The organism is Mycobacterium nebraskense, from assembly GCF_002102255.1.
Classification (GTDB): Bacteria; Actinomycetota; Actinomycetes; order Mycobacteriales; family Mycobacteriaceae; genus Mycobacterium; species Mycobacterium nebraskense.
The window spans coordinates 1-55,862 of sequence record NZ_LQPH01000129.1 but is presented as its reverse complement, the minus strand read 5'-3'; the positions used below and the strand labels follow the sequence as shown (position 1 = coordinate 55,862).

General features: G+C 65.9%; 59 protein-coding genes and 4 tRNA genes (1 of these 63 running past the window's edge). 33 read left to right on the top strand and 30 right to left on the bottom strand.

Annotation, left to right across the window (positions count from 1 at the left end):
- Together AWC17_RS17185 and AWC17_RS17180 are read left to right on the top strand one after the other, a co-directional pair.
- Positions 1-36, top strand: partial view of a hypothetical protein gene (locus tag AWC17_RS17185; RefSeq protein WP_197083447.1) — the 3' end only. Its footprint begins 180 nt before the window's first position; 36 of the gene's 216 nt are visible here — the last part of the coding sequence; its start codon lies beyond the left edge, outside the window; its stop codon occupies positions 34-36.
- Between the two features lie 115 nt (positions 37-151).
- Complete coding sequence (locus AWC17_RS17180; RefSeq protein WP_046184926.1) at positions 152-1,567, top strand: WS/DGAT/MGAT family O-acyltransferase; 1,416 nt, start codon at positions 152-154, stop codon at positions 1,565-1,567.
- A gap of 72 nt (positions 1,568-1,639) precedes the next feature.
- Here the strand turns inward: AWC17_RS17180 and AWC17_RS17175 are convergent, their stop codons facing one another.
- The 3 genes from AWC17_RS17175 to AWC17_RS17165 all read right to left on the bottom strand — a co-directional run bounded on the left by AWC17_RS17175 (position 1,640) and on the right by AWC17_RS17165 (position 6,126).
- A complete protein-coding gene (locus tag AWC17_RS17175; protein WP_046184925.1) occupies positions 1,640-3,298 on the bottom strand; it encodes an HAD family hydrolase in 1,659 nt (552 codons plus the stop codon).
- Between the two features lie 167 nt (positions 3,299-3,465).
- Positions 3,466-4,860, bottom strand: coding sequence for a wax ester/triacylglycerol synthase family O-acyltransferase (locus AWC17_RS17170; RefSeq protein WP_047323537.1), 1,395 nt, complete (start codon positions 4,858-4,860; stop codon positions 3,466-3,468).
- 15 nt (positions 4,861-4,875) lie between these two features.
- Positions 4,876-6,126, bottom strand: coding sequence for an alpha/beta hydrolase family protein (locus AWC17_RS17165; RefSeq protein WP_046186976.1), 1,251 nt, complete (start codon positions 6,124-6,126; stop codon positions 4,876-4,878).
- Between the two features lie 222 nt (positions 6,127-6,348).
- On the opposite strand from AWC17_RS17165, the gene AWC17_RS17160 reads away from it, so the two are divergent.
- Positions 6,349-6,618, top strand: coding sequence for a hypothetical protein (locus AWC17_RS17160; RefSeq protein ID WP_046186977.1), 270 nt, complete (start codon positions 6,349-6,351; stop codon positions 6,616-6,618).
- Positions 6,619-6,641: 23 nt separating this feature from the next.
- Here the strand turns inward: AWC17_RS17160 and AWC17_RS17155 are convergent, their stop codons facing one another.
- Positions 6,642-9,353 carry an AMP-binding protein gene (locus tag AWC17_RS17155; protein ID WP_231614233.1) on the bottom strand — a complete coding sequence of 904 codons (2,712 nt, stop codon included), beginning with the start codon at positions 9,351-9,353 and terminating at the stop codon, positions 6,642-6,644.
- Between the two features lie 320 nt (positions 9,354-9,673).
- A complete protein-coding gene (locus AWC17_RS17150; protein ID WP_046184263.1) occupies positions 9,674-10,657 on the bottom strand; it encodes a GNAT family N-acetyltransferase in 984 nt (327 codons plus the stop codon).
- 328 nt (positions 10,658-10,985) lie between these two features.
- Here AWC17_RS17150 and AWC17_RS17145 point away from each other — a divergent pair, with 328 nt between their 5' ends.
- The 3 genes from AWC17_RS17145 to AWC17_RS17135 all read left to right on the top strand — a co-directional run bounded on the left by AWC17_RS17145 (position 10,986) and on the right by AWC17_RS17135 (position 14,494).
- Positions 10,986-11,249, top strand: a complete 264-nt coding sequence (locus AWC17_RS17145) for a hypothetical protein (RefSeq protein ID WP_046184262.1) — start codon at positions 10,986-10,988, stop codon at positions 11,247-11,249.
- Positions 11,250-11,404: 155 nt separating this feature from the next.
- Positions 11,405-13,246 carry an AMP-dependent synthetase/ligase gene (locus AWC17_RS17140; RefSeq protein WP_046184261.1) on the top strand — a complete coding sequence of 614 codons (1,842 nt, stop codon included), beginning with the start codon at positions 11,405-11,407 and terminating at the stop codon, positions 13,244-13,246.
- A 123-nt stretch (positions 13,247-13,369) separates the two neighbouring features.
- Positions 13,370-14,494 (top strand): Rv2629 family ribosome hibernation factor, encoded by a 1,125-nt coding sequence (locus AWC17_RS17135; RefSeq protein WP_046184260.1) that lies wholly within the window; start codon positions 13,370-13,372, stop codon positions 14,492-14,494.
- A gap of 99 nt (positions 14,495-14,593) precedes the next feature.
- Here AWC17_RS17135 and AWC17_RS17130 read toward each other — a convergent pair whose 3' ends face one another.
- Positions 14,594-15,397 carry a ribosome hibernation promotion factor gene (locus AWC17_RS17130; RefSeq protein WP_046184259.1) on the bottom strand — a complete coding sequence of 268 codons (804 nt, stop codon included), beginning with the start codon at positions 15,395-15,397 and terminating at the stop codon, positions 14,594-14,596.
- A gap of 28 nt (positions 15,398-15,425) precedes the next feature.
- Entirely contained in the window at positions 15,426-15,707 is a 282-nt protein-coding gene (locus AWC17_RS17125) for a DUF1876 domain-containing protein (protein WP_046184258.1), read from the bottom strand.
- A 219-nt stretch (positions 15,708-15,926) separates the two neighbouring features.
- On the opposite strand from AWC17_RS17125, the gene AWC17_RS17120 reads away from it, so the two are divergent.
- On the top strand, positions 15,927-16,574 hold the full coding sequence (locus AWC17_RS17120) for a TetR/AcrR family transcriptional regulator (RefSeq protein WP_046184257.1): 648 nt from the start codon (positions 15,927-15,929) through the stop codon (positions 16,572-16,574).
- On the opposite strand, the gene AWC17_RS17115 is transcribed toward AWC17_RS17120, so the two are convergent.
- The 5 genes from AWC17_RS17115 to AWC17_RS17095 are packed head-to-tail and all read right to left on the bottom strand — an operon-like array spanning position 16,562 to position 20,613.
- Positions 16,562-17,791 carry a lyase family protein gene (locus tag AWC17_RS17115; RefSeq protein WP_046184256.1) on the bottom strand — a complete coding sequence of 410 codons (1,230 nt, stop codon included), beginning with the start codon at positions 17,789-17,791 and terminating at the stop codon, positions 16,562-16,564. The genes AWC17_RS17120 and AWC17_RS17115 overlap by 13 nt on opposite strands.
- Positions 17,788-18,351, bottom strand: coding sequence for a protocatechuate 3,4-dioxygenase subunit alpha (pcaG, locus tag AWC17_RS17110; protein ID WP_046184255.1), 564 nt, complete (start codon positions 18,349-18,351; stop codon positions 17,788-17,790). The genes AWC17_RS17115 and pcaG overlap by 4 nt, the downstream gene beginning before the upstream one ends.
- Positions 18,344-19,099: a protocatechuate 3,4-dioxygenase subunit beta gene (gene pcaH, locus AWC17_RS17105; protein ID WP_046184254.1), complete on the bottom strand. Its 756-nt coding sequence runs from the start codon at positions 19,097-19,099 to the stop codon at positions 18,344-18,346. Before pcaH ends, pcaG begins: the two co-directional genes overlap by 8 nt.
- Before the next feature lie 60 nt (positions 19,100-19,159).
- A complete protein-coding gene (locus AWC17_RS17100) occupies positions 19,160-19,645 on the bottom strand; it encodes a hemerythrin domain-containing protein (RefSeq protein WP_046184253.1) in 486 nt (161 codons plus the stop codon).
- Positions 19,642-20,613 carry a Rieske (2Fe-2S) protein gene (locus AWC17_RS17095; protein WP_046184252.1) on the bottom strand — a complete coding sequence of 324 codons (972 nt, stop codon included), beginning with the start codon at positions 20,611-20,613 and terminating at the stop codon, positions 19,642-19,644. Before AWC17_RS17095 ends, AWC17_RS17100 begins: the two co-directional genes overlap by 4 nt.
- A gap of 379 nt (positions 20,614-20,992) precedes the next feature.
- Between AWC17_RS17095 and AWC17_RS17090 the strand changes: the two genes are divergently transcribed.
- Genes AWC17_RS17090 through phtC form a run of 5 tightly spaced genes read left to right on the top strand, consistent with a single transcriptional unit; the run spans position 20,993 to position 24,611 of the window.
- The gene (locus AWC17_RS17090) at positions 20,993-22,288 is read left to right on the top strand and encodes an aromatic ring-hydroxylating dioxygenase subunit alpha (protein WP_046184251.1); all 1,296 of its coding nucleotides are present in this window, start codon (positions 20,993-20,995) and stop codon (positions 22,286-22,288) included.
- A complete protein-coding gene (locus AWC17_RS17085; protein WP_046184250.1) occupies positions 22,285-22,833 on the top strand; it encodes a 3-phenylpropionate/cinnamic acid dioxygenase subunit beta in 549 nt (182 codons plus the stop codon). Before AWC17_RS17090 ends, AWC17_RS17085 begins: the two co-directional genes overlap by 4 nt.
- Entirely contained in the window at positions 22,830-23,108 is a 279-nt protein-coding gene (locus AWC17_RS17080; protein ID WP_046184249.1) for a hypothetical protein, read from the top strand. Before AWC17_RS17085 ends, AWC17_RS17080 begins: the two co-directional genes overlap by 4 nt.
- On the top strand, positions 23,092-23,886 hold the full coding sequence (hcaB, locus tag AWC17_RS17075) for a 3-(cis-5,6-dihydroxycyclohexa-1,3-dien-1-yl)propanoate dehydrogenase (RefSeq protein WP_046184248.1): 795 nt from the start codon (positions 23,092-23,094) through the stop codon (positions 23,884-23,886). Before AWC17_RS17080 ends, hcaB begins: the two co-directional genes overlap by 17 nt.
- Positions 23,883-24,611 carry a 3,4-dihydroxyphthalate decarboxylase gene (gene phtC / locus AWC17_RS17070; protein WP_047323541.1) on the top strand — a complete coding sequence of 243 codons (729 nt, stop codon included), beginning with the start codon at positions 23,883-23,885 and terminating at the stop codon, positions 24,609-24,611. The genes hcaB and phtC overlap by 4 nt, the downstream gene beginning before the upstream one ends.
- Here phtC and AWC17_RS17065 read toward each other — a convergent pair.
- Positions 24,599-25,411, bottom strand: coding sequence for an IclR family transcriptional regulator (locus AWC17_RS17065; protein ID WP_046185115.1), 813 nt, complete (start codon positions 25,409-25,411; stop codon positions 24,599-24,601). The genes phtC and AWC17_RS17065 overlap by 13 nt on opposite strands.
- Before the next feature lie 50 nt (positions 25,412-25,461).
- On the opposite strand from AWC17_RS17065, the gene AWC17_RS17060 reads away from it, so the two are divergent.
- Complete coding sequence (locus tag AWC17_RS17060; RefSeq protein WP_046185114.1) at positions 25,462-26,280, top strand: SGNH/GDSL hydrolase family protein; 819 nt, start codon at positions 25,462-25,464, stop codon at positions 26,278-26,280.
- A gap of 36 nt (positions 26,281-26,316) precedes the next feature.
- Positions 26,317-26,982, top strand: coding sequence for a DedA family protein (locus tag AWC17_RS17055; RefSeq protein WP_046185113.1), 666 nt, complete (start codon positions 26,317-26,319; stop codon positions 26,980-26,982).
- Between the two features lie 9 nt (positions 26,983-26,991).
- On the opposite strand, the gene AWC17_RS17050 is transcribed toward AWC17_RS17055, so the two are convergent.
- The gene (locus AWC17_RS17050) at positions 26,992-27,612 is read right to left on the bottom strand and encodes a TetR/AcrR family transcriptional regulator (protein ID WP_046185112.1); all 621 of its coding nucleotides are present in this window, start codon (positions 27,610-27,612) and stop codon (positions 26,992-26,994) included.
- Between the two features lie 154 nt (positions 27,613-27,766).
- Here AWC17_RS17050 and AWC17_RS17045 point away from each other — a divergent pair, with 154 nt between their 5' ends.
- The gene (locus AWC17_RS17045) at positions 27,767-28,204 is read left to right on the top strand and encodes an anti-sigma factor antagonist (RefSeq protein ID WP_046185111.1); all 438 of its coding nucleotides are present in this window, start codon (positions 27,767-27,769) and stop codon (positions 28,202-28,204) included.
- 157 nt (positions 28,205-28,361) lie between these two features.
- Here the strand turns inward: AWC17_RS17045 and AWC17_RS17040 are convergent, their stop codons facing one another.
- The 3 genes from AWC17_RS17040 to AWC17_RS17030 all read right to left on the bottom strand — a co-directional run bounded on the left by AWC17_RS17040 (position 28,362) and on the right by AWC17_RS17030 (position 30,959).
- Complete coding sequence (locus AWC17_RS17040; RefSeq protein ID WP_082123089.1) at positions 28,362-29,147, bottom strand: sulfite exporter TauE/SafE family protein; 786 nt, start codon at positions 29,145-29,147, stop codon at positions 28,362-28,364.
- A 64-nt stretch (positions 29,148-29,211) separates the two neighbouring features.
- Positions 29,212-30,144: a catalase family peroxidase gene (locus AWC17_RS17035; protein ID WP_046185109.1), complete on the bottom strand. Its 933-nt coding sequence runs from the start codon at positions 30,142-30,144 to the stop codon at positions 29,212-29,214.
- 17 nt (positions 30,145-30,161) lie between these two features.
- Positions 30,162-30,959: an SDR family NAD(P)-dependent oxidoreductase gene (locus tag AWC17_RS17030; RefSeq protein ID WP_046185108.1), complete on the bottom strand. Its 798-nt coding sequence runs from the start codon at positions 30,957-30,959 to the stop codon at positions 30,162-30,164.
- Between the two features lie 305 nt (positions 30,960-31,264).
- Here AWC17_RS17030 and AWC17_RS17025 point away from each other — a divergent pair, with 305 nt between their 5' ends.
- Entirely contained in the window at positions 31,265-31,738 is a 474-nt protein-coding gene (locus AWC17_RS17025; protein ID WP_197083453.1) for a hypothetical protein, read from the top strand.
- Positions 31,739-31,771: 33 nt separating this feature from the next.
- Positions 31,772-33,331, top strand: coding sequence for a long-chain-fatty-acid--CoA ligase (locus AWC17_RS17020; RefSeq protein ID WP_046185105.1), 1,560 nt, complete (start codon positions 31,772-31,774; stop codon positions 33,329-33,331).
- 6 nt (positions 33,332-33,337) lie between these two features.
- Here AWC17_RS17020 and AWC17_RS17015 read toward each other — a convergent pair whose 3' ends face one another.
- Genes AWC17_RS17015 through AWC17_RS16985 form a run of 7 tightly spaced genes read right to left on the bottom strand, consistent with a single transcriptional unit; the run spans position 33,338 to position 40,166 of the window.
- The gene (locus AWC17_RS17015) at positions 33,338-34,540 is read right to left on the bottom strand and encodes a TetR/AcrR family transcriptional regulator (protein WP_085164875.1); all 1,203 of its coding nucleotides are present in this window, start codon (positions 34,538-34,540) and stop codon (positions 33,338-33,340) included.
- Positions 34,540-36,081, bottom strand: coding sequence for a long-chain-fatty-acid--CoA ligase (locus AWC17_RS17010; RefSeq protein WP_046183557.1), 1,542 nt, complete (start codon positions 36,079-36,081; stop codon positions 34,540-34,542). Before AWC17_RS17010 ends, AWC17_RS17015 begins: the two co-directional genes overlap by 1 nt.
- A 25-nt stretch (positions 36,082-36,106) precedes the next feature.
- Positions 36,107-37,255, bottom strand: coding sequence for an acyl-CoA dehydrogenase family protein (locus AWC17_RS17005; RefSeq protein WP_197083392.1), 1,149 nt, complete (start codon positions 37,253-37,255; stop codon positions 36,107-36,109).
- 8 nt (positions 37,256-37,263) lie between these two features.
- Entirely contained in the window at positions 37,264-38,091 is an 828-nt protein-coding gene (locus AWC17_RS17000) for an SDR family NAD(P)-dependent oxidoreductase (RefSeq protein ID WP_046183556.1), read from the bottom strand.
- 19 nt (positions 38,092-38,110) lie between these two features.
- Positions 38,111-38,521: a MaoC family dehydratase gene (locus AWC17_RS16995; RefSeq protein WP_046183555.1), complete on the bottom strand. Its 411-nt coding sequence runs from the start codon at positions 38,519-38,521 to the stop codon at positions 38,111-38,113.
- Positions 38,518-38,976, bottom strand: a complete 459-nt coding sequence (locus AWC17_RS16990; RefSeq protein ID WP_046183561.1) for a MaoC family dehydratase N-terminal domain-containing protein — start codon at positions 38,974-38,976, stop codon at positions 38,518-38,520. The genes AWC17_RS16995 and AWC17_RS16990 overlap by 4 nt, the downstream gene beginning before the upstream one ends.
- 2 nt (positions 38,977-38,978) lie before the next feature.
- Positions 38,979-40,166: a lipid-transfer protein gene (locus tag AWC17_RS16985; protein WP_082122981.1), complete on the bottom strand. Its 1,188-nt coding sequence runs from the start codon at positions 40,164-40,166 to the stop codon at positions 38,979-38,981.
- A gap of 165 nt (positions 40,167-40,331) precedes the next feature.
- Between AWC17_RS16985 and AWC17_RS16980 the strand changes: the two genes are divergently transcribed.
- Positions 40,332-41,108 (top strand): MBL fold metallo-hydrolase, encoded by a 777-nt coding sequence (locus tag AWC17_RS16980; RefSeq protein ID WP_046183554.1) that lies wholly within the window; start codon positions 40,332-40,334, stop codon positions 41,106-41,108.
- Here the strand turns inward: AWC17_RS16980 and AWC17_RS16975 are convergent.
- Both AWC17_RS16975 and AWC17_RS16970 read right to left on the bottom strand, forming a co-directional pair.
- A complete protein-coding gene (locus AWC17_RS16975; protein WP_046183553.1) occupies positions 41,103-41,942 on the bottom strand; it encodes an enoyl-CoA hydratase/isomerase family protein in 840 nt (279 codons plus the stop codon). The two genes, AWC17_RS16980 and AWC17_RS16975, sit on opposite strands and share 6 nt — an antisense overlap.
- A 57-nt stretch (positions 41,943-41,999) precedes the next feature.
- Entirely contained in the window at positions 42,000-42,293 is a 294-nt protein-coding gene (locus AWC17_RS16970) for a hypothetical protein (RefSeq protein WP_046183552.1), read from the bottom strand.
- Between the two features lie 625 nt (positions 42,294-42,918).
- Here AWC17_RS16970 and AWC17_RS16965 point away from each other — a divergent pair.
- The 3 genes from AWC17_RS16965 (at position 42,919) to AWC17_RS16955 (ending at position 45,258) form a co-directional block, all read left to right on the top strand.
- A complete protein-coding gene (locus AWC17_RS16965; protein WP_082122980.1) occupies positions 42,919-43,626 on the top strand; it encodes a proteasome-type protease in 708 nt (235 codons plus the stop codon).
- 12 nt (positions 43,627-43,638) lie between these two features.
- Positions 43,639-44,337 (top strand): N-formylglutamate amidohydrolase, encoded by a 699-nt coding sequence (locus AWC17_RS16960; RefSeq protein WP_046183550.1) that lies wholly within the window; start codon positions 43,639-43,641, stop codon positions 44,335-44,337.
- A gap of 108 nt (positions 44,338-44,445) precedes the next feature.
- Positions 44,446-45,258, top strand: a complete 813-nt coding sequence (locus AWC17_RS16955; protein WP_046183549.1) for a transglutaminase-like domain-containing protein — start codon at positions 44,446-44,448, stop codon at positions 45,256-45,258.
- A gap of 162 nt (positions 45,259-45,420) precedes the next feature.
- On the opposite strand, the gene AWC17_RS16950 is transcribed toward AWC17_RS16955, so the two are convergent.
- Positions 45,421-45,942, bottom strand: a complete 522-nt coding sequence (locus AWC17_RS16950) for a DUF5994 family protein (RefSeq protein WP_046183548.1) — start codon at positions 45,940-45,942, stop codon at positions 45,421-45,423.
- 328 nt (positions 45,943-46,270) lie between these two features.
- Between AWC17_RS16950 and AWC17_RS16945 the strand changes: the two genes are divergently transcribed.
- The gene (locus tag AWC17_RS16945; protein ID WP_046183547.1) at positions 46,271-47,251 is read left to right on the top strand and encodes an Acg family FMN-binding oxidoreductase; all 981 of its coding nucleotides are present in this window, start codon (positions 46,271-46,273) and stop codon (positions 47,249-47,251) included.
- A 166-nt stretch (positions 47,252-47,417) separates the two neighbouring features.
- On the opposite strand, the gene AWC17_RS16940 is transcribed toward AWC17_RS16945, so the two are convergent.
- Both AWC17_RS16940 and AWC17_RS16935 read right to left on the bottom strand, forming a co-directional pair.
- Positions 47,418-47,840 carry a pyridoxamine 5'-phosphate oxidase family protein gene (locus AWC17_RS16940; RefSeq protein ID WP_231588546.1) on the bottom strand — a complete coding sequence of 141 codons (423 nt, stop codon included), beginning with the start codon at positions 47,838-47,840 and terminating at the stop codon, positions 47,418-47,420.
- Positions 47,841-48,105: 265 nt separating this feature from the next.
- A tRNA-Val gene (locus AWC17_RS16935) sits at positions 48,106-48,177 on the bottom strand.
- Between the two features lie 182 nt (positions 48,178-48,359).
- On the opposite strand from AWC17_RS16935, the gene AWC17_RS16930 reads away from it, so the two are divergent.
- The 8 genes from AWC17_RS16930 (at position 48,360) to AWC17_RS16890 (ending at position 51,998) form a co-directional block, all read left to right on the top strand.
- Positions 48,360-48,432, top strand: a tRNA-Gly gene (locus tag AWC17_RS16930).
- Between the two features lie 28 nt (positions 48,433-48,460).
- Positions 48,461-48,534, top strand: a tRNA-Cys gene (locus AWC17_RS16925).
- A 13-nt stretch (positions 48,535-48,547) separates the two neighbouring features.
- A tRNA-Val gene (locus tag AWC17_RS16920) sits at positions 48,548-48,622 on the top strand.
- Between the two features lie 350 nt (positions 48,623-48,972).
- A complete protein-coding gene (locus tag AWC17_RS16915) occupies positions 48,973-49,164 on the top strand; it encodes a hypothetical protein (RefSeq protein WP_046183545.1) in 192 nt (63 codons plus the stop codon).
- Positions 49,165-50,068: 904 nt separating this feature from the next.
- A complete protein-coding gene (locus AWC17_RS16905) occupies positions 50,069-50,272 on the top strand; it encodes a type II toxin-antitoxin system HicA family toxin (RefSeq protein WP_046183543.1) in 204 nt (67 codons plus the stop codon).
- Positions 50,272-50,664, top strand: coding sequence for a hypothetical protein (locus AWC17_RS16900; RefSeq protein WP_046183559.1), 393 nt, complete (start codon positions 50,272-50,274; stop codon positions 50,662-50,664). The genes AWC17_RS16905 and AWC17_RS16900 overlap by 1 nt, the downstream gene beginning before the upstream one ends.
- A gap of 15 nt (positions 50,665-50,679) precedes the next feature.
- Positions 50,680-51,210, top strand: a complete 531-nt coding sequence (locus AWC17_RS16895) for a hypothetical protein (RefSeq protein WP_046183542.1) — start codon at positions 50,680-50,682, stop codon at positions 51,208-51,210.
- A gap of 251 nt (positions 51,211-51,461) precedes the next feature.
- Positions 51,462-51,998 carry a DUF732 domain-containing protein gene (locus AWC17_RS16890; protein WP_231588549.1) on the top strand — a complete coding sequence of 179 codons (537 nt, stop codon included), beginning with the start codon at positions 51,462-51,464 and terminating at the stop codon, positions 51,996-51,998.
- Positions 51,999-52,245: 247 nt separating this feature from the next.
- Here AWC17_RS16890 and AWC17_RS34195 read toward each other — a convergent pair whose 3' ends face one another.
- Complete coding sequence (locus AWC17_RS34195; protein WP_482805289.1) at positions 52,246-52,458, bottom strand: DUF3761 domain-containing protein; 213 nt, start codon at positions 52,456-52,458, stop codon at positions 52,246-52,248.
- A 241-nt stretch (positions 52,459-52,699) separates the two neighbouring features.
- Between AWC17_RS34195 and AWC17_RS16880 the strand changes: the two genes are divergently transcribed.
- The 3 genes from AWC17_RS16880 to AWC17_RS16870 form a co-directional block, all read left to right on the top strand.
- Positions 52,700-52,990 (top strand): DUF732 domain-containing protein, encoded by a 291-nt coding sequence (locus AWC17_RS16880; protein WP_046183541.1) that lies wholly within the window; start codon positions 52,700-52,702, stop codon positions 52,988-52,990.
- 461 nt (positions 52,991-53,451) lie between these two features.
- Positions 53,452-54,486 carry a hypothetical protein gene (locus AWC17_RS16875; protein WP_046183540.1) on the top strand — a complete coding sequence of 345 codons (1,035 nt, stop codon included), beginning with the start codon at positions 53,452-53,454 and terminating at the stop codon, positions 54,484-54,486.
- Between the two features lie 492 nt (positions 54,487-54,978).
- A partial coding sequence (locus AWC17_RS16870; RefSeq protein WP_208618375.1) for an IS256 family transposase occupies positions 54,979-55,862 on the top strand: 884 nt, incomplete at its 3' end.

Here is a 55,862-nt window from a genome sequence, read left to right as displayed (position 1 = left end):
CACGTGGGGCGTGCCTCGCACCTGGCGCGAGGCTGATCGCCCCATTCGGAGGTAGACCGGTCCCACCGCTTCGGGACCAACGGCACTATTGAGTCTTGCGCCGCACGGCGGATAGTGATCCCGATCAGCGCGGAAGCGGAGATGAGCGGCTATGGAGCAGCTAACCACCCTGGAAGCCAGTTTCCTGGAGGCCGAAGACGCCGACCGGCACGTGAGTATGGCGATCGGCACACTGGCCGTCATCGACGGCCCGACACCGGACCGGCAGCAACTGATTGCGACGCTGTCCGAACGCATTCGCGGCGTGCCCCGGTTCACCCAGCTGGTGCACAAGCACGCCCTCGATTTGACGGCGCCGGGATGGGTTGACGACACCAATTTCGACATCGACCACCACGTGCGCTCGGTGGCTTTGCCGCCCCCGGGCGACGACTCCGCGTTGTTCCGCTTAATCGCCGATCTCATGGAGCGCAGACTGGATCGCGATCACCCCTTGTGGGAATGCTGGGTCATCGAGGGCCTGCCGGATGGGCGGTGGGCCATGCTGGTGAAGATTCACCACTGCCTGGCCGACGGGATCGCCGTCGTGCGGATTATCGCCAGTCTCGCCGACGCGGGAACTGGTGAGACATACGCCAGCGATATCCGGGCCGCCAAGGAACTGCCGTCGTCCATCGTTCTGACGGCAGGACTGAGTCGTGACCCGCGGACCTGGGCCGGCGGGCTGTGGCGCGCATCCGTGGCCACCACCAGTACAGCCGCGCACACCGCTATGGGGGCAACCGAATTCATCACCGGCCTGCTCGCACCAGCCTCCGGATCGTCGCTGCGCGGGTCGGTCAGCAACATGCGCCGTTACAGCGCAGCGCGGGTCTCGATGAAAGATGTCGAGACCGTACGCCAGGCCTTCGGCGTGACACTCAACGATGTGGCGCTTGCGGCGATCACGGACAGCTTCCGCACCGTGCTGATCCGCCGCGGCGAGAAACCGCGGCGCAACTCGCTGCGCACGATGATCCCGGTATCGATGCGTTCACCGAACACCATGGACTGCACCGATATTCGCGTGTCGGCGATGCTTTCGTCGCTGCCGGTCGAGGAACACGATCCGGTCAAGCGGCTGAAATCCGTGCACGCACGACTCGGCAGGCTCAAGGCAAGCGGCGAGCGACAAGCCGCGAAGGCCTTTGTCACACTGACCAATTACCTGCCGTTCGCATTGAATGCGTGGACGGTTCGGCTACTGACGCGCCTCCCACAGCGCAGCGTTGTCACGCTGGCCACCAATGTGCCCGGTCCTCGGCTGCGGCTCCAGGTCATGGGACATCCGGTCGAGCAGTTGCTGCCGATACCGCCCATCGCGCTGCAGCTGCGCACCGTGATCAGCATGCTCAGCTACGTCGATGAACTGGCGTTCGGCATCACCGCCGACTATGACGCCGCCCCGGACGTCGACGAACTCGCCCGCGGCATCGAACTCGGAGTTGCGCGCTTGGTCACCCGCGCCCTGTCTCGGAAACCGACGCACTCCAAGCAGAGCCGTCGGGCTTTCCCGATCGCCAACTAGTGTGGGCCGGCCCGAGACCGACAACAGGTGATCGTCTTCACGCACATCCAGGTGGTCCACCCCGGCGTCGCCTCAGTGGCGTTCTTCCGAAGGCAAATAACGTTTCTCCACCGCTTGCACGAGTTGGTGGCGGATGCGTTCCAAATCGGCAGCGCGACGGGCGTCTAGGTCGTCCTCCCAGGCCGCCACCCGCGCCGCGAGCTCATTATCGGCGATGGTGCCTTCCAGCCAGCGAGAGAAGTCACCCCGTTCGAGATGGTATTCGAGCGCCTGCTGGTCGAGACGTCTTAGCGCAACAGTGAAGTCATGCATCGTTGCGGCTGGAGCGATGGGTAGGCCATCAGTGGTGTGGAAGTAGAACCGCCGCTCCGCCGGGAGGCGGATATCAGCATATTTGTGGCGGTGCCGCACGTGCCTGGTTTCACGTTCCCCGAAGGTGAACTCGCGAGGTGGTCCCGAGCCGAATCGTATAGTGGCGCAACGTCGGAAGGCGAGGCCCGCCGCCGTGTCGGACCTCGTGAGCGCCAGCACCACGTCACTGCTGTCGATCTCGTGGGCGGGCAATGATGCCGGGGCGAATGAGCACAACACATAACCGCCGCGGCGTGCCCAATGGGCTTCCGCTCCGATGCCGAGGAGATGGGCCTCGTCGTAGATCACCCAGTGCGGGAATCCGTACTGTTCGCGGTGCGCCTCAGCGGTCGACCGCAGTCGACGCACGTAGTCGGTCTTGCCCGGCTCGGCCAATCCCGACAAATCCACCACCATGCCGGAGTTCGGACGCAGCGCGTCGACGAGCTCGGCCGGTTCCGGGAGGTGGTGGCCGACGTCGACGACCTGCACATGGCTGAGTTGCTGCAGCTGCAGGTGATCACCTTCGGGGTCGATGACCAGAACGCAGTAGCCGGCCGAGATCCATTGCTCTGCCATCAGGCCGACGAGATAGCTCTTTCCCGACGCGGCGGGTCCGGTAACCAGGATGCGTGCCTGACTCCCCGGCAACCTGGTAGGGGTTCCGTCATCGAATACGCCGATCTCAAGCCAGTGGCGCGACGGACACAAACGTTCTGCCCCAGAGAGATACGGGCCGGTCAGCAGTCCGGTGACACCGGCTCCGCCCGGCTCGTCCAGGACCACATCGGCAAATCGCCGAAGTGACGGGACCGCGTTTGCCACCGCGACACCGACCTCGGCGACAGCGAGTAACGACAAATCGTTCTCAGCGTCGCCCACCGCCACCGTGTTGTGTGGGGACAGATTCATCTTTTCCAAGATCGCGCTCAGCCCGGTTCCCTTGGTGATCCCTGCCGGCAGCACCATCAGGGCGGCCCGATTCCGTATCAACTGGTAGTCCATTCCCAGCTCACCGATCACCTCGGCGACATCCGCCCGGTGCTCACCGTCAACAGCCACCAACACCCGGCCCCGGCGGTACGGGATCCCCCGTTTGGCGAGCGCTTCATCAAGGTCTGGAGCCACCGGAGGTGCTAGCGCATGTGCCTGTCCGTCGAAAGAGACCACGGCGCCGTTCTCCAGTACCAGCGCATCGACGTGGCCGGCTAACTGTGGGAACTCGGCCCGCAATTCGGCCCCGATGCGGCCGGTGGCCACCACAATCGCCAGGCCGTCGCTTCGCGACTGGTCGATTGCCCGGACGGTATCTGGATCCAGGTTGCCGCTCGACGTGAGGGTGCCGTCGAGGTCGACTGCGACCACCTTGAAAAACGCCACAGCCTCGCCACCTGTATCCGCCGAATTGACGTCCGAATGCTTATGCCGGGATATCCGATCTACCGGCGTCCGATGCTCAACCTATGGCCCGTCGCACGCAATCCTCTAGGGCCGTTCGTCCTCGTTCCGCATCGGCCAGAGACGTTGCGATATCGGGCGCCGCGCGGTCAGCTGGTACCCAGGGCATATTCCAGCTCGGCCAGGCACTCCTCGGTCAACGGTAGGAATGTCTCGATATCGGGCACCACGTCGCGGCCCGCGGCGTAGCCGAATCCGACCCGATCGGCGTATGAGCACGTGGTGATGTTGAGTCCGTGACCGTCGTAGACCGTCGACACCGGATACATCTCCTCGATGCGGGCTCCGTTCCAATACATTTCGGCCACCGGGCCGCGAACGTGCGAAATCGGCAGGTTGTATCCGGTCCGGATTTTCGGCGTGAACGGCAGCAGCGGTCCGATTGCCGTCGCGGCGATGCTCCCGGCGTTCGTCAGCAGTGACGCGGCCGCTCCCCGTTTGGCCACCCAGTGCTTTCCCTCCGACATCGATCGATGAATCGCATTCAGTCGGGCCAGCGGATCATCCAGATTGGTGCCTAACGGGCACATCCAAAGTCCGAACCTGTTGCCATGCTCATCATTTGGTATTTCGCGCTCGCGGTCGCGCACCGTGATGGGGCAGGCGGCGACCAGCGACCGTTTGGGCAGTTCCCCGTGATCCCGCAACCAGCGCCGCACAACGCCGGCCGCCATCGCGGTGAGCACATCGTTGCCGGTCACGCCGGCCGCCTGCCGCACGGCTTGGATGCGATCCTTTGCCCAGCCGCCCGCGGCAACCGCGCGCTCGGGGCCCAGGCGGCCGTTGAACCGGGTGTAGGGCGCCCCCAGGGGCAGCGCGGTGGTGTGCCCGACCAGGGCGTCGAGCACGGTCGCCATTTCGCCGGTGGCCACCCGCCCGACCAGCCCCGCACCCGACGCCGCCGCACCGGCCAGCGACCGCAGCGGTGCGACCAGACGAGACACCAACCCGCCCGATTCCGGCGGCGCGGACTCAGGACGGCGATCGGCGTAAAACGGTGGCATCGACCGGCGGTTCGGATCGCTGCTCAGCGCGTCGGTGATCATCTGAAAACCCGCGACTCCGTCGGTCACGGTGTGATGCACCTTGATGTAGAAGGCGAAGCGGCCCCCGTCGAGGCCGTCGATCAGATACGACATCCACATCGGCCGGCGCCAGTCCAGGCGCAGGGCATCCAGCTCTCCGATCAGCCGCCAGAACCCGTCCTCGGACACCGTGCGACGCTGGCAATGTCGGCTCACATCAACGGGATCCATGTGCCGCCAAACCCACATGCCACCGGTGTCCACACCGCGGTGCGGATATTTGCGCAGCCTTGGATCGATCGAATCGTTCCCGGCGAGCGTCTCCCGATGCAGTTCGTCGAGGTAGTCGGGCCCGGCGTCGTCAGGAGGCGACAGGACCAGCACGGCACCGACGTGCATCGGGTTGGACACCCACTCCGCGGTCATCATCGCCGCGTCCAGCGGATCCAGCGGATTCATTTCCGACCTCCGCAGTCAGGCGGGGCGGTCGCGTTCGGTCACGGCCCCATTCAACAGGCCCGACTGCTGCAACGCCGCCTCGACGAACCGCTGTACCGGTCGTGCGCGGAAGAAGCCGGTATGACCGCCCCGGTACCACACGATTTCAGGTTTGCCCCAGTGTTCCCAGAGGCGGATCACCTGCTCGCGTGGATGCACCACCTGATCGGCTAAGCCGGCGTAGATGAAGCGGCCGGGCATGGGGACGAGCGGAGCAAGCGACAGGGGCGACGTCATCCGCCCGATGGGCTCGGCGAGTTCGATCGTCCGGCGGCGGGGATCGTCGGGGCCAAGCCCGGAGTGCCGGCTCAACAGTCCGACCAGGTCTGCGACCGGGACACCGAGGATCGCGCAGGTCAGCCCCGTTTCGAGGCTGGCGACCAACGCGGTGATGTAGCCGCCCAGTGACAGACCGTTCAACCCGATCTGCGATTCCGGCTCTTCCCGGCGTATCCACGACAACAACCGCCGGATGTCCCACACCGCCTGCGCGGTCGCATGCACGTCGTCGAGGACGTCCTCTCCCGGAAACACCGCGCCTTTCGGCAGGCCCCGGGCCCGGGGGCCGTGCATCGGGAGGACCGGCATGACAACGTTCAACCCGAGATCTTCGTGCAACCGCCAGGCCCGGAACAGGGCGAGATCCAAAGCGGCTCTGCCCATTTCAGTTCCGTGCACGCACACCAGCCAGGGCCGTGGTTGCGGATGCCGGAGCAACAGGGCGTACTCGCGGTTGTTTGCGGTGTAGCCCATCCATCGCTCTGCGCCCGGCTCACCTGGCCTGGGCAGGTATCCACTGTCGAAGACCATGCGATAGAAGGAACGCCTGCCCTTTTGGACCTTTCGCACCGTGACGTCCGAAAGCGGCGGCGGGGTACCGAAAAATCTCTTCGGATGATCGAGCCAGCCCCGATCGCCGTAGAACTTCAGCGCCGTGACCACCTCGCTCGTGATGCGCTCAAAATCCTCGGGGCGGCTGACCGGGCGTCGCGCCTTCAAACCCATCAGGACGACTTCGTCGCGAAACGCCTGCGCCGCCAGGGCCAGGGTGGGTCGCGCGATCGGAAGTTCGTCAGGCGCTTGGCCGAGATAGTCGCGCCACGACTCAGCGAGGTATCGACCGGTGCTCGTGAACGGTTTGACGGCGCTGCTCAAGCCGACGCCGCCGGGCGGGCTCGATGGCGAAGCGCCCGGGCGTCGGGAAGCGCCGTCGTTGGATACCGCCATGATGGCAAGTTAGCAGGCGCTCAGATCGGCGTGTTAGGGACTTACGGCCCGGTCGCAGCCGCGAAAGTCCTTGGTCGGCAAGCCGAGGGCAGACGCACCGGTCCGGGGCCATACGACCGGGCGCCAAGGGTCTTTCGTCACTCGCGCCGGTGCCCGGCCAGTCGTAACGTCGGAGCGGCACAAGCACCTCCAACGCCCCCTTGTCGAACTAGGAGTGGGATCATGACAGAGGCACCGCACACGACCGAGCCACGCTGGGCCGAACTCTCCGACGACGTGCTGGAATCGGTCGAAACCGGCCGTAAGCACGCCATCGAGGCGGTCCGCAAGTTCGTCGACCAGATCAGTCCGGTGCTCCCCGAGCAGTCCCGACGCAAGACCGTCGTCGACGCCGCCCTGGACCTGGCTGACGAGTTGGTCACCGCGCGCATCGAGTTCTTCCGGAGCGTGGTCCGAAGCGCCGGCCAGGCCGTAAGCAAGCACGACGAGTAACCGCGCCCTCGCGGTCTGCTCGGTCATTCGACGTCCGGCTCCCCAGAGAGCGCGAGGACGGCGTTTCGCGCGACACGCTGCAATTCGACTGCCGCGGTCCAATTTTCGCCCGAGGGTCTGATCGGCTCACCAACGGTGATGTCGATGGACCCGCGCCGCGGGAAATGGTGCTCTGGACGCAGTATGGTCCGGGTCCCACGAATCGCCACTGGGAGGACGGTCACTCCGGTTCGGGCGGCCACGACGAAGGCGCCCATATGGAACGGCCGCAAACCGGGGGCGCGGGCCAGGCGGCCCTCGGGAAAGATGACCAGTGACTGGCCGGCGCGCACCAGGCCGGCCAGCCGGTCGGTGTCCGCCACGCCGTGTTCGCGCTCGTGGCGTTCGACGAACTGGTGGCCCAGCCGCCGGAGCACGAATCCGTTAATCCCTTGATGCTCAAGCACTTCGGCGGCGACGAAGTGAAACCATTGCGGCATTACCGAGGCCAGCGCCAAGGGATCGATCCAGCTGGGGTGGTTGGCCACCGCGATGGACGCGCCTGAGGGAAGGTGGTCAAGGCCATGCACGGTGATCGCCGTACCCGTGAGACGAGCCAGCAGCCGGACCGCTCCCCGGGCCACCCGCCAGCGCCACCCCGCCCGTGGCAGCACCAGCAGCAAGACGGCAACCGACAACCCCAGGACCGCGTACACGGCCCACGCATAGCCGGCGAAGGCCACATCCCCCGCCGCGCTACGAGCGCGGCGCAGCGACGGCGCCGCGCCGCGGAGGCGGAGCCGTGCCAGTTCCCACCACAGCGCGCGCGGCCGCGCACCGATCTTGCCGGCCTGATAGATGGCCCGGCTGGCGGCCCGCCGGATCTTGCCGCTGGAGGTCTTCAGTACCGTGCGTGGTGGCGCCAGCACCACATCATCGGGCGCCACGCCGAGCAGATCGACTGTGGTGGCTGTGATTTCAGAGCGTAGCGCGGCACGTGCGTCGTCTCGGAGCGCTCGGGTCTCGGCCATGACGACAAGTCGCTCGGGGCCACCGGAGGGATTGGGAGAGGCGAACACCGCGACACAGCCCTTGCGGACACCCTTGATGTCGCCCACCGCTTCTTCCAGTTCAGCGGGGTGCAAGTTGCGTCCGGCCCGAATGATCATGTCCTTGATGCGGCCGGTCACGTAGACGTCGGCCTCGACCGTGTACCCGAGATCACCAGTGTCGAGCCAGCCGTCGTGAAACAGCGCGCGCGTCGCCGTCGGGTTGTTGAAGTAGCCCGCAGTTGCCGACGGACCGCGGAACTCAATGCGGCCTTCGCGGCGATCACCCAATTCGTTGCCGGCGGCGTCGACGATCCGGATTTCGTGCCCTGGCAAAGGTCGGCCGCAAGCGACGAATCGAAGGTCCCGCTCCCCGGGCTTGGCAGGCTCGGCATGTCCGGACCGTGCGAATGAGCCTCGGCGAATTCGGTCGATGACCGGACCGCGGCCCAGCGGGGGGAACGCCAGGCCCACCGACGACTCGGCCAGCCCATACACCGGCGTCATCGCCTCCCGGCGAAACCCGTACGGGGCAAAGCGATCACCGAACCGCTCGATGGTCGTAGCGCTCACCGGTTCGGCGCCGTTGTAGGCCAGACGCCAGCAACTGAGGTCGAGTCCCTCGATCTCGTCGTCACGGATTTTTGACAAGCAGAGTTCGTAGGCGAAGTTCGGGCCGGCCGACATGGTGGCACGGTTGGCATGGATCGCCCACAGCCATCGCGATGGGCGGATCAGGAACGCCTGCGGGCTCATCACCACCAGCGGGACACCGAAGTACATGCAACCCAACCACGCACCGATCAAACCCATGTCGTGATACAGCGGCAGCCAACTGACAAACGTGTCCGACCCGCTCGCCGCCGCGGCCCGACCCATCACGCGGATGTTGGCGAGCAGGTTGCTGTGCGTGAGCGCGACCCCTTTGGGTTGCCCGGTGCTGCCCGAGGTGTACTGCACCAGCGCGAGGTTCTCGGCCCGCGCCCGGGGAAGAGCTGGCGCTTCTTCGCCTGCGCGCGTGAGGATTTCGGGGACAACGACATGACGCAGACTTTCGACATTCGAACGCAGCAGGTGACCGAGGGTAACGGCCTCCGGCACCGTGACGAGCATCGTGGCGCGGGCGTTGCTGAGGATGCCGGTGGTGCGGCGCAGATGGTCCGCCAGCTGGGACGGGCGCGCCGGTGGGTAGACCGGGACGGGCACGGCACCAGCGAGGACCACACCGGCGAAGGTTACGAAATACGCCCGGCAGGTGGGCAACATGATGGCGACCGCTTCGCCCGGCATGACGTCGTGCGCTATCAGTCCGGCCGCCACTGCGGCCGCCTCCCGGTGCAGGGCGGCGTAGGTCATGTCGGTGCCGTTGAGAGCTTCGCCCGCATCGTCGAGGATGCGGATGTGGGTTCGGTCGGGGGTCGCATCGACGTGCCAGTTGAGCACGTCGTTCAGGGTCAGCGCGGACTCCGGCGTCGGAGCGGGCGGCGTGGTGGCGGGAAGTGAAACGACGCCACGGTCCTTCCGCACCGCGGGACGACCGTCAGCCAGGGCCGGATTGAGGGCCGCTACCAGGTCGCGGGGCGTCTCCGCACTGGCCAGGAGGTGGGGCGGCAACGCGACCCCGAACTTGTCCTGGACGCGCAGCAACAATTCCGCCAGCTCCAAGCTGCCGATGCCGAGGTTGTCGAACGGGCTGTCAAGCGTCACCGATGGTGACGCGGCCCGCGGGTGGACCTCTTCGACGAGGCCGCGCACTAAGGCCAGAAGCGGAGGAGCGCAGTCTTGTTTTGCCATCGGTCATGAAGCGGCCTGGGAACGCGCGCCCCGTTTTTGGAGGCGTTCCGCGAATGCAGCCACCCCGTCGGCTACCAGGCGGCTGTTGCCGTGGGGTTTCGGAGTGCAACCGATGAGCGGCTTCATGGCGCATCTCCTTCCCTGGCAAAGCAGGTCCCATGCTGGCGGCGCACCAGGCCATCCGGTAAGGGCGCAAAGCCACCAAAGTGCGGGGCATTCGTCACTTGCGGCCCCTAGTCGAGTGCATGGATCATCTGATGGGCCACCTGCCGGATCTGCTGATACACGCCGCGATCGAGGGGCAGATCACGGAAGCGCGGTATCTCGCCCGTCGTGGTGACCACGCCCGGCTCCTCGTGCTCCCAGCGTGCGTTCACCTTGTCGCCCAACGCGCGCGCGGGAGGATTGTCGGTCAGCACGCGGGCGTGAAACCGTTTGATGCCGTCGACGCGCGCCGCGACCGCCAGCGCGCCGAGCAGCAGGGTGCCGATCCCGCGACCCTGGTAGCCGTCCGCGACGGTGAGGGCAACCTCAGCCGAGACGGGGTCGTCTTGATCCCGGACGAAGCGAGCATCCGCGACGACCGGCCCCCCCGCGCCGTCGGTGACGACCCACACGAAGTGGTCGACATAGTCGACCTCGAACAGGTAGGTCAGGCGCGCATCGCTCGGAGTGCCACCTTGGTACCGCCGATACAGGGTCTCCCGGGAGAACGAACCGCTGCTCTTGAACCGTTCGGCGTCGCCGGGCAGGACGGGACGCAGCAATAGCGCCGCACCGTCCCTGGTGCACACCGGGATGGGGGCGATGTATGCGGCCAACCGCTGCCGCGCGGTACGCAGCATCCGGTCGGCGATGGCCGGCATGACCAGCATGCAGTCGAACGCGTCGCTGTATCCGATGTAGCCGCACACGTCCTCCCGCGCGGTCACCGTTGCCGTTCTGGTCGCGTGCCGCAGCAACGCGATCTCGCCGACGATCGTCGCTGACGACAGCTCGGTGGTCGTGACCCGGCCCTTCGGGCCGGCGTGACTCACCACGATCCGACCGGACGCGATGATCGCGAATGACTCCGCTTGTTCCCCCTGCCGCATCAGGACCTCGCCGGCGGTGGCATGCAGGGGCTCGAGCAGCGCGGCCAACCCAATAAGGTCCTCCACGCCAATATCGGCGAACACGGGCACCGCCGCCAGCTCCTCGGCGCTGACAACCTTCACGCCGGCCCACCCCGCAGCCCGAGACTCCGGCCCGAATCACGTCCCGATTGCGAATCCATTGCTAAAGCGGTCATCTCGCCAATTTCGTAATCCGGCACCCTCGAAACGAGTAACGTGGCGTGCATTGTCCCCCGATGTACGGTACGCGACCAACACCGCCATCGCCGGAGAAATAAGTGGGTGACCGCAGTGACAAAAGACCCTGTCGGCCTGGGACTTCGGCAGGCCGGAAGCGAGACCAAAGCCATTCGGTAGTCATGCTCTTGGCCTCTACGGCTGGGCCTTCGGGGCTGGTCGGATGGATCGTTAAGGCTAACGGGGAGGGAACATGAATACAGCGAAGTGGCGGCAGCATTGGCCACAGCGCAGGCAGGCGGCCACGATCTATCAGCTGACCGATCGTCTGCACGAGGGACATGTCGCCCGAGTGCCCGCCAATCAAATTCCCGCTACCGTGTCCGCCTGGTTGGCGGAGCTCGGTGCCCACAGCCCGTTGGTTGACGACCTCGAGCGCGCGCTTCAAGGCGGCGATTGGTCCGCGGCGCACGCGCTCGGTGAGTGCCTGTCCATCGAGATAGCCCTGGCCGACTGACGGCTGCCGCCCGGGCTGACCTGGCGCGCCGGGGACGTTTGCCGATCCCCACGGGACTTTCGTCTCTACCGCGTAGTTGCCGCGCTCCGCAGGATCGAGCGGTATATCGGTGCAACACGGCATCGGTATCCGTTCGGCAACAATGGATTCGCGACATGAAAGCACCACTGGCCTCAATGGAGAGGCCCAACTTCCACAAGATCGAGAACCGCGCGCCGTCGGTGGCACAGATGTTTGTCAACCGGGTCGCCGCTACCCCACACGCGGAGGCCTTTCGCTACCCGCTTGACGACACTTGGGCGAGCGTGACCTGGCAGCAAGTCGGCGAACGCGTGAACAATCTCGCGGCGGGGCTGATCTCGCTGGGCATCGCGCCCGAGGATCGGGTCGCGCTCGCTAGCGCGACACGCTACGAATGGGTGCTCGTCGATTTCGCGGTCATGTGCGCCGGCGCCGCCACCACCACCGTGTATCCGACGACGAACGCCACCGATGTCGCCTACATCGTCGCCAATTCCGGGAGCCGCGTGGTGGTCGCCGAGAACCAGACCCAGCTGGACAAGCTGCTCGAACACCGGGCCGAACTGCCCGACGTGAGCAAGGTCGTCCTCATCGACGGCAACGGCGACGGCGACTGGGTGATCTCCCTTGCCGATCTGGATCTGTTGGGCAAGCAGCTACTCGCGGACGCGCCCGAAGCCGTCAACGAGCGGGTCGCAGCCGTCGGCCCCGACCACCTGGCCAGCCTCATCTACACCTCCGGCACCACCGGGCGGCCCAAGGGCGTGCGACTGACGCACGGCGCGTGGACGTACACCGCCGCGGCCATCGATGCGCTGGACATCCTAGGCCCCGACGACCTGAACTTCCTCTGGCTGCCGCTGGCGCACGCGTTCGGCAAGGTGATGCTGGCATTGCCTTTGCAGATCGGCTTCCCCACCGCCATCGACGGCCGCGTCGAGCGGATCATCGACAATCTCGCGGCCCTTCGGCCGACCATCATGGGTGCGGCACCGCGCATCTTCGAGAAGGCGCACGCCCGCATCCAGGACATGGCCGCCGAACGGGGCAGGCTCACGAAAATGATGTTCGACTGGGCGATCGGGGTCGGCATCAAGGTGTCGGAAGCCCGGCAAGCCGGCAAGAAGCCCTCGTTGGCGTCGTCGCTGGCCTACAAGGTGGCCGACCGGCTCGTGTTCTCCACGATTCGGGAGCGGTTCGGCGGCCGCCTGCGGTTCTTCGTTTCCGCCGCGGCCGCCCTGGACCGCGACGTCGCGCAGTGGTTCGATGCGGTGGGGATCATCGTGCTCGAGGGCTACGGGCTGACCGAAACCGCAGCCGCATCGTTCATCAACCGCCCCAACGCTTATCGGTTCGGGACGGTCGGCTGGCCGTTCCCGGCCACCGATGTGAAGATCGCCGACGACGGCGAGGTCCTGCTCAAAGGGCCGGGCCTGATGACCGCCTACCACGACCTGCCGGACGCCACCGCCGAGGCGCTCGACGGGGACGGGTGGTTCCACACCGGCGACATCGGGGAAGTCGATCCCGACGGATTCCTGCGGATCACCGACCGCAAGAAGGACATGTTCAAGACCTCGCAGGGCAAATACGTCGCGCCGTCAGCGATCGATGCGCGATTCAAAGGCCGTTGCCCGTACGTGAGCGAGATGGTGGTCTATGGGGAGGGCAAGCCATACTGCGTCGCTCTGGTCAGCCTCGACACCGACGCGATCACCGACTGGGCCAACAAGAACGGCCTGGCCGGCAAGTCGTTCGAAGAGATAGCGCGCGACGACAAGACACAACAGCTGATCGCCGGATACATCGACGCGTTGAACACCGAACTCAATCGCTGGGAGCAGATCAAGAAGTTCACGATCGCCGACCGCGAATTCACCGTCGAGTCGGGCGACATGACGCCGAGCATGAAACTCAAGCGCAAGGTGGTCGTCGAGAAGTTCGCGGACCGCCTCCAGGCCCTCTACGAGCGGTGACGACCCGACGCTGTCCCGGGACCTAAGACCCCCATCTTGGGGCTAATGACTCTCGTGGAGCCACGTCCATCCTTCATACGGTTGGCCAATATCGGCACACGCAACAGTGGAGAGGGATGCGGCATGCAATCAGATCGCCTCAGGTGGCTGGTCAAAGCGAAAGGCCCGTTCGCCTCGGTATATTTCGACGACTCGCACGACACCCTGGACGCCGCCGAGCAGCTGGAAGCGAAATGGACCGGTATCCGTCAGCATCTGCAAGACATGGGCGCTGGTGAGGAAATTGTCGGCCTGCTTGAGAAAGCCGTGCTGCACCAACGACCGCCCGTTGGGCGGCGCGGCCGCGTGGTGATCGCGACCGCCGAACAGGTACTGATCAACGAGCATCTGATCAGCCCGCCGCCGGCCACGGTGATTCGGGTGTCGGAGTATCCATACCTCGTGCCGTTGATCGACTCGGAAGTGCGGCGACCCCCCTACGTGGTCGCCGCGATTGACCGCACCGGGGCGGACATCAGCTTGTATCGAGGCGATGCCGTCAGCTCCGAAAGCGTTGACGGCGGCGGCTATCCGGTCCACAAGCCGTCCACTGCCGGCTGGAACGGCTACGGCGACTTTCAGCACACGACCGAGGAAGCCATCCGAATGAACTGCCGTGCGGTCGCCGACGAACTCACGCGCCTGGTGGACGAAGCGGATCCCGAAGTGGTGTTCCTGTGCGGGGAAGTGCGTTCGCTTACGGATCTGGTTGCCGAACTGCCCGAGCGGGTCGCCGAACGGGTGTGGCAGTTGCATGCCGGGACTCGCAAGAGCCATTGCGACGAAGAACAGTTGAGCCAGTTGACGGGCGAGGAGTTCGCTCGGCGTCGTGGCATCGAGATGTCCGCCCTTGCCCAACGATTCGAAGCGGAGATCGGCCGCGGATCGGGGCGGGCGGCCGAAGGCCTTGCCGAAGTCTGCGCAGCACTGCGCGACGGCAACGTCGACACGCTGATCATCGGCGAGCTGGGCGATGCCACTGTGGTCACCGGCTCGGCGCTGACCACGATCGCGGCCGACGCGGATGCGCTGTCCGAACTCGGCGAACCGGTGGGCCGCGTGGCACGGGCCGATGAGGCGTTGCCGTTCAACGCAATCGCGGTGGGCGCCTCGTTGGCCCGGACGGGCCAGCTGATCGCACCCGCAAACGGTGTGGGCGCACTGCTGCGGTATGCCGCGGGCGAGCGGGCTGGCCGTCGCGGCGCGTAGGCACAACACGCTTGGGCTGCAGCAAAACACGAGGTTTTCAGCGGCGGTCCCGGACAGGGGGTGCCGGGACCGCCGCGTCTTCAATTGGCCTACCGGTGCTCAGCTTGCCGGTGCGATTTGCCCGTAGTGTCCGTCGTAGCGGTGATACAACACGCTGCCACGGTCCCGGGCGGTGTCCACGAAGAACAGGAACGGCAGGCCCAGCAACCCGATCCGCTCGATGGCCTGCTCGACGCTCAGCCGCGGAGCCGGCTGCGGACTGATGGTCAACGGCAACTGGAACGGCGCCAGCTCGTCCGCGGCAGCCGGATTGGCCTGTGCCAGCCGGTATTCGGTTGGCCCTCCGCGATATAGCACGCTGTCCTGCCGGGTGCCCTCCTCGGTGAAGAGGTGAAAGTCGTAGTCGAGCAATTCCATCTCCTGCGCGGCCTGTTCGACCGTACAGGTCGGCAGGCTGTACGACTTGTGCCGCATGATCCGGCGTTCGCTTTCCGGTCGTGGGAAGTACTTCGGCCGGTGCGTCGGCTCGGTTTCGTGCCGCCATTCATGCGGGCCGCGACGGGGCATGCCGCCTCGTTTGGCTTCCCAGTGTTCGGCGGCGCGCTCCAGTTGGCGACGCAGTCGCGCCTCGAGCCGATCGATCGCTTCCCGCGCGGTGACGCCTTCGACCTGCGCACGCACCGGCCGGCCGTTGACGTCGAGGTTTGCCTGCGCGATCACCCGGCGAGCCACCGCGGGATCGCCGTGCTCGCCCAACTTGACATGGGCGTGCAACACCGGTTCGTGGGTAAGGTGGCCGAGCTCGCCGATCTTTGTGCGCGCGTAGTCCTCGGCACCGGGTAGCTGCCCGTGCGTCGTTACCTGGACGTCGAGGGCAGCCGGTAAATCGGGTCGTTGTCTCATCGTGGCTCTCGTAGTTGGTTGTTGTCGCTCAGTGGTGCAGACCCGTGACGGGTTCGTGCGTACTGGCCTGAATATCGGTGGATGTCGCAGCAAACAGCTGATTCGCCAGATCGGACAGCGCGCGGGCTATTGCGAGCTCGTCGCCGATCGTGGCAACGGGCGGGTCGGCTGGGTCGAGTCGCGCCAAGCCAACGCCGACCAGAGTCTTGCCGGCCCAGGACAGTCGTGCCTTCGCCCGCGTCTTTTCGTCACGCTCTTCGAGCAGCACGTCGATGTGGCATTCCTTGGTGCCGTCGTCACTTTTCGTCATCACCAGATGCGACCATTTCGCCCGGGGACCGCAGTAGGGGCGGAAGTCCCGAATCCCGAGGTCGTTCGTCGGCCGAGCCGCCGGGCCGGGCCGGCGCGTTGAAAATCGCCAGCAAATGGGTGGATGCCTACGAAGAAAGCGTCGAACTTAATCGACATTATTGCTGGGCTTAATCAACAGTTTCGTTCGCGTATATCGAGGTGCCCAACAGTAACGGGCGTGTCCAACCTCCCGACACAGACCAACTACCCGCATGCCTCGCGGGGTCGCCGGTCGTCGCCGCACTCGGGCGATGACCGCGAACAGGCGATACTGGCCACCGCCGAGCGCCTGCTGCAGGAACGGCCGCTTGCCGACTTTTCCGTGGACGATCTAGCAAAAGGCGCGGGGATTTCGCGACCCACCTTCTACTTCTATTTCCGATCGAAGAACGCGGTGTTGCTGTCGTTGCTCGACCAGATGAACGGCAAGGCGCATGCGGCTCTCAGGACGCTCGGCGGCATATCGTCCGGCGACCCCGCGGAGCTGTGGAGGGCGCGCATCGAGGCGTTCTTCGAGGTGTCGGGCTCTCACCCGGCGGTCGCCGTGGCCGGCGCCTCGGCGAAGGCGACCAATCCCGAGGTGCGGCAGTTGTGGTCCACGCTCATGCAGAGGTGGATCTCGCTGACCACCGCGGCCATCAAAGCGGAGCGCGGTCGGGGCGCCGCCCCCGACACCGTCCCGGCGGAGCAGCTGTCGGTCGCGCTCAACATGCTGAGCGAGCGGGTGATGGCCGCGACGTTCACCGCCGAGGACGAGGCGATGCCGGAGGACCGGGCGGTCGACACGCTGCTCCACATCTGGCTGGCCAGCATTTACCAGCGCTGAGCGAGCGTCCGCCGGGCGCGGTCCAGGCTCTCGTCGATCAGCCGATCCACCGCACCGATGTAGGTTGCCGACGGTGACTTCCCCGCCAGGTCGGCGACCGCTTCTTGTTCCCCTAAAACATCTGCCGCATTGAGGTTTTCGGACATCCGCTCGGTGTGCACCCTCAGCCCCACCAGCAGCTCGCCGCACTGGGATCCGGCGACGACGGTGCGCCGGGCCAACGTGCGCAGGGCATCCCATTCGGCGTGCCAGGCGCCGTCGGGCCGCTCGTCGTTGGCCAGCGCCGCGGCGGTGTGCAGTATCGCCGCGAGCTGCGGTGCGGAAAGTGCGGCCCGGCGAATGAGGATGGACAACACCGGGTTTCGTTTGTGCGGCATCGACGACGAACCGCCGCGGTTCTCGCCGTCCGGCTCGCTCAGTTCGCCGACCTCCGGGCGGGCGAGCGTGACGATGTCCGAGGCGATCCGGCCCCAAGAGTCGGTGCAGCCGACGAATGCGTCGGCGGCCGCCGTGACCGGTGTCCGCGTCGTGTGCCAGGGCGATCGGACGCCCAAACCCAAAGCCGCTGCCACGCTTTGCACCAGGCCGGTGGAGACCTCGGCGGGGTCGGCGGCGCCGGTGAGCAGCGCCGCAAGCTCCGTGGTGGCGGCCAAAGTCCCGGCGGCACCACCGATCTGGATGGGTACGCGCAGCGCGGACATCCCCTCGAAGGCATCGACGGCGCCGTTCAACCAGCCGGCCGCCTTCGCGCCGAAAGTGGTAGGCGCGGCATGCTGGGTGAGGGTGCGCGCGACCATGGGCGTCCGGCGGTGCAGTGTGGCGAGCTCGGTCAGCGTCGATATCTGCTCCGCAAGCTGCGCTACCAGGTCCCCGACCACGCCGCGCACGCCGAGCATCAGGCCGGTGTCCAGGACGTCCTGGCTGGTGAGTCCCCGATGGATCCACGGCGCTACGGCCGGCGCGGCCCGGTGCCGCAGCAGGCCGACGAGGCCGATGACCGGGTTGCCGCCGTCCTCGGCGGTTGCCGCCAAGGACTCACAGTCGTTGCCGTCCAACAGTTTCGCCAGGTCCACGTCGGCGCAGTCGGCCGGAGCCAGGCCGGCGGCGGACAGGGCCTCCAGCCAGGCGGATTCCACCGCGACCATCGATTCCAACAGCGCCCGATCCGTCATGTGCTCTCCGGCCCGATGATCGCCGGGCCACAACAGGTTGGTCATCGCCCACCGTCCCGGTATGCCAGGAACACGGTCTCGCGCGGGCCCTGCAGGTGGATATCGAAACGGTATCCCCGGCAACCACTTTCGGCGTCGCACAGCATGGTGGAACGCCGCTCGGCATCGAGGCTCGCCAGCAGCGGATCGGCGCGCAGGTCGCCGCCGGGCAGGTAGGCGCGGGTGAACAGCCGGTCCAGCAGGCCCCGCGCGAACACGGTGAGGGCGAAGAACGGCGGCCGCCCGGCGCTCGCCGAACCGGGTGCCACGGTGGTGAAGGCGTAACGACCGGCGGCGTCGGTCGCCGACCGGCCCCATCCGGTGAACGTCACGGCATCGCGGTGCCGCGAACCGGCCCGGCGCGGGATGCGGCCGCTGCCATCGGGTTGCCACAGCTCGACCAGGGCGTCCGGGACGCCGTCGCCGGCGCCGTCGTAGACCGTGCCGTGTAGTCGGACGGCGTGCGGATTGCCATCGCCGACCAGGGCGCTGTCTCCGGGATACGGCAACCCGAGGTCGAGGAATGGCCCGACCGTTTGCCCTGGGGTGCAAGCCCATTCAGTCATCGGCGCCCTCGATCGGAGTTCGGGCGCGACCGGTCAGCACGATGTCCCACCGGTACCCGGTCGCATACTCCGGCTCGGTGAGGTCGTGGTCGTAGCGGGCGATCAGCCGTCGGCGGGCGGCGGGATCGAGAACCGACTGAAAGATCGGATCCAGGTCGAACATCGGGTCGCCCGGGAAGTACATCTGGGTGACCAGGCGCTGCGGGAAAGCGGTCCCGAAGATGGAGAAGTGGATGTGCGCCGGGCGCCACGCGTTGTGGTGATTGCGCCACGGATACGGGCCGGGCTTGATGGTCAGGAAGCGGTACGAGCCGTCCGGCCCGGTCAGACACCGGCCGGCGCCGGTGAAGTTGGGGTCGAGCGGAGCCGGGTGCTGGTCGCGCTGGTGGCGGTAGCGCCCGCCGGCGTTAGCTTGCCAGATCTCGATCAGCTGACCCGCCACCGGTTTACCGGATCCGTCGACCACCCGCCCGGCGACGATGACGCGTTCCCCGAGGGGTTGGCCGGGATGGCCGACCGTCAGGTCAGCCTCGAGCGGGTCGACGTCCTGGTGGCCGAAGCACGGCGCCCAGCGTTCGACCTCCTCCGGATCGACCGGCACCAGGGGTTGTTTGGGATGGCGGAGGATGGTGCCGCGGTAGGGCGGGTAGTCGAGCCGGGGCTGGGCTTCCCGACCCTGGTATTCGGCTGCGATGGCGGCGATCTCGGCCGAGATGTCACCCTGAGACGCGAGACACTCGGGGTTCATGAGGCGTGACGCTACTCTCGATGGCCCGGCGAACCCCGGAAGTCGGCGGTGTCGGCGGAGTTATAGAGAGCGGACCAGGGCCGCCCGCCCCTTGGTGCGCATCTTGTACAGGGCGGACCCACGGTATTGCTCCATTTTCGCGGCCATCTTGTCGCCCAGTTCCTCGAGCTCCGCGTCGGTGATCTTCACCTCGGGAGGAGCCGGAATCATGTCGCGCTCCTCTTCGTCGGCGTGGGCCTCCAGCACGGTCCTGAAGGAGTTCCATTCGTCCTCATATCCCGGCGCACTTTGCGGGGTCCTGAGCAGCACGGAAAGCTGGTCGACCACCTGGCGGTGCTCCGCGTGGGCGACCGCGATCAGCTTGGTGGCGTCTTTGAGGGCCGGGTAGTACAGGTCGTCCTCGATGCGGAAGTGAATATCGAGCTCGATCAGCATGTCGTCGAAAAGAGCATGCCGCTCTTCGCTATTCACCGGCGCCTCGCTGACCTTGCGGCCCAGCCCCTTGATCACGATGTGGTGTTCTTTCAGCACGTCGTAGGCGTTCACTTGGCTTTCCCTTCTCCGATGCCCACCGCTGCACCGAGCGCGGGCTCGGGTTCGCCTCGAACTTCGACCATTCCGTCGACCAACCTCGCCTGGTAACACGGCAGCGGGGCCGCCGCGGGGCCGCGCATGACGTCTCCCGACTCGGCCGCGAACCATGAACCGTGCCAAGGGCATACGAGCCGGCCCCGGTCGACCCAGCCGTCGGACATGGGAGCCGCCAAGTGCGGACACAACTCCCCGAACGCCGCGACCTCCCCGGGCTTGGTCTGACACACCACCAGGCCCACCCCGTCGACCTCGACGCGCACCGGCTTTCCGTTCAGCGAGCTCGCGGGCAGCACGGGCGTCCATTCCGTGGTGCGCAGCCGCGCGCCCGATTGGTCGATGCCGATCCCGGACTCGAACACCAGCGCCCCACCGAGGTAGCTGCCCGCGACGGTGATGCCGTAACCCAGTGCGGTGAGGGCGATGCCGCGACCATGGCGGCCTCGGCGGCGATCCCACCAGGACCGCGCGTAGAGCGCGGTGGCGACCAGGTTCACCAGGCCGTGCACGGCGCCGACCCGGCGGTCGGATTCATGCGTGTGCTGCCAATCGGTGACGCCGGTGACGGCGGACCCGATGCCGGCCAGGATGCCCACCCCGAGGGCGCGGGACGCGAACTTCGACGCATCGCGCACTTCGGTGGCGGGCCGGCCCGGCAGTAGGCTGAGGGCGTCCAACGCGACGGTGGTGCCCAGCGCACCGCTCGTCAGCGACGCCAGCGGCGGGTGAACCGGGTGGCCGAGCCACACTCCGTGCAGCGCGTTGCTGACGGTGTTGCGAGCGCCGCCCAGGCCGTTATAGGCAAAGCTCAACAGATGTTCGAACCGATAGCTCGGCCGATCCAGCCACTCTTGACGCCCGATAGCGGACACCACTCGCGATCCAAGATTCTGCAATCGACCATCCAGTGATCGAGCAGCCATCGCACCAGTCCTTCCTCAGACACGTCTTCAAACCGGGCAAACGCACGCAAAATCACCATATTTGCCCTTTGATTACCGCACGCTCACATGCGCAACAGAGCTGACGCCACCAACCTAACGCGGCCTCCAGGCAACGCTGCTGTTAGCAACCTGTGAGTTACCACAAAGCATTCTTGTAAACAGCTGGCCGCGAATCGGGGCCCGGGAGGGGCCTGCAAACGACCGATTGACCGGCGGCGGGTGAATGCGCGATTCTACTTAGCGGAATACATCTCTGCATAGCAGACAGACAGAGCGTGAGGCGGAGGTTACCGTGACAGTCCATCGCGACGCTTGCGACGGCCGTTACGACCGCGTTTTCGCCAGCGTCCGCGACGGGATGATCCCCGCCCACATCTATAACGACAGTGAATTGTTCGCGCTGGAAAGGGAACGGCTGTTCTCGCGGGCGTGGACGTTCGTGGCGCACGAGTCCGAGATCCCGCAGGACGGCGACTACGTGGTGCGCCGGGTCCTCGATGACTCCTTCATCATCACTCGCGACTCAACCGGCGATGTACGCGCCTTGTTTAATATGTGCCTGCACCGGGGCATGCAGGTGTGTCGCGCGGAGATGGGTAACGCCTCCAACTTCCGCTGCCCGTACCACGGTTGGACCTACCGCAACGACGGCCAACTCACCGGCCTGCCGTTCCATCGGGAGGCATACGGAGGCGAGGACGGGTTCGCCAAGAGCACCCAAACCCTGCTGCCCGCACCGAAGTTCGCAAGCTATAACGGTCTGCTGTTCGTCAGCATGGACGCCGGCGCCGAACCGCTCGAAGACTTCCTCGGCGACTTCAAGTTCTATCTGGACTTCTACACCAAGCAGAGCGCCAACGGCCTGGAGGTACGGGGCCCGCAGCGCTGGCGCATCAAGGCCAACTGGAAGATCGGCGCCGAGAACTTCGCCGGCGACATGTACCACACGCCGCATACCCATGCGTCGATCGTCGACATCGGCCTTTTCCGCGAGCCGAAAGCGCAGAAGCGCAAGGACGGCGCCACCTACTGGGCGCAGCCGGGCGGCGGCACCACCTACAAACTTCCGCCGGGCAGCTTCGACGAGCGGATGCGCTACGTCGGCTACCCCGACGACATGATCGGCCGGATCAAGAACGTGTGGACGCCGCAACAGCAGCGAATGGTCGGCGAGGACGGTTTCATGATCTCGGCCGCCACCTGCTTTCCGAACCTGAGCTTCGTGCACAACTGGCCCAAGGTGCACGACCGCGAAGACGAAGTGCTGCCGTTCATCTCGATCCGGCTGTGGCAGCCGATCAGCGAAAACGAAACCGAGGTCTGCTCGTGGTTCGCGGTGGACTCAGCCGCTCCCCCGCAGTACAAACTGGATTCGTACAAGGCGTATCTGATGTGCTTCGGTTCGACCGGCATGTTCGAGCAAGACGACGTGGAGAACTGGGTGTCGCTGACCACCACCGCCGGCGGTTCCATGGCCCGGCGGCTGCTGCTGAACAGCCGGATGGGCCTGCTGTCCGACGGCAGCCCGGTGGTCGAGCCGCTGACCGCCGAGGCGTTCCACGGGCCGGGACGCGCGCAGGTCGGCTACAACGAGTACAACCAGCGCGCGCTGCTGAACTTGTGGGCCGATTACCTGCAAGGGGCCGGCGCATGAAAAAGCCGTTGCCATCCTTACCGTTTCATGACGTTCGGCACCTGCAGGCGCATCAGTTTCTGGTCGACGAGGCCTACCTGCTGGATGCCCAGCAGTACGAGGCGTGGCTGGAGACGCTGACCGACGACGTCCGCTACGTCATGCCCGTGCGGGTCACCACCGCGCGCGGCGCCGGGTCCGACGCTTCCGCGGGAAGGGGCCCGGGAATGGCCCACTTCGACGAGGACAAGTATTCGCTGAGCCAGCGCGTCGCGCGGATGGGCACCGAGCACGCCTGGGCCGAGGATCCGCCGTCGCGGCTGCGTCACTTCGTCACCAACGTACGCACGTTCGAATGCGACGACGGCGCACACCTTTTGGTCGAGTCGGCCGAACTGCTGTTCCGCAGCCGGGGCGACGTGAACGAAAGCGCCTTGCTGTCCTGCGGCCGCGAGGACCTGCTGCGCTGGTGCGGCGGCCCGGAAAAGACACTGAAGCTGGCCCGCCGCAATATCATCGCAGACGAATCGGTGCTACGAATGCAGAACCTGGCGGTGTTCCTGTGAACGACGAACTACAGCGGCTCCTGGACGGCGCGATCGGCGAACCCCTCGTCGTCGCAAACGAATTCACCGAGGTGGAGGTGCGCCGGGTCGACACCCGAAACGGGTCCAGGCTGCTGATCAGCGCACCGCGATCGGGGCAATGGATCACCTTGGACGCGCTCGAGGTCGAGGCCCTGACTCGGCAGAACGGTCGCACCCTGGCGGCGATGGTCGGCAATTCCTACGCGCCGCTGCTGCCCGATGAAGCCGAGGAGGACGATGACCGGCTGGCTTGAGGGCAAGCGCGCACTGGTCGTCGGCGCCGGCTCGGGAATCGGCCGCGCCGTGGTGGACTCGTTTCGCGCCGAGGGCGCTAAAGTCGCTGCGCTGGAACGAGATCGCGAAAAGTGCGAGCGCCTGCGCGTGGAGTTGCCCGGCGTCCCGGTCGTCGAAGGCGACGCGATCACCCGCGACGCCAACGAGCGAGCGGTCGACGCTGCGGTGGACGCCCACGGCGGGTTGGACACGCTGGTCAACTGCGTCGGAATCTTCGACTTCTACAAGGGCATCGGGGACATCGACGCCGGCGACCTTCCCGACGCGTTCGACGAGATGTTTCGCACCAACGTGCTGAGCCACCTGCAGTCGGTCAAGGCGGCGCTCCCCCGGCTGCGGGCCGGGACGGGATCCTCAATCATCCTGACCGAGTCCGCGTCGTCGTTTTATCCCGGACGCGGCGGCGCGCTGTACGTGTCGTCGAAGTTCGCCGTCCGCGGCTTGGTGGCCGCTCTGGCCCACGAGCTGGCGCCGCAGATCCGGGTCAACGGGGTGGCGCCGGGCGGCACGCTCAACACGGACCTGCGCGGGCTTGCCAGTCTGGGGCTCGACGGAGTCCGCCTGGACGACACCCCTAACCGGGCACAGGAGGTGGCCGAGCGCACGCCGCTGAACGTCGCGCTCTCCGGGGAAGACCACGCATGGAGTTTCGTGTTCCTCGCCTCCGACCACGCCCGCGGCATCACCGGCGAAACCGTCCGCCCCGACGGCGGATTCGGGCTGGGCGCTCCGCAATGACTGGCCTCGACGGGCAACGCGCGCTGGTGGCGGAGGGCTGCCGCGTGGCCGCGGCCCGCGGCCTGGTCGACGGCATCCTCGGCCACCTGAGCCTGCGGGTCGACGACGAGCGCCTGCTCATCCGCTGCCGCAGCGACACCGACACCGGGGTTGCGTTCACCCGGCCCGGCGACATCCGGCTCATCACCTTCGACGGCGGCGCCGGTGCCGACGGCGAACTCGACGGGTACCGCGTGCCCAACGAACTGCCCATCCACGTCGAAACCATGCGGGCCGATCCGCGGCACCGGGCCGTCGCGCATCTACACCCGCCCGCCGTGGTCGCCGCCGACCTCGCCGGCATCGCGATCCGGCCGATCTACGGCGCCTACGACATTCCCGGCGCGTGGCTGGCGCGCGGCGGGGTGCCCGTCTACGAGCGCGCCGTGCTGATCCGCACCTCGGCGCTGGGCAAGGACATGGTGGCGGCCATGCGCGGCCGCCCGGTGGTGATCTGCCGCGGACACGGGATCACCAGCGCGGCCGCCACGGTGCCGCAGGCGGTGCTGCAGGCGATCAGCCTCGACGCGCTGGCCCGAATGTCGTTGCGGGTGAAAGCCGCCGGCGGGACCCTGCGGGATATCGACGACGCCGACTGGGACGACCTGCCCGACCTCGGGCCCTCGTTCACCGCCGGGGCGGCGTGGCGTCACGAAGTCGCGCGACTGAGTGCTCAGCCGAGCTGATCCCCAATCTCCTTGGCCGCCTGGACAAGTGCGGCGGCCACCGCGGCATACCGGGAGGCATCCAACCGGTTCTGTGGTGCGGCGGCGTTGAGCGCGAGCCGCACGCCCGGCGCCCGCGTCGGTATGGGCACCGCGACCGAAGCGACGCCTTCCTCGCTCTCCTCGCGGTTGATGGCGTACCCACGCTCGCGAATGGCCTCGAGCTCGGCCTCCAACTCGGACCGGCTGCCGATCGAGGACGGCGTGATGCGTTCCAACCGCGCGTGCGGCAGCAGCTGACGCAGCTCTGGCTCCGGCAGTTGCGCCAGCATGACCTTGCCCGTCGAGGTGCAATGCGCCGGCATGCTGCGGCCCAGCCGGGAGGCCACCCTGACCGCGGCCGGGCCTTCGACGGCGGCGATGAAGCGGACGCTGGCGCCGTCCAACATCCCGACGTGAATCGTTTCGCGCAGCTGTTCGCTGAGGCTTCGCATGATCGGGATGGCCGATCGCTGGATGTCGATGCGGCCGAAGATCGCGAACGCCACGCCGGTCAACGACGGGCCGGGCAGGTAGGCCTTCGACACCGGGTCTTGGCGGACGAACCCGCGGTAGGCCAGCATCGCCAGCAACCGATGCGCGGTGGACGAGGCCACACCCAGATAGCGGGTGGCCTCGCTCAACCGGATTTGGGGTTGTTCGCCCAACAACAGCAGCAGCTTGAGTGCGTTGTCGACCGACTCGATCGGGTACTGCGGCGCAAGCGAATCGGCGGGCGGCGCTTTGGCCTTCTCGGCACCCGGCTCGCGCTTCTTCGGCATGCACTCACGGTAACGACTGACAGGGGGTCCGTTCGATTATTCTCGGCTTCGTGCGCGGGGCTTTTCCGTCCGGATATCGCCGTTACGTCGCCATCGGGGACAGTCAGACCGAGGGCTTATGGGACGGCGACGACGTCGTCGGTCTCCTCGGATTTGCTGACCGGCTCGCCGTCATGGTCGATTCGCTGTACCCGGGCCTGCATTATGCCAACCTGGCGATCCGCGGCAAACGCATCGCCGACGTGTTGTACGAGCAGGTCCCGCAGGCCCTGGCGATGCAGCCGGACCTGATCACCGTGTGCGCCGGGATGAACGACGTCATCCAGCCGGGGCGGGCGTTCGGCCCCGCCCTGGCCGACCTGGAGTACGTCTACGCCGCTCTGGCCAGATCCGGCGCGACGGTGGTGACGACCACCTTCCCGAACGTCGCGCAGTTCCTCCCGCTCGGACGGCTGGTATCGGGGCGTCTCGCCCGCATCAACGCGGCGATCACGGCAGCCGCCGACCGCTACGGGTTCGGGCTCGTCGACCTGTACAACGCGCCGTCGATGCGCGAATTGGACACCTGGGCCGTCGACCGCGTGCACGCCTCCACCAGGGGGCACATGCTGTTCGCCGCCGCGGCCGCCGAAGCCCTGAATTTGCCTGGCAGCAACCATGATTGGGCCCACGCGAGCCCCGAGGCCAAGCGGCGGTCGCCTACCTCGGGCGCTTACGAACAGCTGCGCTGGACGCAGGACAGCTTCTTCCCCTGGATTTGGCGCCGGCTGCGCGGCCTGTCGTCGGCCGACGGGCGTGAACCCAAACGCCCGCGGCTGGAGAGCCTGAACGCGCCGAGCAGACCGGCCGACGCGAACCGGAGGGTTTAGGGCGCGTATCACCGGACGGTCAGGCATCCTGGACGCATGGATGTGGAGGCTTTGCTGCACTCGATCCCGGCGCTCGCGGTCTACCTGGTGGTCGGTGGCGTGGTCGGGCTGGAGAGCCTGGGCATTCCCCTTCCCGGCGAGATCGTGCTGGTCAGCGCGGCGCTGATGTCGTCGCACGACGACCTGCCCGTCAACCCCGTCGGTGTCGGCGTCGCGGCGGTGATCGGCGCCGTGGTCGGCGATTCGATCGGCTATGCGATCGGGCGGCGATTCGGCATGCCGCTCTTCGACCGCCTTGGCCGGCGGTTCCCCAAACATTTCGGTCCCGGACACGTCGCGTTGGCCGAAAAGTTGTTCAGCCGCTGGGGAGTTCGGGCGGTCTTCTTCGGCCGCTTCATCGCGCTGCTGCGGATATTCGCCGGGCCGTTGGCCGGAGCCTTGAAGATGCACTACCCGCGGTTCTTGGCGGCCAACGTTTCGGGCGCCATCTGCTGGGCCGGCGGCACCACCGCGCTGGTGTATTTCGCCGGAATGGCCGCGGAGCACTGGCTGGAGCGGTTGTCCTGGATCGCACTGGTCATCGCGATCGTATTCGGCCTTATCGCCGCCTTCGCGCTGCGCGAACGCACCTCGCGGGCCATCGCCGAACTCGAGGCCGAGCATTACCGCAAGGCGGAGAGCACCGCGGCCGACGCCGCGTAAGGCCCGGGGCTAACTGGCCGCCCGGCCGAGATCCTCCGGTGCGACCGGCCGGTGTTCTTCGATGAGAGCGATGGCCATCCGGCGCGCGCGCAAAGCCGCGTCCAGGTCACCCACGGCCGCCAGAACGATGGCGCCCGTCATCAGGATGTGCCAGGACGAGGCGAAGTCCTCGACGTCGGTCAGCCCCGCCGCAACGGCGCGGTGACGCACGATATCTCGGACGTGGTCGATGTGGGTGATGCAGGCCTGTCCCGCGGGAGAATCCGGCCCGAGCTCGAGCAGCACGTTGATGAACGAGCAGCCTTCGTAGCCGTCGCTAAGCGCGATCCAGTCGTGCATCACATCGAAGATCGCGAGCAACTGCTCCTCGGGCGTCTCGCCCCGCTGCCGTGACTGTTCCTCGATCAGGCCGTGCGTCCAGAGCTCCTCGCGCCGCTGCAGCACGGCCAGCACAAGGTCGTTCTTGGTGGCGAAGTGACGGTATAACGTGGCCCTGGCGACACCCGCCCGGTCGATCACCTCTTCGGTGCCGACAGCACGGACCCCACGCTGGCTGAACAGGGCATATGCCGCGGTCAGGATACGTTCACGAGCCGACGCGGCGGGCGTTCCGACATCGGAAGTTGTCATAACAGCCCACAACATACTCTTAGCCCGGACATGTAGACAGACAGCCCTGTCTTGTTATAGAAATGAGATTCGCATTCCCGCGAAGAGTCTGTCTTCAAACGGCAGGACGGGCATCCATCGCAGCGTCGCAGACGCGGTCGATTAGGAGTCCACGATGAGCTCGGCAATTGCAGAACCGATGACAACTACCCACCTGATGCTGAGCACGAAGCTGGTCTACGAGCTGGGCGATCCGAACAGCACGCTGCGCGCGTCGGCTGATCGCAGCGGTCCGGCGGTACTGATCTATGCGGGCGGGGAGATCGACGCTTGCAACGAGCACACCTGGCGTCAGTTGGTCAGCGAAGTCGCCGGCATCGTCATTGCGCCCGGGCCCCTCGTGGTCGACGTCACGGGGCTCGGGTTCATGGGCTGCTGCGCCTTCGCGGTGCTGGCCGATGAGGCGAAGCGCTGCAAGGACCGCGGCATCGAATTGCGCTTGGTGAGCGGCGAGCCGATCGTCGCCCGCATCGTCGACGCGTGCGGCCTGTCTGCGCTCCTGCCCATTTACCCGACCGCCGACTCCGCGCTGGCGTCCGCGGCCCGTTGGTGACGGGGCAGCCCAGGCACTGATCGGCCCTGCGCGCGGCGTACTGGAAGGCCGCCCACGACGGGCTCGCCGGACGGGCGCTCGACCTGATCCACGGCCGCGGAGCGGTGAGCGGCCGCCGCCACGCCGAGCTGAACCCCTTGGGGCACAGCCTTTCTGATCACGCCACGGCGACCAGTCGATACAGCCCGATCAAGCCCACCACCACGATCGTCGCGCGCAGCGCATTTCCCGACAGCCGCCGCCCGTAGCGCGCCCCGACCAGTCCCCCTACCAGCGAGCCTGCCGCGATCAACCCGGCGGCCGGCCAGCTGATCCGGTCGAAGGCCACCAACGTATAGGCCACCGCCGCAACCACATTCACCACGAGTGTCAGCAGGTTCTTGGCGGCGTTCATCCGCTGCACCGACTCCGGCAGCAGCGCACCCATCAGGCCGACCAGCAGGATGCCCTGCGCGGCGGTGAAATAGCCGCCGTAGACACCGACGGCGAACGTGCCGAGCACCAGGACGCCCATGCGGGCCGGCGTGATGTGCTCGGGTGAGCGGCCCGCGACCTCGGCGCGCCGGCCCGTCCACGCCTGGATTCGCGGTCCCGCGACCACCAGCAGCAGCGCCAGGATCAGCAGCACCGGCACCACTTCGGCGAAGACCTTCTCCGGCAGATGCAGGAGCAGGAAGGCGCCCAGGACCGCACCGGCCAGCGACGCCGGGAGCTGCCAGCGCAATCGATTCCATTGGCCCCGCAGCTCCGCGCGGTAGCCCCAGGTGCCCGACACGCTGCCGGCGACCAGACCGGTCGCGTTCGACATGGTGGCCGTGACCGGCGGGAAGCCTAGGGCGACCAGCGTGGGGAACGTGATCAGGGTGCCGGATCCGACGAGCGCGTTGATGGCGCCGGCGCCGAACCCGGCCAAGCAAATGAGAAGCATGTGGGAAGGCGACACTGAAGAAAAACCTTAGCCTGCGGCCGGTTTCGGCATGCGGGCGACTGGCGATTGGGTTCCCTCGTCAGGCGGGCGGCGCTTCGGCCCCGCGGTCGACGCCGGTGCGGAGCTTGACCGACGCCGAATACGCAAGCGTCCGGAAGTGCAGGACCGGATCGTCGGAGGGCTCGATGCCGTCGGTCACCCGCATCGGGTCGAACACGACGATGTCGCCGCCGTGCTCGCGCTCGGTCTCCGGGCCCGTGATCTCGACGGTGCCCACAGTCGCGATCTGTGTGCTCTGCCATGGCGCGGACGGGTCGACCGTCGAGTCGGTGGGCCCGGCGATCTGCACGCGATATTCGAACCGCACCGGCCCGCTGTCCAAGCGCGTGTTCAGCTCCTCGGCGAGGAAGTCCGGACCCTCGCCTTGGGCGGCCGACGCCGACAGATAGTTCTCCGCGGCGGCCGGAACCAGGTGGTAGCGAACGAATCTGGCGCTCCCGTCGGCGGCGACCCAGCGGAACGCGTGCAAGCCGTGGTACCCGATGGTGGCGTAGCTCGCCGGGATCTTGTTGGCGTCGCGCACCACCGGTAGCGCGCCGAGCAGCCGGGGATGGGTGAGGAAGTATTTGGCCATGCGCAGCGGCGTGGTCAGCCCGGGCCGCATCGCCTTGAGCAGATCGACGAATCCGTCCGGTGTGCTCGAGACGAACAGACGCGCGGTCTGCGTCGACACGTCGGTGGTGGAACCGTCGGGCAGGGTGAACTTCACCGCCATCCCCCGGATGCCCGGCACGTTGTCGCGCTGCTTGGGATTGCCCGCGCCGTTGGAGAAGCGGATCAGCGCCGGGACCGTCGAGCCGTCGAGATGCTTTGCGCGCGTGAGCATGACCGCATCGGGTGTCGCGGTGAACGTGCCGCGATAGAGCGTGCCTTTGGCGTGCAGCGCGCGACAGCCCGGCTGCGCACCGCCGGTGCCTCGCATCGCCTCGATCGCCTCATCGGGAGTGACCATGCGCGAATCCTATGGCGCTAGGAGGGAAAGCCGAAGAGTTTGACGACACCGTGATCGCGGCCGGCTGTGTAGCCGCCATCGACGGCGATGGCCTGGCCACTGACGAACGAGGCGTCGGGCGACAGCAGGAACGCCGCCATGGCCGCCACCTCCTCCGGCTGGCCCAGCCGTTGCAGGGCGTGTTCGGAGGTGATGGATCGCAATGGTTCCTCCATGCCCGCGAGACCGAAGACGCCCTGGGCCATTGGCGTATCGATGAAGCCGGGACAGATGGCGTTGGCCCGGATGCCGCTCGGTCCGTAGTCGAGCGCGATGTTCTTGGTGAGCAGGACGACGCCGCCCTTGGCCGCGTTGTACGAACTGCCGCCCGCCGTGCCTTCCAGGCCCTCGACGCTGGCGACGGTCACGAGCGAACCCCGTTCACCGTCGACGCGGGGCTGCTCGATCATCCGCGCCAGCGCCGCTTTCGCGACCAGGAACGTGCCGGTGAGGTTGATCCCGATCACCCGGTCCCATTCGGTCCGGTCGAGCAGATGGACGGGACCTCCCCCGGCGACCCCGGCGGCGTGCAGGACACCGTCGAGGCGGTCGGGCACGGCGGCCAGCACCGCGGCGATCGCGGCTTCGTCGGTGACGTCGGCGGTCACGTACTGGAACCGGGGGCCGAGGTCGGGCGGGGCGGCCAGGTCGGCGCCGATCACGGTGCCTCCCTCGGCCAGGAGGCGCCTCGCGGTCGCCAGGCCGATTCCGGATGCGGCGCCCGTCACGACGAAGGTGCGTGAGCGGGCACGGTCGGGGTTCACCACGGCAGACATGTTGTCACACCGGGCCGCACGCGCGTGGGCAAACTCTCCCGACGGGCGGTGCCAGAGCTCGTTTTGATAAGGGAGAGCTATCAGCAAATAGTGGCGCAGTCTTGGACACCGCGTGCGCGCGGGGAGATCGTTAGAACCAGCAGGCGAATCTCCCGTTCGCCCAGGGCTGGATCAGGAGCTAGCGCATGTTTTCGTCGAAGCCAGAGCCAATACGTCTCCGATGGGTCGCCGTCGTCGCGGTGGCCGTTGCCTCCGTCGTGGCGGCGGCGGTCGTCCTGATCGGCACAGCCCATGCGCCGTCGCCGGTGCGGCTCGCATCGGCCGAGCCGATCGAGATCGCCCAGGGCGTCTCGATCGTCCCCGCGCCCGGCTGGACGCTCGGCCACCGCGGCCCGAACTGGGTGGCGCTCAGCAACGCCGACCTCAGCGCGCAGCTGCGGGTCACGGTCAAACCGGCCGGCGGGACCGATGCCGTCGCCGTGCTCCAGGCGGACAAGAATCAGTTGGTCGGCAACGCGTCGGCCATTTTGGGCAACGTGCGGGACCTGAGCGAGCCGCACATCCGAACGCTCCCGGGTCCGAAATTCCAGCAGGAGGCCTCCATCGATTACACCGCCGACGTGCTGGCACCCGAGGGCGCGATTCCCGTCATCGGCACCTTCACCGAGTTGCTGAACACCTCCAGCCTGCAGTCGGCCTTCATCGACTACCGCCAGGACAACAACGCGACCCCGCAGGCGGCAAGCGACGGCGGCATGATGATCGAGTCCATGTTCTGATCCCAGAGTGGAGCAAACGACTCGGAGGGGTTTATGCGACCAGCCGACATCACGGCGAACACGACGGAGACGCTCGCCGGACTCGTCGACCGGCACGCACAGCAGCGGCCCGACGCCATCGCGATTCGATACGGGGAACTGCAGTGGTCCTGGGCCGACTGGGCCGCACGGATCCGTCGCGCGGCCGGTGCGCTGCGCGCCGCCGGTGTGCAGCGTGGGCAGTGCGTGGCAGTTCTGGACAAGAACCACCCTGCCTGCCTCGAGGTGCTTTTCGCCGCCGCGTCCATCGGGGCCGTGACGACCGTCGTCAACTGGCGCATCATCGGCGACGAACTCGTCCACGTGCTCGACGACAGCGGGGCGCGGCTGCTCTTCGTCGGGGCCGAGTTGCGGGAGGCGGCCGAGGCGGCCGCCGAACGAGCGCCGGGCGTGGAACGCATCGTCGTCGTGGGCGACGAGTACGAATCGCTACTGGCCGCGGCGGCGCCCACGGAGAGCGACGCCGAGGTCGACGAGAGCGAGACCGCGCTGGTGATCTACAGCTCCGGTACCACCGGGCGACCGAAAGGCGTGCTGCTGAGCCAGCGCGCGCTGGTCAATCACGCGGCCAACCTCGCGCCGGCCTTCCCGTTCGGCGACGAGGACGCGAACCTGGTCGCCATGCCGCTCTTTCACGTCGGCGGGATCGGATACGCGCTCTTCGGCATTCGGGCCGGCGCGCCCACGATCATGACCCGCGAACCCGACGCCGCCGCCCTGATGGGCGCGGTGCGGGGCGGCGCGACCCACGCGTTCTTCGTCCCGCCGGTGATCGCGCGGTTCCTCGAAGCCGGCGAGGCGGCCCACGCCACGATCGCGGGCCTGCGTTACATCGTGTACGGGGCCGCGCCCATGCCGTTGCCCCTGCTGCATCGGGCGCTGTCCACCTGGCCCGACACGCGCTTCGTTCAGGTGTACGGGCAGACGGAGCTGTGCGGCGCGGTCACCGCGCTCAGCGACACCGATCATCGCGATTCCGCTCGCCCGCACCTGCAGCTCGCGGCCGGAAAGGCGGTGCTGGGCACCGAGATTCGCGTGGTCGATCCCGAGACCGGCGCCCCGGTGCCCGCCGGGGAGCCCGGCGAGATCTGGGTGAGGAGCAACCAGAACATGAGCGGCTACCTGAATCGGCCGGAGGCGACCGCCGAGACGATCACCGACGACGACTGGGTGCGCACCGGTGACGTGGGACGCTTGGACGCCGATGGCTACGTCTACATCGAAGACCGCCTGAAGGACATGATCATCACCGGCGGCGAGAACGTGTACGGACCCGAGGTGGAAAGCGTGCTCATCGAGCATCCCGCCGTCACCGACGCCGCGGTGATCGGCGTGCCCGACGACTTCTGGGGGGAATCGGTCAAGGCGATCGTGGTGACCACGGGCGAGATCGACCCGGGCGACGTCATCGAATTCTGCCGCCGACACCTCGCCGGCTACAAATGCCCGCGCACCGTGGACTTCGTGCCGTCGCTGCCCCGCAACGCCAGCGGAAAGATCCTGAAAAACGAGCTGCGCGAACCGTATTGGCGCGACCGTGGGCGCGCGGTGTGAGGCGAATCAGGTCTTGACCGCACCTGACGGCGCAGCCAGCAACGCCACCGCGATGTCGGCCAAGACGGCCCGGACTCCCGGAAGTCTCCGCAACCGCGGCATCACCACCACGTCGTTGATCATCATCTGAGCCGCCTGCACGCGGATCCGCGCCTCGGTCACCGTCCAGCTGGGATTCAGTTGTCGCGCCAGGTGCACCCATTCGTCGATATAGGCACGCTGCGCGCTCCGGACACTGTGACTGTCGGACTCCGGGAGTTGCGCAGCCTCGGTAATGAGCACTTCGACGATGTCCGGGTTGGCAAACGCAAAGGTCTGATAGCTGAGTACCACGCGGCGCAGGGCCTCGGAGACGTCGGGGGCGTCGGCGACGGCGCGATTGAAGTTCGCCCAGAGCAGTTCGTTGCCGCGGAACATGGCCGCTACCAGGATGTCGGTCTTGGCGGCGAAGTGGTTGTAGACGCTGGGTCCGGCGATGCCCACGGCGGTGCCGATCTCGTCGACGCTGACCCCCGTGAAGCCCCGCTGGGCGAACAGCGCGGCGCCCGCCGACAGGATCGCTTCCCTTCGTGAGCGCGCGACCAGCGCGCCGCCCGACTCACCGCCGCCCGCCTCCCCGCGAAGCTCGGCGCCCGCGCCGAGCGGCACCGCGATCAACCCGGCCAAGAGAGCCGAAAACCCCGGTTCAGGCATCGAAAGGCGATGGAATGAAACACTATTCGCGACACCGAGCGCGCACCATGCCAGCAGGTCGGCCTGCGCGGCCGCCAGCTCCGGTCGCCGATATCGAATATGTTGGGCGAGTCGATCGCCGATCTGTCGGGCCACCCGCTGCAGTCGTTTGCGGTCCTGCTCCCTCAGATGACGGCCTTCTCGCCGCCACAGCACGCCCACGGTGCGATGATCCAGCACCAGGCGGGCCAGGACGGCGGCGAGGTCGGCCGAGGCGTCGGCCCCCTTCAGTGCCTGGTCCAAGGTGCCGAGCGCATCCTCGATCACCGTTGCCAATAGCGCCTGCTTGCTCCGGAAGTGCCGGTACAGCGCCGACGCGCCGACGGCCACAGCGTCGGCGACATCGCTCATCGAGACATTGCCGTATCCCTTGTCGAAGAACAGGGTGGCCGCCGCATCGATGATCAACTGGCGCCGGTTGCCGGGCCGCGTCCCTCTGGCGGGTGGACTCGACAGGGACCGCTGCTGACTACCCATTATCGGGTGTCCGCAGGGCCCCGATAGCGTTCGCGCAGCTCACGTTTGAGGACTTTACCCGCGCCGGAGATGGGTAGATCGGTAACGAATTCCATGCTGCGCGGCACCTTATACCCGGCGATGAGCGTCCGGCAGTGCTCCCGTATCGATTCCTCGGTCGGATCGCTCCCGGCGCGCAACACGATGACGGCGTGGACCCGTTCACCCCATTGATCGTCGGGAACGCCGATGACCGCTGCGGCGGCGACCGTGGGATGGCCGGCGAGGGCGTTCTCGACCTCGGCCGAGTAGACGTTCTCGCCGCCGGTGATGATCATGTCTTTGAGACGGTCGACGATGAACAAGTAGCCGTGCTCGTCCATGCGCGCCATGTCACCAGTGTGCATCCAGCCGTCGCGCACCGTAGCGGCCGTCTCGGCGGGCCGGTTCCAGTAGCCGAGCATCACGTTGTCGCCGCGCACGATCACTTCCCCGATCTCGCCCGGCGGCACCTCGTCGTCGCTCGCGTCGACGACCCGCACTTCGACATGAGGGAGGGCCCGGCCGGCAGATCGCTGCAGTCTCGGGTTGTCATGGTCGGCCGGCGCGAGGAAGGTGGCCGCCGGCGCCAGCTCGGTCATCCCGTACGCCTGCGCCAAACCGGTGTTCGGAAACGCCTTTTGGGCGCGGTCAACCAGCGCTTCGGAGATCGGTGAGGCCCCGTAGATGAGATGGCGCAGCGAGGTGAGGTCGAACCCGGCGGGGTCCGGGTGGTCGATCAGCATCTGGATCATCGTCGGCACCAGCAACACGTCGGTGACCTGATGGTTGCTTATCGCCTCGGCCACGCCGCCGGGGGTGAACGACGGCACCATCACGTGGGTTGATCCCGCGACGTTGCCGGCGATCCACATACCGATCGCCGCAAGATGAAACAGTGGCGCGGCGTACAGGATTCGGCCGTGATCGGTGAGGAACCGGCCGGTGGCCAGGCAGCCCAGCGCGGAGGTCATCACGTTGTTATGGCTGAGCATCACTCCCTTCGGATGCCCGGTGGTGCCGCCGGTGTAGAAGATGCCGTAGAGCTCGTCCCCACCGCGTCGCGGGTCGGGGATCGGCTGCGCGCCGTCGATGAGCGATTCGTAGTCGAGCATCCCCGGCGGGCAGGGGCCCTCGCCGCAGTAGACGAGCGTCGACAGCTCGGCGCCCGCGTCGCTCACCTGTGGGACGGCGGCGGCGAACGCGTCGTCGACGAACAGCACCGTGGTTCCTGAATCCCGCAGCGAGTAGGCTATTTCGGCCGGGCTCCAGCGGATGTTGACCGGGTTCACGGCCGCGTCAGCCCATGGCACCGCGTACAGGTATTCGTGATAGCGGTCGGAGTTCAGGCCCAAGAAGGCCACCCGCTCGCCGCGGCGCACACCCTGCGCCCGCAGAGCGCCCGCGAGCCGCGCGATGCGATCGGCCGATTGGCGCACCGTGCGTTGGCGATCGGCAAACACCGTCAGCGGCATGTCCGGACACTGCTGGAGCATGCGGTGAAGCGACTGTGTCACATACATTTTCTTCTCCGTGCCGGGACCGCGGTCACAGCGAACGCGCGACCAGTTCCTTCATGACCTCGTTGGTGCCCGCATAGATCTTCTGGACGCGCGAGTCGGCGTACATCCGGGTGATCGGGTATTCCAGCATGTAGCCGTATCCGCCGAACAGCTGCAAGCACCGGTCGATGACCGCGCATTGCATGTCGGTAACCCACGCCTTGGCCATCGACGCCGTCGCGGCGTCCAGTTCGCCCCGCAGGTGCTTGACGATGCAGTCGTCGACGAAGGTTCGTGCCACTCTTGCGATGGTCGCGCAGTCGGCGAGTTCGAACCTGGTGTGCTGCATGGAAAACAGCGGCGCCCCGAAGGCGTGACGCTGCTTGGTGTAGGCAATGGTTTCGGCGACCGCGGTTTCCAGCGTCGACACTCCGATGATGGCGATGATCAAGCGCTCGTGGGCGAGCTGCCTCATCGCATAGCCGTAGCCGGCGCCTTCCTCGCCCAAGAGGTTGCCGGCGGGGACGTGCACGTCGTCGAAGAACAGCTCCGCCGTGTCCTGAGCTTTCATGCCCAGCTTGTCCAGCACGCGCCCGACTCGGAAGCCCTGTGCGCCAGCGGTTTCCAGGACGAGCAGGGAGACGCCCTTGGCGCCGGCCGATGGGTCGGTCTTCACCACGAGCACGATCAGGTCCGCGCTGGCGCCGTTGGAGATGAACGTCTTGGATCCGTTCAGTCGGTAGTGGTCACCATCTCGGATCGCGGTCGTGCGCAGGGCTTTGAGGTCCGAGCCGCCCCCGGGCTCCGACATCGCGATCGCGCCGATGTATTCGCCGGTCGCCATCTTGGGCAGCCACCGCCGTTTTTGTTCCTCTGTGCCGTAGGCGAGCAGGTAGTGAGCCACCAGGCCGCTGTGTACCTGGTTGCCGAATCCGCTGTCGCCGCATTCGGCCTGCGCCTCGAAGATGGCGAAATCGTGTGCCAGCGTTCCGCCGCCCCCGCCGTACTCTTCCGGAATCGATGCGCACAACAGCCCCAATCGACCCGCGGCCAACCAGAAGTCACGGTCGACGCACTTTTGCCGCTCCCAGCGTTCCCGGTTCGGAACGGCCTCGGTCTCAAAAAACTTGATCGCCATTTGTTTGAGGTCGGCGACCTCATCGTCGACCCACGGCGAACGGTGTACCGCGCCCACATTTTCTCCTAGATGTTGACTCCGCCGCCGCAGACCAGGGTCTGCGCGCTGACGTAGTCCGATTCGGGCGAGCACAGCAGGTAGACCGCGCCCGCGGCTTCGGCCGGGGTGCCGGCCCGTCCCAGTGGGATCAACTGTTCCATCGCGGCGAGCAGACCCGGGTTGACTCCAACCTGAATCTCCTTGCCTTGCACGGTGATCTTGCCGCCACCCGCTGATACCTCGGTGAGCCGAGTCTTGATGAACCCGAACGCCACCGCGTTGACGGTGACGTTGTAGCGGCCCCACTCCTTGGCCAGGGCCTTGGTGAGGCCCAGGATGCCGGCCTTGGCCGAAGCGTAGTTGGCCTGCCCGGCGTTGCCTCCCACGCCGGCCAGCGAGGAGATGTTGACCACCTTGCGGCACGGCACCGGCTCGCCGGACGCCTTGGCTTGCTTGACCAGTCCGCTGATGACCGGCTGCGCGGCGCGCAGGATGTGAAAGGGTGCCTTGAGGTGGACGTCCAAAATCGCGTCCCACTGTTCGTCGGTCATCTTCTGGATCACCGAATCCCAGGTGTAACCGGCGTTGTTGACGATGATGTCCAGGCCGCCGAAGGTGTCGACGGCCGTTTGCACGAACCGCTCCCCGAAGCCGGCGTCGGTGACGCTGCCGACGCAGGTGACGGCCTTGCCGCCGATCGCCTCGATGGCGGCGAGCGTCTCGGCGGCGGGGTCGGCGTCGAGGTCGTTCACCACGACGTGGGCTCCTTCGGAGGCCAGCTTGACGGCGATTTCGCGCCCGATGCCGCGGCCCGAACCGGACACAATCGCGACCTTGTTGTCCAGAGTTCCCATGTTCGACAGCGCCTTTCAGTTACAGGGCGACAACGGCGTCGCCGGTGAGGGTGGTGGTGCCGCCAGGAAGCCGTACGGCAAGTTCGACGGTGGCTCGCCGTTCGCCGTCGACGTCGTCGATGTGCGTTACTCGGCCGGTGCATGTCGGTTCACCGTGCACCGGGGTGATCGCCACAAACCGGACCCGATAGGCGCGGATGCGCTGCTGGGGAACCCAGTTCGTCAGCAGCCGGCCCAGGTAGGCCATTGACAGCATTCCGTGAGCGAAAACGTCCGGCAGGCCGACCGACTTGGCGGCGTCGAGGTCGACGTGCATCGGGTTGTGGTCACCGGAAGCACCGGCGAACAACGCCAGCGTCAGCCGCGAGATCGGTGCCACCTTCAGCGGAGGCAGTTCGGTGCCGACGGTTACGGATTCGGCGAGTGTCATGGTGTTACTCCGGGGTTTTGGATAACGATGACGGATTGCAGCTCGGCGATCGCTGTCCCGTCGGCGCGGGTGATCGCGGTCTCCTTGACCACGAATTCGAGCGCGCCGCCCTTTTTGGCGTAGACGTCGGTGATGCGCGGCGTGGCGACGAGTTCGTCACCGGGATAGGCGATGGCGTGGTAGGTGAAGGACTGCTCACCGTGCAGAACCATCCGCAGGTCGACGCCCAGCGATGCGAGGAACGCGAACGGGTCCGGGTTCTCCAGTTCGACCGAGAACAAAAAGGTGGGGGGTGCCGGAATATCCGGGTGGCCGGCCGCTTTGGCGGCTTCGACATCGGTGTAGACCGGATCGGTCTCGCCGATCGCCTTGGCGAAGAAGCGCAGCCGCGCTCGTTCGACGGTCAGCGTGGTGGCCGGCAGGGTTGTTCCGATGACGGCCTTGTCGATCGCCACGGTCACGCCACCTTCTCGTAGAGGGTGACCACGGCCGCCCCACCCAGTCCGATGTTGTGTTGCAGCGCCACGCTGACATCGTCGACCTGCCGTGCCCCCGCCTGGCCGCGCAGCTGCCACACCAGTTCGGCGCACTGCGCAAGGCCCGTCGCCCCGAGGGGATGTCCCTTCGAGAGCAGTCCGCCCGACGGGTTGGTCACCACGCCTCCCCCGTAGGTGTTGTCACCGTCGAGGATGAATTTCTCCGCGGTGCCCTCGGGAGTCAGTCCCAGACCTTCGTACGTGAGCAATTCGTTGGCGGTGAAACAGTCGTGCAGTTCCACGACCCGGATGTCTTCCGGTGCCACACCTGAGGTTTCGTAGACCTGATCGGCGGCGGCCTTGGCCATGTCGTAGCCCACGACCTGGATCATGTCGGCGCCTTCGAAGGTGGAGGGAAAGTCCGTCGTCATCGCCTGAGCCTTGATGGCGACCTGCGGCGACAACCCGTGCTTGCGGGCGAACTCCGAGCTGACCAGGACCGCCGCGGCGGCGCCGCAGGTCGGTGGGCAGCACTGCAGCCTGGTCAGCGGCCCGTAGATGTGCGGCGATGCCAGCACCTCCTCGACGGTGACCTCGTCCCGGAACACCGCATAGGGATTGTTCTTCGCGTGCCGGCGCGCCTTGACCGAGATCCGGGCGAACGTCGCGGGGTCAGTGCCGTACTTGTCGGCGTACTGGCGGCCCGCGCCACCGAAGTACTGAGCGGCCATCGGCGCGGCATCGTCCCACCCCTGCGCGGCTCGCGTGACGTCGTCGAAGCGGGTGAAGGGGCTGGGCCGGTCGGTCCACATCGATCCCAGCGCGCCGCGCTGCATCTGCTCGAAGCCCAACGCCAGGACGCAGTCGGCCGCACCGTTCTCGATGGCCTGCCGCGCCAGCCACAGCGCCGTCGACCCGGTTGAACAGTTGTTGTTGACGTTGACGACCGGGATGCCGGTCTGCCCCAATCCGTACAAGGCCGACTGCCCTGATGTCGAGTCTCCATACACATAGCCGACATAGGCCTGTTGGATCGACGCGTACTCGACGGCCGCGTCCACGAGCGCTGTTCGTGCCGCTTTTTCGGCCATTACCTGGTATGTCTCGGTGCGACTCGGGGTGGTGAAGGGAATCATCCCGACACCGGCAACCAGCACACGATGGGCCACGATTCCTCCACCTTGGACTAGGGAATATTCACTTATGTCTAGCAGGAGACGCGGGCAGAAGCAAGATGGATTTGAGCGACGGGGCGGGTGGGCATGCCAACCCCTAGAATTCCTGGCGGGTCACGACAGCTAGACGCTGCGGTGCGCGACATGGGGAGGTCGACGGTGGACGCACAACGGCGTGACTGCGCGATCAGCGTGCTGGGCGGTCCGACGACGGTCGTCGACATCGCGGGCCGCAGGCTCGTGATGGACCCGACGTTCGACCCGCCCGGGGTGCACGCCTACCTAACTAAGACCGCCGGTCCCGCGGTGAGCGCTGACGAGCTGGGCCCGGTGGATGCGGTGTTGATCAGCCACGACCAGCATCCCGACAATCTGGACGACGACGGCCGGCGGATGGCGCTGGCGGCCCCGTTGGTGCTCACCCACCCTGGCGGCGCCGGCCGGCTGGGGCCGCCGGCGGTGGGGGTGGCACCCTGGCAGCGCTACGAGCTGTCCGGATCACTTGCGGCACAAGCTGTTCCGGCGGTGCACGGTCCCGCCGACGGGCAGCGCGATGCGAGCGGCCATGTCAACTGTGAGGTGACCGGGTTCGTGCTGTCCGGGCCCGGCCTGCCCACCGTGTACCTCAGCGGCGACAACGCCTCGATGGCGGCGGTCAAGGACGTGGCAGATCGGGTGGGCGTCATCGACGTCGCGGTGCTGTTCGCGGGGGCGGCCAGCGTGCCGACCAAAGAGCGCGGGCGACCGCTGACTCTGACCGCGGCGCGCGCGGCCGCCGCCGCCGAGATCCTGGGCGCCCGAGTGGTGATACCGGCCCACGTCGACGGCTGGGCGCACTTCAGCGAGGGCGTCGACGAGTTCGCCGCGGCGTTCGATCAGGCCGGGATCAGCGACCGGTTGCGGATCGCTCCCCACGGGGAATGGATCGACTTATAGCCGCCCCTCGACCCGCAGGTCCGGGTGAACCCAATCCGGCGAGCGGCGCTCCTTGAAGGCGCGGAAGCCTTCGCGCGCCTCGGCGTCGCTCAGGCTGCTGGTCATGCCGATGCGGTCGTAGAGGCCCAGATAGCTGTCGATGCTGGACTTGATGACACCGCGGGCGCGGGGCGCGGTTCGGCAGCACTGCGCGAGCAGGTCTTTCGCCGCGTCGAGCAGGCTCTCGTGCGGCACGACGCGGGTGACCAGACCCCAGTCCAGGGCCTCTGCCGCGGTGAGCACCCGTCCGGTGAACATCAGGTCGCGGGTGCGCACCGGACCGATGACCCGGGCGAGCATCTGGCTGTAATAGGTGTCGGCGTAACCGCGGAACAGCTCGGGAACCCGGAAGGTGGCCCGGTCGCTGACCACCGACAGATCGCTGCACAGCGCGATCTGGAACCCGCCGCCCTGGCACAGCCCGTTGACCGCCGACACGATGGGCTTGGCCGAGGTGCGCACCGTGTCGAACGGAGTGACGTCCATGCCCAGCGCGCCGCCGAAGGTGATCCAGTTGTCCGTGGCTCCCCCGCCACCCATGTCGCCACCGGGCGCAAAGACATCGCCGGTCCCGGTGATCAGGAGTCCGGCCAGATCGGGGTCCTCGTTGAGACGGCCGACGGCGTAACGGATTCCGAAGTACATCGCGGGAGTCAGGGCGTTACGCGCCTCGGGACGGTCGATGGTGCACACCGCGATCGACCCCTGGCGCTCCAAGGTGAGATACGGCGTGCCGAGCCAATCCCCCTCGGGCGGGCGGGGGGTGTCGTGCGGGGTCGGGGAAACCTGGGTCACGGGACTCCTCTTCACGTCGGTCGCTACTGAAGCTCTTACAGTAGCGGCGGCGGCAGGCTACACATACCCCAGCGTGGCCGTCCCGGTGGTCGCGGCCGCGTCCGCGAGTAGGTCAGCCAGTTTCACCTGAAGCGTGGCGGTGGCCTCCCCCACCGGCTTCTCGCAGAATCTGCAGGTGGTCTTGAACTGCGGCTGCTCGTCTTCGTCGGGCCAGAACCGGCGCGGCCCCACCATGGCGCCGGGGTCGTATTGGACGGCCTGATGTGGGGCGTCCTTGAGGATCCTGCCCACGGGATGGCCTTGCGGGCATTCGAGTTTCAGCGTCCCGATGCCTTCTTGGTTGCCTACCATCGTCCACCGTCCTTCCTTTGCGCCTAAGGCCGTCAACCGATGCCGTCTTCAATGAGCAGCCGCGGCAGTCCGCGCTGGTGCACAGGGCGTGCACTCGCGCGAGGTCGTCGTGAGCGTCGGCCGCGCGCTCCGCGGCGGTGAGGGTTTCGACCGGCTCCCGATCAATTCGAGGCCGTCGAAGTCGGATTCCGCGGCGACCCCGGCGATCAGATCCTGCTGTATGGCGTTTGAATCCGCGTCGGCCATCGATGGTCACTGTCCTGCTAGAAATGGGATGCGCCCCACTGGGTCGTGCCACCATATCGCGAATACGCTAGGCCGACCGCGAGATGGCCCGGCGATCGACCTTAGTGGGGCGAGGCCGGCTGGGCCGGATCGGAGGCCACCTCGATAGCTAATGCCCCCAACTTGCCGCGATGGTCGCAGGGCGTGTGGTTCCTCATTATCTGCTGCCGCACGTTTAGCCGCGTAGGCTAAGTGTTCCCGAAGGCATCGGGGCAGGATCGAACCCGGATTGGGAATCGCTCTCAGCTGCGCGTCTGCCACACAGCCAGACACACGCACGACTAGGAACGGGGAGTCGATTGCACGCAAGGCACATTGGGTGACCTACTGCGTAGGCGTAATGCTCGACAAGGGAATGATTTTCGCCTCGGACTCCCGTACGAATGCCGGGGTGGATAACTTCGCCAAGTTCTGCAAGATGACGGTATTCGAGCGTCCCGGCAACCGCGTCATCGTTCTGCTGAGTTCGGGAAACCTGGCCGGGACTCAGGCCGTCATCAGCGTACTGACGCAGCGTTGCGCTGACGGCGACGCGGCCACCAATGTCTTCGGTGCCCGGACGATGTTCGATGTCGTGAGGCTGGTCTCCGACGCGACGCGCGATATAGAGAAACGCGATGCCGGGTACCTGGAAGAGAACAACGTCCGTTTCGATGCCTCGTTCATCGTCGGTGGGCAGATCGCCGGCGAGCCGATACGCCTGTTCAGGACCTATGCCGAAGGCAATTTCATCGAAGCGGGGACCGACACGCCCTTCCTTCAGACCGGTGAAACCAAGTACGGAAAGCCGATCCTCGACCGCGTACTCACCGAACACACGGCCCTCGCCGACGCCACGAAGTGTGTCTTGGTGTCCTTCGATTCGACCATGCGCAGCAACTTGTCGGTGGGCATGCCGATCGACCTGATTTGCTACGAACGGGACAGCCTCGAAGTGCAGCGGCGGCGACGATTCGATGAGGGGGATCCCTATTTCACCGCCCTCAGCAACCAATGGGGCGAAGGCGTGCGCCAGGTGTTTCGCCATTTGCCCGATCTAGAGTGGTGACGGGTTGTCACTTTGGATGCCTTCATCGTCACCTGTGAACACGGCGGTAATCGAGTACCCGCGCCCTATCGGCGTCTGTTTCGGGGGCAACGGGCGCTGCTGGATTCCCACCGTGGTTACGATCCCGGGTCGCTGGTCATGGCGAAGGCACTCGCACGTGACCTTGCGGCGCCCCTAGTGGCGTCGACTGTCAGCCGTCTGCTTATCGATCTCAATCGCTCGATCGGCCACCCACAACTCTTTTCGGCGGTGACCCGCGCCGCGCCGGCCCAGACCCGGGCGCAGATCGTCGATCAGCACTACCGGCCGTATCGCATGCAGGTCGAGCGTCTCATCAGGCAAGCAGTAGCGCAGGGGCATCGCGTGATCCACATTTCGTCGCACAGCTTTATCGGGGAGCTAGATGGCAAGGTGCGCAGCACCGATGTCGGCTTGCTCTATCACCCCGGTCGGCGAGGGGAGGCGGACGTATGCGCCCGCTGGAAGGAATCACTCGCGGCATCCGCTCCGGAACTGCGCGTGCGCCGCAATTACCCCTATGCCGGCAAAGGCGACGGGTTGACGTCGCACTTGCGTGCACGCTTCGCACAGAGCCATTACGTCGGAATCGAACTGGAAGTCAATCAGGACATAGTCCTTGCCGCGGGCCGAAGCTGGACGGCGTTGCGGCGCAGACTGATCGATTCGTTAGGCACGACATGTGCGTCCTGAGCGCACCATGATTCACGCCCCGCACCAAGGAGCACACGTGAGTACTATCTCCACCACCTATGTCGGCGGTCACGCGCGTCTTCACCTGCCGGATATCGGACAAAAATAATGCAGATTCACGTCGGCTTCGAAATGATCTACGACTGCCCCCAGCCCACTCCGATGATCTTCAACCTCAATGTCCACTTCACCCGCGTGTCCGATCTCGTCGGCCGTGACGACCTGGTGGTCGACCCGCCAGTCCCGATGGCGGCGTATCGTGACGGCTTCGGCAACTGGTGCACGCGCATTGTTGCCCCCAAAGGCCGCACGCGCGTGTCGGCCGACGCGCTCGTTAACGACACCGGACTCCCCGACGCCATTGTTCCTCAGGCACAACAGATTCCCGTGCAGGACCTGCCCGAGGAGACCCTTGTCTTTCTGCTCGGGAGCCGGTATTGCGAAACCGATCGGCTGTCCGACATAGCGTGGAATCTCTTCGGGGAGACGCCAACGGGATGGGGCCGCGTCCAGGCAATCTGCGACTACGTTCAGCGTCATCTCACGTTCGGCTACGAACACGCGCGCATGACACGGACGGCGCTGGAAACTTATTACGACCGGACCGGCGTCTGCCGCGATTTCACGCATCTCGCCGTTGCCTTCTGCCGCTGCATGAACATCCCCGCTCGCTACTGCACCGGATACCTCGGCGACATCGGTGTGCCCCCAGTGGACGATCCGATGGACTTCTCCGCCTGGTTCGAGGTCTTCCTCGGCGGGCAATGGCATACCTTCGATGCGCGCCACAACGCCCCGCGCATCGGCAGAGTGTTGATCGCGCGTGGCCGCGACGCCGCCGACGTCGCGCTCAGCAACACGTTCGGGCCCGCCACTTTGACAAGCTTCAGGGTATGGACCGATGAGGTACCGGCCGGTTGAGTCACGCGGCCGAGCCGTCGACTACATGAGGCCTGCCAGGTCGCGGACGCTGTTGCCGAACGCGTCTGTCAAACCGCCAGCATGTGGCATGAGGAACCCCCGAATCGTTGGCTGGTCGATCACCTTAAGGCCGCATGCCGCGCAGTCGTCGACAGCGACGGGCTATCGCACGGCTCCGCCTTCAGAGTCCCAACGTTCTTGGGCGGCAGCTCTCTCTGTGTGCAATTTCCTATCTAGCAGGCTGATCATGAGCAGGCCATCGACGGTCGAGTCGTCGTCCGGTGCCGCCGCGGCCATCAAGGTGGCATGTGCGCGGTCTGGCTCGGTATGGGGCGGGACCACCAGCAGAACGATCCTGTTGCGGTTGAGTCCGAGTACTTCGATTGTGTTCGGCGGCTGGAGCCGGTACCCGTCGAGTCGTACCGCGTGGCCGCCGGTGGCGAATTCAGCGGGTGCTGTCGCCCAGTCGTTGAGCTTGTACAGCACGCGGTCGATGGGCCCGAGCCGCACCGAGAGCACCGCGAGGAGATCGGGAAGCTCTGTGGTCAGGTCATCACTGTGCGGCCACCATGCCCCATCGACATACCCGGTGTGTGGCGCCTTGGGCTTTAGCCGCAACCGCGGCGTGTGTTCGGGGGGTGTGGGGTGCCGGCCCACATCGGTTCGGTCCTGTCGTGGCGCCATGGTGGCACTCCTCTCTTGACCACGGTTCGTGCCGGCCTCGGTTGTGCGTGCGATCTTCTTAGCCCGCTCATCGGGATTCCATCACTTTCGGTGATCACAGACCCCAAAAGGCGAGCTGCGATCTGCTGCTATACCTCCAGTAAAAGCCGTCCATGACCAACTTCCAATGGCGACAACGGACCGCATACCCAGCCAGCTCTTGTTCGGCTCAGTGAGACATCGGTCGCAACCTGGATCGGACGTCGTCGGATCCCTTGGGCGGACACTCGTCCGACAAGTGGCTCGAGAAAGTGGAATGCTGAGTGCCAGGCAAAGAATTGAGGTCGACATGCCAGCCGCCGTGGTGGACACCGAACTCATTGAGGACGTGGTGCGATCAGCATGCCGCGCGCCGTCACTGCACAACAGCCAACCCTGGCTGTGGGTGGCCGGCGGCGGTCGTCTGGAGCTCTTTCTTGACGCAAGCCGGGCGATGGTTTCCGACCGGTCCGGCCGGGAGGCGGTGATCAGCTGTGGCGCTGCGCTCGACCACCTTCGAGTGGCCCTCGCCGCAGCGGGCCGGCAAGCCGGAATCTCCCGGTTCCCCGATCCGAAGGATCCGAACCACCTGGCGTCCGTCGACTTCACCCCGGTGGGCAGCGTCACCGACGCTGACCGGCGTCGCGCCAGCGCGATCTGGGCACGCCGGACCGACCGATTGCCATTCATCGCGCCGATGAACTTCGAAGCGTTGGAGCAGGCGCTGCGCGACGCCATCGACAACGATGCCGTGCATCTGGACGTGATGGCCGACGACGTGCGCGACAGGCTGGCGCGGGCATCGTGGCTTGCCGAATCGCTGCGCCTCTACGACAACACCTACCAGAATGAACTGCACTGGTGGACAACGCCTTTCGAGGGGGCAGAGGGCGTTCCGTACAGCTCCCTGCTGTCGGCGGCCGAAAGCGAGCGCGTCGACATCGGGCGGACGTTCCCGATGACGCATAACCGTGAACGGCGCACCCAAGTCCCTGAAGACGAGTCCACAATTCTGATGCTGTCCACCGACGACGACACTCGCCTTGGCGCGTTATTGTCCGGCGAAGCGCTCTCGGCGGTGTTACTGGAATGCACGATGGCGAACTTGGCCACATGTCCGGTAACTCACGTCACCGAGCTCAAAGTCACGCGCGAGATGATCGCGGACCTCCTGGAAGAGGGTAGGCGGCCGCAGGTCCTGGTCCGTGTGGGTGTGGCGCCCGCGCTGGCCGAACCACCGAGACCTACGCCGCGTCGACCGCTCAGCGAAGTTTTGCGGGTGGAGGGTTAAGCACAGTCCCCCGCTACGCCGGAGCGCCCCCGCTCTGCCTGCATCTTTACTTGTGGTCCCGGCTGGGATCGAATCACTCGCAAGTCCCTAAAGCCGCCCGCGGAAACTTGCTTGCGAGGGTCGGTTCGCTCGTGATCGCCACCGCTCCTGCTGTGCATGAGAACTGTCACCAAGACGGCCGCACCGCACCGAGCCGCCGCCCGGTGACGGTCTGCGGCACAATCTGAAGCCAGACATTGTGGATGCCGACTACCCACGGCTTCGGGAAGTCGCCGTCCATCGCTCGCAGCAGCGCGGGAACCCGTTCCAGGTCGACCTCGGCGCCGACTCCTCGCACCAGGACGCTCCATGCGGACTCCTGGTCCTCTTCGACGTGGTCGACCTCGAAGGCCACCATCGGTTGCTGCATCGCCGCTTGTTTCGCGCCACCCTCGACGCGGAAGACGATGTTGTGTCCGGCCATTGCGTAGTTGACCGGCACGGCGAGCGGTCCGAGGTCATCTTGGTACACGAGTCGCCCGACGTGTGCGGCAGCGAGCAGCCGGAAGCATTCGTCGGGCGAGAGGTCTTCGAGCTCGCGTTGCGTCACGATGCGATTCTCGTCGGCGCGCACCGAGCGCCGCCACGGCCGAAGGTCCCATCTCTGCACGTACGCAACGGCCGCTTGAAGTGGTGACATTGGACCGCCGGCATGGGTTGAGTACGACCATCTGTGCCCGCTCGACCGCATGGCCGGCACGTCCTGGGGACTACGACCACGGCGCGCCGACTCGAATTGCTAAGGCATTTGGCACGCAGTTGGCACGGGCTCGCAGAATCGGCCAAGGGCGGGTTCTGACCTGCGCCAACGCTTGTGGTCCCGGCTGGGATCGAACCAGCGACCTTCCGCGTGTGAAGCGGACGCTCTCCCACTGAGCCACGGGACCGGCGCCGAGAGGCGAACGACGTCGAAGATTAGCACGAGCCTCGTCTCGACAGTACCGGCCGCCTGCGCGTGATCGATACGCCGCGATAGCCTTGACGCGGTCCGTACCAAGAAATTTGTATGTGCCCGCTCACGTGGACTATCGTCGTGCTTCGCACCGGACGACGATCTCGCCCGTGGCGCGCGGATGTAGCGCAGTTGGTAGCGCATCACCTTGCCAAGGTGAGGGTCGCGGGTTCGAATCCCGTCATCCGCTCGAAGGTGCAAGTGGCATCAATCCCAGCGGTGGAGTGGCCGAGTGGTGAGGCAACGGCCTGCAAAGCCGTGCACACGGGTTCGATTCCCGTCTCCACCTCCAGCTTTTGACCCCGGCGCGATTAGCTCAGCGGGAGAGCGCTTCCCTGACACGGAAGAGGTCACTGGTTCAATCCCAGTATCGCGCACCAGAGTTTTTGCACGTCAGAGGCGGTTTTTAAACCGAATCCCGGACAGCGTGAACTCGGCGTGAACTCCCCAGTTCCTCGGGCAGCAACCCGAAAGGAACACCCATGACCCCCGACAACACCGCGACCACCTGGCGCGACCTCGCCGACCAGCTCACACCCGAACAGCGGGCCACCCTCGAACACTTCGAGCAAGACGAGCACATGCCAGCCGAGATACTGCTTGACTTCGCCCGCGACCACATCGATGCGCGGCTCACCGACATCGCCTACGCCGATGTACCGATCCCAGCCGGCGCCAAAGTGGGCAACTGGGAACAGAACACGGCCGGCGGCTGGTCCCGCTCCCTGCTGTGGCTGAGTACGGCGAGCCCGAAATGGCCATCGACATCGACGGCCGCCAAGAACACGACGGCAGCTACACCCGCCTCATCTCGATCTATCTGGCGCACGACGGCGCCAGCCTCACCAGCACCGGCGCCCGGAGGCTGGCCGCCCTGCTCGTTGAGGCGGCCGACGAATTCGACCGGCTCAACCAGGAATAGCCGCGACCCGACGTAGCATCGACAGTGATGTCCTATTTCCACCAATACACCGGCACGGACTGCCCGCATTGCGGGCAGCCGGAGTATTACCAGGTCTTGGAGAAGAACCTGGGCGGTACCGTGCAGGAGATCAGTCGCCGTGGGCCTAGCTGCTGGATTGCACAGTGCAAGGAGAACCGGCCGGACGCAGGCTAGTCAGCCTGACTTCGGGAGGTTCCGATGAGAATGCTTCGCCGCATGGCGGTCATGGCGTTCGCCATTGCGGCGCCGCTCGTGTCGTTCTCGATCGGGGCAATCGCCACGCCCGCAGTGAGTTTCGCAGACTGCGACGCCGGCTCATGGTGGGATCCGGTGAACAATGTGTGCCAGCCAACAGTCGTACCCTGCGACAACGGTTGGTGGTGGGACCCGTACGTCAACATATGCCGACCGCCGATGGTAGGACCGCCCTTCGCGTGCGGCAACGGTTGGTGGTGGGACCCGGTCGTCAGGAGATGCCGACCGCCGCAATAAGGCGCGGACCCGCGGCGCAGGCCTGCGGCCGCGGAACCGCGCCGCCACCTTTGCGCGTTGAACGGCACATCACCGTGCGCCCTTCACGATCCTCTGATGTTCTCGGATGACGAACCCGCCTGATGTCTGCTCGACGTTGACAGTGCGTCCGCATCTCGGGCAATTCAGCTGCTGTGGCGCGGGATCGCCCACCGACAGCCCACTTCCACTGCATTTGTATGGCTTTGCTCTGGTCACTCCATTGCTGGGCATCCTGTCCTCCACGTGTGGGTCTACAGCTCTCCGACAGCTCTCTGCGGCTCCGTAACTGGCTCTGAAACCGGCTTTGACCTGCCGACTTTTTTGTCTATCATACTTGACTAGAAGTAGTCAAGCATCCTAGACTAGGATCGTGGTCAGTGAAGAACCAACTCGGTCCATCATCAAACGACTCAAACACGCCAGCTTCACGCCGACCGACGCTAAGGGCAGTCACACCAAGTGGACCCACCGCAGCGGAGTCAGCGTGACCATCCCGGACGGGCACCGCGTTATTTCGCCGGGGGTCGTCCGCCAGGTGAACAACGCCATCGAGCAGAGCCAAAGGAACCAATGATGCACCACCACTTCAAAATCGAAATCACACGAGAGGGCCGCTGGTGGATGGTCGCCATCCCTGAAATCGACGGCCTCACCCAAGCACGCCGCCTCGCCGAAGCCGAAACCATGGCCCGCGAATACATTTCACTCGATCGCGGTATCCCCTATGACCAAGTCAAGGTCGAAACCGCCAGCGTCCGCATGGAACAACCCGAGTTCCGCGAGTTACTCGCGGCCGCCCGCGATATCCGCAATCGCCGCGCCCACGCCCAGGAGCTCGAACGTCAAGTCACCCGTGACGCCCAAGAATTCACGCACTGGCTCGTCACCTACGGCGTTCCCGTCCGCGATATTGCCGAACTCCTCGACATCTCACCCCAACGCGTCAGTCAACTCGCCAACGCCTGACGCCTTGCTGCTCGAATGAGGAACGAGAGCCGATCACGCCACAAGATGCTCGACCACCTCGAGCACGAAGTCGCCCAGTTCTACGGAGCACTCGCCGAATTCACAGAACGCGATAGACCCGACATCCTCAACCTGCCCCGCGATCACCCAGAACGGATCCGGCGCAACACAGCATTCGAGGCATTCCTGCTGCACGCCCGACTGCTCGACGACTTCCTAGGCAGCAAACCAGCAGAGGGCTCTGACGACTTCTGGGCCGGCCATCTCATCGAGACCTGGACGGCCGCCAGGCCCCTGGCCACGCTGCCAGACATCGATGGCCTGTCCGTGAGGGTTCGCATCAATAAGCAGCTGGCCCACCTGACGACCAAGCGCCTAACCCATAAGAAATTCCCTATACGAGCGATGGCCCAGGCGATCACCAATAGCCTGATCGAATTCGTCAACCAGGCCTATCCGGTGCTCGGGGAGAACATCTGGCAGATCAACGTATGGCTGTACTCCACGTGGACGACTACAGAGCCGCCCATCCAATCCGGCAGCTGAGAGCCTGGCTCTCGCGAACATGTGATCCGAGCGGCGACGGCAGAATCTTGAAACGTGGGTCAACGCGAAAACGACACTGGCCGCCGACGCGCAGGCCCGCCTGGGGGCCGGTTTTTTCCCAGCCACCAGTCGCGACCGCTAGCGGTCAGGAGCCTCGCAGTTTGTACGGACTCTGGGACTGTTGCACGAGTCTGGCGGGGCCCGGTCTTGAGCTTTTACCGTACAAATCGCCATGAGCGGCACGCTTGAGGGTGCTGCTCAGGGGACTTTCGACACTAGCCGTGGTCAAGATTCGCACATTTGACTTGCCGAAACGCAATGGCGCTCCTTACTCGACGGCAGGTGCAGAAATGACAACCGCCCATGTCCACGCAGCCAGTCGACTGTTACCACCCTTAGCTGCCTGCGTTGCACTGACCGTCGCGCTGCTGGGCCCTCCGGGAGCGGCAACTTCGACCGCTCATGCCGACCCTGCCGATGCCGATGCCAAGTTCCTGACCGCGCTGACTTCTCAAGGCATCACGTTCGCATCACCGCAAGTCATGATCGCCGCCGCCCATCTAGTCTGCGCAGAACTTGATCAGGGCGAGACGCCGGTCCAGGTCCTCCAGGACGTGATGAATAACCAGGACGTGCTAACCAACAGCAACCTGGACGAGTTCCATACCGGATTCTTTGTCGGCGCCAGCATAGGGGCGTACTGCCCGAAGTATCTCGGGCAGATCCCAGCTCCGAGCCATTTTGACCGCGCCACCGATGAGTGGTCGTTTACACCCGTTTCGGCATGAATCTTAGCGTATCGCAACGATTTTCGCCCGATCCAACGATGCGTGAAACGTTTGCGGCCGAGCCGATTTCGCTTTTTTGTGGAAAATTGTGGTAGGTAGATCAGCCCTGACCGACAGGTCAGGAAACGTCCTACAAAAAAACTCGAATCCGATTGTGTTACAACACTTTTCGAGCCGCGTATTGGTGTGATGCAAGCATGGTCATGTGGTGCCCGTTGTGTGTCGAAGAGGCCCGTGACCACGTGAACTATCTCTTCGACGACTTACCAGTGCCGCCGTGCCAGGAACCCGATCCTTGCTTGTTTTCGGAGTGGCTGTACGTCCCGTCATTGTCGGGGAGGCTGCTTCGTGTGTGATCAGGCGATGGCACGCAGTTACCGTCGACGTTGATGTAGCCGCCGCACGATGGCAACGGGCTCATCGGCGAGAGCGGGGCGAAGGCTAAAAGAGCCGCGGTCATCGCGGCCGGGGCAGCGATGATCTTGGTGAGACGAGACATGACTTAACTCCGTTGATTTGACGCGGATATGTTCCCCCGATGCCCGAGGCCACGAATGTATCCGCGCCGGGTCGGCCGTGTGGGCGAATTTCACAAATCCGGCTGTAGGTGCACGCGGAAGCGTTTACGCTCCCATCGACGAATCGGGCAACGTCACGAAGCGGGCTTAGGAACCTGATCGACGCAAGATTGGTGGGGGAACATGCTTCGACTGACCGCACTACTAGTCGTCGCGGTCGGCGGCGCCTTAATGGGCGCGGCGCCAGCCCACGCTGACGGCGACAGCTATATCCGATACCTCAACGACCAGGGAACATTCGTGCCGGGAATTAATGACGCCGTCAGGATCAGTCGTGGAGTCCAAGTGTGCACCCAACTGCACAATGGCATGACGCCGCAACAGATCATAGACGCGAACCCGATCGTGTATTTCGACCTGCGCGGAGTGATCGACGCTGCCCAGCACGAGCTATGCCCGGACACGCTGCACTGACGCCGGCAACCGGGCACTCCGATGCTGCCGCCGAGGCATTGGCGTCGCGCAACAACGCGAGCCTGACACCAGGGAAGGCGGAGACGATGGTGGTGTCGGCGGTGCAGGTTTACTGTCCGCGGCAGGGAGGGTGACCGTCAATGAATGCTGTCAGTGGCTTTGTGGCGCCGCTCTACCGATTGTGGAGTTGCGGTAGGGGATCGTGGTGCGAATACGAACTTACGACGGAGCCTGAACACCTACCCGCGATCCGCAGTCTGTGTTCGGAGGACTGGTCGAACGGCAGCCAGACCATCCCCCTGGACGTTGAACTCATTCCGGAACCGCAAGGCCCGCGCGGGGAATGGGCTATATCGGTGCGGAAGGCCGGTCGAACGCTGGGATATCTCCACGCCGCAGATGAGGCGGACTGGGCCCCAGTGGTTCGGCGCGTCATAGCGTCTGGGTTGGTTCCAATAACGTTGGGCCAGATATGGGCGCAGAACTACGAAAGCTGGGACTCAGCAGACAATTTCACCGCGATCGTGCGTATCCGCCTCGGGAAGCCCAATGAGGCGCTTCCGCTCAACGATCCCCCAACGGTGCCTTACACGCTACTGCCGAAGTCATCGATCGTTCAGGTCACCAAGGAAGACCAATACTCAGATGCTCTGCTGAAGTTTGTGCCGCCAGCTGGTTATGGGGTCTTCTGCGTCACGCTGCACGAGCACCTTCCCGCCGAGGTCCGCAAGAAGCCATACGTCGAGGTTCGCATCGACGATGAATGCATCGGGGAACTCACCCCGGCGATGAGTCAACGATTTCTACCAATGATCAGGCACCTACAGGACCGCGGCTTATTGACAGCCTGCTGGGGTGACATCACCGGCTCGGCGGTTGCCGCCGAAGTCCGCGTCGACGGCGTAAAGGCTAACGAAGCCACCGATGAGGTGCTCAATGGCGACCCGGTGCAAATCTTGTATCTCATTGCCGGGCAGGGGGATCCGAGGCAATACAACCTTCGGGTGCTGGCGTCGCTGCTCACACCGATACCGCCGATGCCCGCCGTTTTGCCGCGGATCGTCGATGAACCCCCTGATGGCTCGGTCGTGCGGTTCAGCAAGTCCCGAGGGAACTACAACTACGCAGCTGTACGGCGCGGTCAGCGTTGGGAGACAACGGCAACCGGCGACTGGGGATCTATCAACCAGATGATGTCGTGGCAAGAATTAGATGTTCGGGTCCGCAGATTCGAGATAGTCCGAGCGTGGCTTCCGGTCGATCAACGCGGCAATGCGCAAACGCGCGAGCAATTTACGGTCATTCGCTTCACAATCAACGGGCAGTACGTGGTTGCGATCAACGTCGCCGATGACCGGGGCGGCGACGGTCTTTGGTATACGTCCATCAGCGATGCGGCCGAGCAACTTCTGCCTTTGGGCGACCCGGCGGCCTGGCCGGAGATCACGCGTCACGGGCAGTACATCCAGGTCGCCGCCGAATGGCAACCGCTGTGAGCCGGACCTGCCACGCGGGACTCACGCGTGCACCCGTCGCAAATTCGACATTGCTCGTTCCGACTCAATCCGGCGTTCCACGGCTTACTCTCGCGAGCATGACGCGAAACCTGCCGGGCCTGGGCCTGGGCCCGGACCAAGGGTTCCGGCGGGAGCCCGCGTGACGCTGATTAACGTCGACGGCTGCGGAGGTCGGTGAGTATGGGGGCACCGGGAGACGACCAAGAGAATACGGACTTCATCCACCAACCGGGCGGGACGCCGTGGGGACCGCCACCGGGCGTCGGGCCACTAGCGGACTACCCGCCGCCGGCGGCGCCGCTCAGCGCGGCACCCTTCTACCTCCCGAATGTGATCGCGGCGATCGTTGCGAGCATGGGGATAGTTGTTGGCAGCATCGGCACAGGTCGTGTCCTGAAACCGGTGTAAATGGGGCCGGGCGTAGGTTCTGCTTCGAGACCTACCAAGTCATCGAAGAAAGGACCTACGCCCGTGCCTGCACGAGTATTGCCGATTGACCGTGTCCGCGCCAAGATCGACGAGCTGTTCGCCTCCGATCGTGAGTTGCCCGAGATCCTGGAAGAGGTGGCCCGCCTTGGCGCACAGTTGCTGATGCAAGCCGCGTTGGAGGCCGAAGTGACCGAGTTCCTCGGCCGTGACCGCTACCAGCGCACCGCAGCGACACCGGATGCGCAGTCCGGGTCGCGTAACGGCTATCGGCCGGTCACGGTCAAGACCACGGCCGGCCCGGTCACCTTGGAGCGTCCCAAGCTGCGCGGCACGACCGCTGCGTTCGCCTCCCGACTGTTCGGCAAGAACGTCACCAAGACCAACGCGCTCGAGTCGCTGGTGATCGCCTCATTCGTGCGTGGACTGTCGGTACGCGACGTCGAGGCCACCCTGGCTGATGCACTCGGTGATCAGGCCGCGATCTCGAAATCGACTGTGTCGCAAGTATGTCAAGCCATCAAGACCGAATACGACAGCTGGGCGGCTCGACGCCTCGATGACGTCATGCTGGACTACCTGTTCCTGGATGCCTCGTTCTTCCGGATGCATCCGGGCTCGCCGGCCGAGCCGGTCCTGGCCGCCTGGGGGATCACCACCGATGGCAAGCCCGTCTTCGTGGGCCTGGCCCCCGGCACCGGGGAGTCGACCGACGCCTGGGCTGATTTCCTGACCGATCTGCGCGACCGGGGCTTGAGGTGTCCGCTGCTGATCGTCTCCGATGGCGCTCGCGGCCTGATCGCCGCCATCGAGCAGGTCTTCCCGCAAGCCCTGCGGCAACGCTGCCTCATCCATTATGCCGATGTCCGGATTATGCCGATGTGGGTGGCGGATCCCTTGCAGGGCAACCTGTTTGTGGCAAAGAGGTC

Excerpts from the sequence above, each read along its gene's own strand:
- AWC17_RS34195 (WP_482805289.1), bottom strand. The coding sequence starts at position 52,458 with ATGACCGCGGCTCTTTTAGCCTTCGCCCCGCTCTCGCCGATGAGCCCG.
- AWC17_RS16970 (WP_046183552.1), bottom strand. The coding sequence starts at position 42,293 with ATGGTAGGCAACCAAGAAGGCATCGGGACGCTGAAACTCGAATGCCCG.
- hcaB (WP_046184248.1), top strand. The coding sequence starts at position 23,092 with ATGACCGGCTGGCTTGAGGGCAAGCGCGCACTGGTCGTCGGCGCCGGC.
- phtC (WP_047323541.1), top strand. The coding sequence starts at position 23,883 with ATGACTGGCCTCGACGGGCAACGCGCGCTGGTGGCGGAGGGCTGCCGC.
- AWC17_RS17095 (WP_046184252.1), bottom strand. The coding sequence starts at position 20,613 with ATGGCTGCTCGATCACTGGATGGTCGATTGCAGAATCTTGGATCGCGA.
- AWC17_RS17020 (WP_046185105.1), top strand. The coding sequence starts at position 31,772 with ATGCGACCAGCCGACATCACGGCGAACACGACGGAGACGCTCGCCGGA.
- AWC17_RS17085 (WP_046184250.1), top strand. The coding sequence starts at position 22,285 with ATGAAAAAGCCGTTGCCATCCTTACCGTTTCATGACGTTCGGCACCTG.
- AWC17_RS17030 (WP_046185108.1), bottom strand. The coding sequence starts at position 30,959 with ATGTCTGCCGTGGTGAACCCCGACCGTGCCCGCTCACGCACCTTCGTC.
- AWC17_RS17180 (WP_046184926.1), top strand. The coding sequence starts at position 152 with ATGGAGCAGCTAACCACCCTGGAAGCCAGTTTCCTGGAGGCCGAAGAC.
- AWC17_RS16900 (WP_046183559.1), top strand. The coding sequence starts at position 50,272 with ATGCACCACCACTTCAAAATCGAAATCACACGAGAGGGCCGCTGGTGG.
- AWC17_RS17125 (WP_046184258.1), bottom strand. The coding sequence starts at position 15,707 with ATGACGAAAAGTGACGACGGCACCAAGGAATGCCACATCGACGTGCTG.
- AWC17_RS16945 (WP_046183547.1), top strand. The coding sequence starts at position 46,271 with ATGCCAGCCGCCGTGGTGGACACCGAACTCATTGAGGACGTGGTGCGA.
- AWC17_RS16965 (WP_082122980.1), top strand. The coding sequence starts at position 42,919 with ATGCTCGACAAGGGAATGATTTTCGCCTCGGACTCCCGTACGAATGCC.
- AWC17_RS16880 (WP_046183541.1), top strand. The coding sequence starts at position 52,700 with ATGCTTCGACTGACCGCACTACTAGTCGTCGCGGTCGGCGGCGCCTTA.
- AWC17_RS17065 (WP_046185115.1), bottom strand. The coding sequence starts at position 25,411 with ATGCCGAAGAAGCGCGAGCCGGGTGCCGAGAAGGCCAAAGCGCCGCCC.
- AWC17_RS17055 (WP_046185113.1), top strand. The coding sequence starts at position 26,317 with ATGGATGTGGAGGCTTTGCTGCACTCGATCCCGGCGCTCGCGGTCTAC.
- AWC17_RS17165 (WP_046186976.1), bottom strand. The coding sequence starts at position 6,126 with ATGGCGGTATCCAACGACGGCGCTTCCCGACGCCCGGGCGCTTCGCCA.
- AWC17_RS17170 (WP_047323537.1), bottom strand. The coding sequence starts at position 4,860 with ATGAATCCGCTGGATCCGCTGGACGCGGCGATGATGACCGCGGAGTGG.
- AWC17_RS16895 (WP_046183542.1), top strand. The coding sequence starts at position 50,680 with ATGAGGAACGAGAGCCGATCACGCCACAAGATGCTCGACCACCTCGAG.
- AWC17_RS16950 (WP_046183548.1), bottom strand. The coding sequence starts at position 45,942 with ATGGCGCCACGACAGGACCGAACCGATGTGGGCCGGCACCCCACACCC.
- AWC17_RS17015 (WP_085164875.1), bottom strand. The coding sequence starts at position 34,540 with ATGGGTAGTCAGCAGCGGTCCCTGTCGAGTCCACCCGCCAGAGGGACG.
- AWC17_RS17115 (WP_046184256.1), bottom strand. The coding sequence starts at position 17,791 with ATGACCAACCTGTTGTGGCCCGGCGATCATCGGGCCGGAGAGCACATG.
- pcaH (WP_046184254.1), bottom strand. The coding sequence starts at position 19,099 with ATGAACCCCGAGTGTCTCGCGTCTCAGGGTGACATCTCGGCCGAGATC.
- AWC17_RS17145 (WP_046184262.1), top strand. The coding sequence starts at position 10,986 with ATGAATACAGCGAAGTGGCGGCAGCATTGGCCACAGCGCAGGCAGGCG.
- AWC17_RS17090 (WP_046184251.1), top strand. The coding sequence starts at position 20,993 with ATGATCCCCGCCCACATCTATAACGACAGTGAATTGTTCGCGCTGGAA.
- AWC17_RS17045 (WP_046185111.1), top strand. The coding sequence starts at position 27,767 with ATGAGCTCGGCAATTGCAGAACCGATGACAACTACCCACCTGATGCTG.
- AWC17_RS17135 (WP_046184260.1), top strand. The coding sequence starts at position 13,370 with ATGCAATCAGATCGCCTCAGGTGGCTGGTCAAAGCGAAAGGCCCGTTC.
- AWC17_RS17160 (WP_046186977.1), top strand. The coding sequence starts at position 6,349 with ATGACAGAGGCACCGCACACGACCGAGCCACGCTGGGCCGAACTCTCC.
- AWC17_RS17050 (WP_046185112.1), bottom strand. The coding sequence starts at position 27,612 with ATGACAACTTCCGATGTCGGAACGCCCGCCGCGTCGGCTCGTGAACGT.
- AWC17_RS17130 (WP_046184259.1), bottom strand. The coding sequence starts at position 15,397 with ATGAGACAACGACCCGATTTACCGGCTGCCCTCGACGTCCAGGTAACG.
- AWC17_RS17000 (WP_046183556.1), bottom strand. The coding sequence starts at position 38,091 with ATGGGAACTCTGGACAACAAGGTCGCGATTGTGTCCGGTTCGGGCCGC.
- AWC17_RS17140 (WP_046184261.1), top strand. The coding sequence starts at position 11,405 with ATGAAAGCACCACTGGCCTCAATGGAGAGGCCCAACTTCCACAAGATC.
- AWC17_RS16955 (WP_046183549.1), top strand. The coding sequence starts at position 44,446 with ATGCAGATTCACGTCGGCTTCGAAATGATCTACGACTGCCCCCAGCCC.
- AWC17_RS17010 (WP_046183557.1), bottom strand. The coding sequence starts at position 36,081 with ATGTATGTGACACAGTCGCTTCACCGCATGCTCCAGCAGTGTCCGGAC.
- pcaG (WP_046184255.1), bottom strand. The coding sequence starts at position 18,351 with ATGACTGAATGGGCTTGCACCCCAGGGCAAACGGTCGGGCCATTCCTC.
- AWC17_RS17035 (WP_046185109.1), bottom strand. The coding sequence starts at position 30,144 with ATGGTCACTCCCGATGAGGCGATCGAGGCGATGCGAGGCACCGGCGGT.
- AWC17_RS16995 (WP_046183555.1), bottom strand. The coding sequence starts at position 38,521 with ATGACACTCGCCGAATCCGTAACCGTCGGCACCGAACTGCCTCCGCTG.